At 63.4% G+C, this 55,521-nt stretch carries 55 protein-coding genes, 1 tRNA gene and 1 pseudogene (2 of these 57 cut by a window edge); 29 read left to right on the top strand and 28 right to left on the bottom strand.

All coding sequences use genetic code 11. The features are described from left to right. The 4 genes in view from CGZ66_RS14870 to CGZ66_RS14855 are tightly spaced (at most 33 nt apart) and all read right to left on the bottom strand, a layout consistent with a single transcriptional unit that may run on beyond the window. Positions 1–582, bottom strand: partial view of a rhomboid family intramembrane serine protease gene (locus tag CGZ66_RS14870; protein WP_095084856.1) — the 5' portion only. It extends 213 nt beyond the left edge of the window; the window shows 582 of its 795 coding nt (coding positions 1–582); its start codon is at positions 580–582; the stop codon falls past the left edge of the window. Positions 583–615: 33 nt separating this feature from the next. Next, entirely contained in the window at positions 616–1,197 is a 582-nt protein-coding gene (locus tag CGZ66_RS14865) for a cob(I)yrinic acid a,c-diamide adenosyltransferase (RefSeq protein WP_095084855.1), read from the bottom strand. 18 nt (positions 1,198–1,215) lie between these two features. Continuing rightward, a complete protein-coding gene (locus CGZ66_RS14860; RefSeq protein WP_095084854.1) occupies positions 1,216–1,407 on the bottom strand; it encodes a twin transmembrane helix small protein in 192 nt (63 codons plus the stop codon). Positions 1,408–1,430: 23 nt separating this feature from the next. Then, on the bottom strand, positions 1,431–2,297 hold the full coding sequence (locus CGZ66_RS14855) for an SDR family oxidoreductase (protein WP_095084853.1): 867 nt from the start codon (positions 2,295–2,297) through the stop codon (positions 1,431–1,433). Positions 2,298–2,355: 58 nt separating this feature from the next. Between CGZ66_RS14855 and CGZ66_RS14850 the strand changes: the two genes are divergently transcribed. Then, positions 2,356–3,207, top strand: coding sequence for a YihY/virulence factor BrkB family protein (locus CGZ66_RS14850; RefSeq protein ID WP_095084852.1), 852 nt, complete (start codon positions 2,356–2,358; stop codon positions 3,205–3,207). Here the strand turns inward: CGZ66_RS14850 and CGZ66_RS14845 are convergent. The 3 genes from CGZ66_RS14845 to gluQRS all read right to left on the bottom strand — a co-directional run bounded on the left by CGZ66_RS14845 (position 3,177) and on the right by gluQRS (position 5,480). Continuing rightward, on the bottom strand, positions 3,177–4,091 hold the full coding sequence (locus CGZ66_RS14845; protein WP_095084851.1) for a DMT family transporter: 915 nt from the start codon (positions 4,089–4,091) through the stop codon (positions 3,177–3,179). The genes CGZ66_RS14850 and CGZ66_RS14845 overlap by 31 nt on opposite strands. Before the next feature lie 155 nt (positions 4,092–4,246). Then, positions 4,247–4,465, bottom strand: coding sequence for a hypothetical protein (locus tag CGZ66_RS14840; RefSeq protein WP_095084850.1), 219 nt, complete (start codon positions 4,463–4,465; stop codon positions 4,247–4,249). 139 nt (positions 4,466–4,604) lie between these two features. After that, positions 4,605–5,480, bottom strand: a complete 876-nt coding sequence (gluQRS, locus tag CGZ66_RS14835; protein ID WP_095084849.1) for a tRNA glutamyl-Q(34) synthetase GluQRS — start codon at positions 5,478–5,480, stop codon at positions 4,605–4,607. Positions 5,481–5,552: 72 nt separating this feature from the next. On the opposite strand from gluQRS, the gene CGZ66_RS14830 reads away from it, so the two are divergent. Both CGZ66_RS14830 and CGZ66_RS14825 read left to right on the top strand, forming a co-directional pair. Continuing rightward, complete coding sequence (locus CGZ66_RS14830; RefSeq protein ID WP_095084848.1) at positions 5,553–6,194, top strand: DNA-3-methyladenine glycosylase family protein; 642 nt, start codon at positions 5,553–5,555, stop codon at positions 6,192–6,194. A 127-nt stretch (positions 6,195–6,321) separates the two neighbouring features. Next, entirely contained in the window at positions 6,322–6,879 is a 558-nt protein-coding gene (locus CGZ66_RS14825) for an HNH endonuclease (RefSeq protein ID WP_006328497.1), read from the top strand. 319 nt (positions 6,880–7,198) lie between these two features. Here the strand turns inward: CGZ66_RS14825 and CGZ66_RS14815 are convergent, their stop codons facing one another. Then, the gene (locus CGZ66_RS14815) at positions 7,199–7,717 is read right to left on the bottom strand and encodes a disulfide bond formation protein B (protein WP_095084846.1); all 519 of its coding nucleotides are present in this window, start codon (positions 7,715–7,717) and stop codon (positions 7,199–7,201) included. A gap of 82 nt (positions 7,718–7,799) precedes the next feature. Beyond that, entirely contained in the window at positions 7,800–8,384 is a 585-nt protein-coding gene (locus CGZ66_RS14810; RefSeq protein WP_095085018.1) for a YqaA family protein, read from the bottom strand. A 292-nt stretch (positions 8,385–8,676) separates the two neighbouring features. Here CGZ66_RS14810 and CGZ66_RS14805 point away from each other — a divergent pair. Continuing rightward, positions 8,677–8,761, top strand: a tRNA-Leu gene (locus CGZ66_RS14805). 39 nt (positions 8,762–8,800) lie between these two features. After that, on the top strand, positions 8,801–9,139 hold the full coding sequence (locus CGZ66_RS14800) for a helix-turn-helix domain-containing protein (protein WP_245331099.1): 339 nt from the start codon (positions 8,801–8,803) through the stop codon (positions 9,137–9,139). A gap of 47 nt (positions 9,140–9,186) precedes the next feature. Here CGZ66_RS14800 and CGZ66_RS14795 read toward each other — a convergent pair whose 3' ends face one another. From CGZ66_RS14795 to CGZ66_RS14780, 5 genes and pseudogenes are all read right to left on the bottom strand, one after another. Beyond that, a complete protein-coding gene (locus CGZ66_RS14795; protein ID WP_095084845.1) occupies positions 9,187–10,122 on the bottom strand; it encodes an HlyD family secretion protein in 936 nt (311 codons plus the stop codon). Continuing rightward, positions 10,119–10,358 (bottom strand): DUF3302 domain-containing protein, encoded by a 240-nt coding sequence (locus tag CGZ66_RS14790; RefSeq protein WP_095084844.1) that lies wholly within the window; start codon positions 10,356–10,358, stop codon positions 10,119–10,121. The genes CGZ66_RS14795 and CGZ66_RS14790 overlap by 4 nt, the downstream gene beginning before the upstream one ends. Positions 10,359–11,174: 816 nt before the next feature. Next, positions 11,175–11,381 carry a hypothetical protein gene (locus CGZ66_RS39125; RefSeq protein ID WP_143748743.1) on the bottom strand — a complete coding sequence of 69 codons (207 nt, stop codon included), beginning with the start codon at positions 11,379–11,381 and terminating at the stop codon, positions 11,175–11,177. A 246-nt stretch (positions 11,382–11,627) separates the two neighbouring features. Beyond that, positions 11,628–11,996, bottom strand: coding sequence for a cupin domain-containing protein (locus CGZ66_RS14785; RefSeq protein ID WP_143748742.1), 369 nt, complete (start codon positions 11,994–11,996; stop codon positions 11,628–11,630). Positions 11,997–12,120: 124 nt separating this feature from the next. After that, positions 12,121–12,225 (bottom strand): annotated as a pseudogene (locus tag CGZ66_RS14780) (IS1 family transposase); the annotation flags it as partial. Between the two features lie 232 nt (positions 12,226–12,457). Here CGZ66_RS14780 and CGZ66_RS39120 point away from each other — a divergent pair. Next, on the top strand, positions 12,458–12,691 hold the full coding sequence (locus CGZ66_RS39120; RefSeq protein ID WP_143748740.1) for a hypothetical protein: 234 nt from the start codon (positions 12,458–12,460) through the stop codon (positions 12,689–12,691). 231 nt (positions 12,692–12,922) lie between these two features. Here CGZ66_RS39120 and CGZ66_RS14770 read toward each other — a convergent pair whose 3' ends face one another. From CGZ66_RS14770 to secA, 5 genes are all read right to left on the bottom strand, one after another. Further along, positions 12,923–13,201 carry a KOW domain-containing RNA-binding protein gene (locus CGZ66_RS14770; RefSeq protein WP_245331098.1) on the bottom strand — a complete coding sequence of 93 codons (279 nt, stop codon included), beginning with the start codon at positions 13,199–13,201 and terminating at the stop codon, positions 12,923–12,925. Positions 13,202–13,495: 294 nt separating this feature from the next. Next, positions 13,496–15,151: an arylsulfatase gene (locus CGZ66_RS14765; RefSeq protein WP_095084840.1), complete on the bottom strand. Its 1,656-nt coding sequence runs from the start codon at positions 15,149–15,151 to the stop codon at positions 13,496–13,498. Between the two features lie 370 nt (positions 15,152–15,521). Further along, entirely contained in the window at positions 15,522–16,802 is a 1,281-nt protein-coding gene (locus tag CGZ66_RS14760; RefSeq protein ID WP_095084839.1) for a GNAT family N-acetyltransferase, read from the bottom strand. Continuing rightward, positions 16,802–18,202, bottom strand: coding sequence for an oligosaccharide flippase family protein (locus CGZ66_RS14755; protein WP_095084838.1), 1,401 nt, complete (start codon positions 18,200–18,202; stop codon positions 16,802–16,804). The genes CGZ66_RS14760 and CGZ66_RS14755 overlap by 1 nt, the downstream gene beginning before the upstream one ends. Positions 18,203–18,647: 445 nt before the next feature. Next, positions 18,648–21,380 (bottom strand): preprotein translocase subunit SecA, encoded by a 2,733-nt coding sequence (gene secA, locus CGZ66_RS14750; protein WP_095084837.1) that lies wholly within the window; start codon positions 21,378–21,380, stop codon positions 18,648–18,650. Positions 21,381–21,641: 261 nt separating this feature from the next. Here secA and CGZ66_RS14745 point away from each other — a divergent pair, with 261 nt between their 5' ends. Then, positions 21,642–22,580, top strand: coding sequence for a peptidylprolyl isomerase (locus CGZ66_RS14745; protein WP_095084836.1), 939 nt, complete (start codon positions 21,642–21,644; stop codon positions 22,578–22,580). Positions 22,581–22,654: 74 nt separating this feature from the next. On the opposite strand, the gene CGZ66_RS14740 is transcribed toward CGZ66_RS14745, so the two are convergent. Continuing rightward, positions 22,655–23,254: a TetR/AcrR family transcriptional regulator gene (locus CGZ66_RS14740; protein ID WP_095084835.1), complete on the bottom strand. Its 600-nt coding sequence runs from the start codon at positions 23,252–23,254 to the stop codon at positions 22,655–22,657. 331 nt (positions 23,255–23,585) lie between these two features. Continuing rightward, complete coding sequence (locus tag CGZ66_RS14735; protein ID WP_095085016.1) at positions 23,586–24,815, bottom strand: caspase family protein; 1,230 nt, start codon at positions 24,813–24,815, stop codon at positions 23,586–23,588. A gap of 166 nt (positions 24,816–24,981) precedes the next feature. Here CGZ66_RS14735 and argJ point away from each other — a divergent pair, with 166 nt between their 5' ends. From argJ to CGZ66_RS14710, 5 genes are all read left to right on the top strand, one after another. Then, complete coding sequence (argJ, locus tag CGZ66_RS14730) at positions 24,982–26,223, top strand: bifunctional glutamate N-acetyltransferase/amino-acid acetyltransferase ArgJ (protein WP_095084834.1); 1,242 nt, start codon at positions 24,982–24,984, stop codon at positions 26,221–26,223. Positions 26,224–26,252: 29 nt separating this feature from the next. Continuing rightward, on the top strand, positions 26,253–27,005 hold the full coding sequence (locus tag CGZ66_RS14725; protein ID WP_095084833.1) for a GNAT family N-acetyltransferase: 753 nt from the start codon (positions 26,253–26,255) through the stop codon (positions 27,003–27,005). Positions 27,006–27,013: 8 nt separating this feature from the next. Next, the gene (gene mutT, locus CGZ66_RS14720) at positions 27,014–27,436 is read left to right on the top strand and encodes an 8-oxo-dGTP diphosphatase MutT (RefSeq protein WP_095084832.1); all 423 of its coding nucleotides are present in this window, start codon (positions 27,014–27,016) and stop codon (positions 27,434–27,436) included. A 127-nt stretch (positions 27,437–27,563) separates the two neighbouring features. Next, on the top strand, positions 27,564–27,881 hold the full coding sequence (locus CGZ66_RS14715; RefSeq protein WP_095084831.1) for a hypothetical protein: 318 nt from the start codon (positions 27,564–27,566) through the stop codon (positions 27,879–27,881). A gap of 109 nt (positions 27,882–27,990) precedes the next feature. Then, positions 27,991–28,170 (top strand): Flp family type IVb pilin, encoded by a 180-nt coding sequence (locus tag CGZ66_RS14710; RefSeq protein ID WP_095084830.1) that lies wholly within the window; start codon positions 27,991–27,993, stop codon positions 28,168–28,170. A 27-nt stretch (positions 28,171–28,197) separates the two neighbouring features. On the opposite strand, the gene CGZ66_RS14705 is transcribed toward CGZ66_RS14710, so the two are convergent. Continuing rightward, on the bottom strand, positions 28,198–29,070 hold the full coding sequence (locus CGZ66_RS14705) for a methyltransferase domain-containing protein (RefSeq protein WP_095084829.1): 873 nt from the start codon (positions 29,068–29,070) through the stop codon (positions 28,198–28,200). A 64-nt stretch (positions 29,071–29,134) separates the two neighbouring features. Here CGZ66_RS14705 and CGZ66_RS14700 point away from each other — a divergent pair, with 64 nt between their 5' ends. The 4 genes from CGZ66_RS14700 to CGZ66_RS14685 are packed head-to-tail and all read left to right on the top strand — an operon-like array spanning position 29,135 to position 31,533. Then, complete coding sequence (locus tag CGZ66_RS14700) at positions 29,135–29,935, top strand: ComF family protein (protein ID WP_095085015.1); 801 nt, start codon at positions 29,135–29,137, stop codon at positions 29,933–29,935. A gap of 27 nt (positions 29,936–29,962) precedes the next feature. Then, on the top strand, positions 29,963–30,232 hold the full coding sequence (grxC, locus tag CGZ66_RS14695; protein WP_095084828.1) for a glutaredoxin 3: 270 nt from the start codon (positions 29,963–29,965) through the stop codon (positions 30,230–30,232). A gap of 12 nt (positions 30,233–30,244) precedes the next feature. Continuing rightward, positions 30,245–31,111 (top strand): carbon-nitrogen hydrolase family protein, encoded by an 867-nt coding sequence (locus CGZ66_RS14690; protein WP_095084827.1) that lies wholly within the window; start codon positions 30,245–30,247, stop codon positions 31,109–31,111. Continuing rightward, complete coding sequence (locus CGZ66_RS14685; protein ID WP_095084826.1) at positions 31,108–31,533, top strand: DUF1178 family protein; 426 nt, start codon at positions 31,108–31,110, stop codon at positions 31,531–31,533. The genes CGZ66_RS14690 and CGZ66_RS14685 overlap by 4 nt, the downstream gene beginning before the upstream one ends. A 4-nt stretch (positions 31,534–31,537) precedes the next feature. Here CGZ66_RS14685 and CGZ66_RS14680 read toward each other — a convergent pair whose 3' ends face one another. Next, a complete protein-coding gene (locus tag CGZ66_RS14680; RefSeq protein ID WP_095085014.1) occupies positions 31,538–32,023 on the bottom strand; it encodes a MarR family winged helix-turn-helix transcriptional regulator in 486 nt (161 codons plus the stop codon). A 98-nt stretch (positions 32,024–32,121) separates the two neighbouring features. Here CGZ66_RS14680 and CGZ66_RS14675 point away from each other — a divergent pair, with 98 nt between their 5' ends. Both CGZ66_RS14675 and CGZ66_RS14670 read left to right on the top strand, forming a co-directional pair. Beyond that, positions 32,122–33,021, top strand: a complete 900-nt coding sequence (locus CGZ66_RS14675) for a DMT family transporter (RefSeq protein ID WP_095085013.1) — start codon at positions 32,122–32,124, stop codon at positions 33,019–33,021. Between the two features lie 143 nt (positions 33,022–33,164). Continuing rightward, positions 33,165–33,680, top strand: coding sequence for a flavin reductase family protein (locus tag CGZ66_RS14670; RefSeq protein ID WP_095085012.1), 516 nt, complete (start codon positions 33,165–33,167; stop codon positions 33,678–33,680). Between the two features lie 171 nt (positions 33,681–33,851). Here the strand turns inward: CGZ66_RS14670 and ubiG are convergent, their stop codons facing one another. After that, the gene (ubiG, locus tag CGZ66_RS14665; RefSeq protein WP_095084825.1) at positions 33,852–34,601 is read right to left on the bottom strand and encodes a bifunctional 2-polyprenyl-6-hydroxyphenol methylase/3-demethylubiquinol 3-O-methyltransferase UbiG; all 750 of its coding nucleotides are present in this window, start codon (positions 34,599–34,601) and stop codon (positions 33,852–33,854) included. A gap of 183 nt (positions 34,602–34,784) precedes the next feature. Between ubiG and CGZ66_RS14660 the strand changes: the two genes are divergently transcribed. Further along, a complete protein-coding gene (locus tag CGZ66_RS14660) occupies positions 34,785–35,354 on the top strand; it encodes a putative glycolipid-binding domain-containing protein (RefSeq protein WP_095084824.1) in 570 nt (189 codons plus the stop codon). Between the two features lie 143 nt (positions 35,355–35,497). Continuing rightward, the gene (locus CGZ66_RS14655) at positions 35,498–37,729 is read left to right on the top strand and encodes a diguanylate cyclase (RefSeq protein ID WP_143748738.1); all 2,232 of its coding nucleotides are present in this window, start codon (positions 35,498–35,500) and stop codon (positions 37,727–37,729) included. Here the strand turns inward: CGZ66_RS14655 and CGZ66_RS14650 are convergent. Then, positions 37,726–38,022: an antibiotic biosynthesis monooxygenase family protein gene (locus CGZ66_RS14650; protein WP_095084822.1), complete on the bottom strand. Its 297-nt coding sequence runs from the start codon at positions 38,020–38,022 to the stop codon at positions 37,726–37,728. The genes CGZ66_RS14655 and CGZ66_RS14650 overlap by 4 nt on opposite strands. A gap of 107 nt (positions 38,023–38,129) precedes the next feature. After that, positions 38,130–39,998, bottom strand: coding sequence for a CHASE3 domain-containing protein (locus tag CGZ66_RS14645; protein ID WP_095084821.1), 1,869 nt, complete (start codon positions 39,996–39,998; stop codon positions 38,130–38,132). 232 nt (positions 39,999–40,230) lie between these two features. Between CGZ66_RS14645 and CGZ66_RS14640 the strand changes: the two genes are divergently transcribed. The 8 genes from CGZ66_RS14640 (at position 40,231) to CGZ66_RS14605 (ending at position 51,948) form a co-directional block, all read left to right on the top strand. Continuing rightward, complete coding sequence (locus tag CGZ66_RS14640; RefSeq protein ID WP_095084820.1) at positions 40,231–41,484, top strand: aspartate kinase; 1,254 nt, start codon at positions 40,231–40,233, stop codon at positions 41,482–41,484. A gap of 83 nt (positions 41,485–41,567) precedes the next feature. Then, complete coding sequence (gene ptsP, locus CGZ66_RS14635) at positions 41,568–43,838, top strand: phosphoenolpyruvate--protein phosphotransferase (protein WP_095084819.1); 2,271 nt, start codon at positions 41,568–41,570, stop codon at positions 43,836–43,838. 10 nt (positions 43,839–43,848) lie between these two features. Next, a complete protein-coding gene (prfA, locus tag CGZ66_RS14630) occupies positions 43,849–44,928 on the top strand; it encodes a peptide chain release factor 1 (RefSeq protein ID WP_095084818.1) in 1,080 nt (359 codons plus the stop codon). Then, entirely contained in the window at positions 44,921–45,799 is an 879-nt protein-coding gene (gene prmC / locus CGZ66_RS14625) for a peptide chain release factor N(5)-glutamine methyltransferase (protein WP_095084817.1), read from the top strand. Before prfA ends, prmC begins: the two co-directional genes overlap by 8 nt. Before the next feature lie 305 nt (positions 45,800–46,104). After that, a complete protein-coding gene (locus CGZ66_RS14620; RefSeq protein ID WP_095084816.1) occupies positions 46,105–47,070 on the top strand; it encodes a DUF4167 domain-containing protein in 966 nt (321 codons plus the stop codon). A 221-nt stretch (positions 47,071–47,291) separates the two neighbouring features. Continuing rightward, positions 47,292–49,898 carry an ATP-dependent chaperone ClpB gene (gene clpB / locus CGZ66_RS14615; RefSeq protein ID WP_095084815.1) on the top strand — a complete coding sequence of 869 codons (2,607 nt, stop codon included), beginning with the start codon at positions 47,292–47,294 and terminating at the stop codon, positions 49,896–49,898. Positions 49,899–49,955: 57 nt separating this feature from the next. Next, positions 49,956–50,321: an MmcQ/YjbR family DNA-binding protein gene (locus tag CGZ66_RS14610; protein ID WP_095084814.1), complete on the top strand. Its 366-nt coding sequence runs from the start codon at positions 49,956–49,958 to the stop codon at positions 50,319–50,321. Between the two features lie 151 nt (positions 50,322–50,472). Beyond that, positions 50,473–51,948, top strand: coding sequence for a L,D-transpeptidase family protein (locus tag CGZ66_RS14605; RefSeq protein ID WP_095085011.1), 1,476 nt, complete (start codon positions 50,473–50,475; stop codon positions 51,946–51,948). Between the two features lie 19 nt (positions 51,949–51,967). Here the strand turns inward: CGZ66_RS14605 and CGZ66_RS14600 are convergent, their stop codons facing one another. Continuing rightward, complete coding sequence (locus CGZ66_RS14600; protein ID WP_095084813.1) at positions 51,968–52,600, bottom strand: TMEM175 family protein; 633 nt, start codon at positions 52,598–52,600, stop codon at positions 51,968–51,970. Positions 52,601–52,763: 163 nt separating this feature from the next. On the opposite strand from CGZ66_RS14600, the gene CGZ66_RS14595 reads away from it, so the two are divergent. Beyond that, positions 52,764–54,320 (top strand): MFS transporter, encoded by a 1,557-nt coding sequence (locus tag CGZ66_RS14595; protein ID WP_095084812.1) that lies wholly within the window; start codon positions 52,764–52,766, stop codon positions 54,318–54,320. Between the two features lie 11 nt (positions 54,321–54,331). Here CGZ66_RS14595 and CGZ66_RS14590 read toward each other — a convergent pair whose 3' ends face one another. Beyond that, positions 54,332–55,521, bottom strand: partial view of a M23 family metallopeptidase gene (locus CGZ66_RS14590; RefSeq protein ID WP_095084811.1) — the 3' portion only. Its footprint extends 778 nt past the window's final position; the window shows 1,190 of its 1,968 coding nt (coding positions 779–1,968); its start codon lies off the right edge, out of view; the stop codon is at positions 54,332–54,334.

Here is a 55,521-nt window from a genome sequence, read left to right as displayed (position 1 = left end):
CTCACCGCCTGCGGCAAACATCACCACCTGGAACGCCACCCACAGGACCAGCGGGATGAAGGCCGGAATGCGCAGCGGGATGCGGGCAAAGGCCAGCACCCACACCTTCACGCGCGGATAAAGGATCAGATAGGCGACGACCACGCCGGCGATGGCGCCGGACGCACCGATCAGCGGCACCTGCGAATCCCAGGCGATGAGGCCCTGGAAGGCGGCTCCGGCGATCGCGCACAACAGATAGAAGATGAGGTAGCGGACGTGGCCGAGGGCGTCCTCGACATTGTCGCCGAACACCCACAGGAACAACATGTTGCCGCCGAGGTGGAAGATGTCGGCATGCAGGAAGGAATAGGTGAGGTAGCTCAGGCTTTCGGGGACGACGACAAAGCGAGGATCGAGCTCAGCGGTGTCATGGACGACGGCCGGGATGAAGCCGAGGCCGAGCACGGCGGCATTGGAGAAATTCTCGCCGCCGAGCGCGGTGGCGAAGTAGACCAGGGCGTTGACCACGATCAACCCGATCGTCACATATTGCAGGCGGATGTGCCGCAGCCTGTTGGTGTCGTAAAGCGGGATGAACATCGGTCCCCTGGCCCCCTCGCGCTTTCGGACAGTTCAGCGGTTCTTGCCGGGAACCCATAGCACGTCGGCATTTCCATTGTCATTGACCGCCCGGGCGGCGACAAACAGGAAATCCGAGACGCGGTTGATGTATTTCAGCCCGTCGGGGTTGGCGTGCTCGCGGGGATCCTGGGCCAGGGCCACCATCAGCCGTTCGGCCCGCCGCGCCACGGTGCGGGCGAGATGCAGGGCGGCGGCGGCCGGCGTGCCGCCGTTCAGCACGAAGGATCTGAGCGGATGAAGATCCTTGTTGAGCAGGTCGATATCCTTTTCGACCCGGTCGGTCTGCGTGGCGATGATGCGCAGCGGCTCATAGCCGAGCGGCTTGCCGTCATCGGGCACGGCGAGATCGGCGCCGAGGTCGAAGAGATCGTTCTGGATGCGGCAAAGCATGGCGTCGATCACCGGGTGGGTGACTGCCGTGTGGACCCGGGCGATGCCGATGCAGGCATTGGCTTCGTCGACCGTGCCGTAGGCGTCCACCCGCAGGTCCGATTTCAGCCGCCGTTCGCCGGTGCCGAGACCGGTGGTGCCATCATCGCCGGTGCGGGTGTAGATCTTGTTGAGCTTGACCACATCGCCTCCCGAACGGCCTCACTTGCGGGTGAAATACACCGCCAGCAGGATCAGCGCTAGCGCCACGGCCTGCAGCAGAACACGCGCCTGCATCAGCTTGTTCGAGGTGACGCCGGACCCGCCACGCATCATGTTGATGAGACCGCGAACGAGCACGATCACCACGGCGACCATGACCAGAATGGCGAGGATGTTGAAGACGGTTGCCATGGTGTGTTCCCAGTTCGGTTGGTTCAGGCGCGTTTGGCAAGGAAGCGGTAGAGCATCGATGCGGGCAGGATGCGTTTGAGCGCCGCACCGATCTTAGCCGGCACTGTTACCACATAGTGCGGGCGCGGGCGCCGCGACAGAAGCGCATGGCGCAGCGCCGCATGTACCACTTCCGGCCCGGGCTTCAATGCCGATTGGCTGCCGCCGGCCCGCAACCTTGCCAGTTGCGCCTCATAGTCTAGGCGGTGGACCGAATTCTCGTGATCGATGTTCTGCAGGAACCATGGCAGTGCATTGCTGGCGATTTTCGACGTTACCGGCCCGGGTTCGATTAGCGAGACATGGATGCCGCTGCCCCTGAGTTCCTGATGCAGGCACAGCATCAGACCCTCCAGCGCGTGTTTCGAAGCCGAATAGGCGCCGCGAAAGCGCACCGGCGCGAGGCCGAGGATCGACGAGCAGTGGACGATGCGGCCATGGCCCTGGCGTCGCATCACCGGCACCAGCCGCCGGGTCAGGTCATGCCAGCCGAAGAAATTTGCCTCGAATTGCTGCTTGAGCGCCGCCACCGGCAGGTCCTCGACGGCGCCGGCTTGCGCGTAGGCGCCATTGTTGAACAAGGCGTCGAGCCGGCCGCCTGTGCGATCCAGAACCGATGCGACCAGCGCTTCGATGGATGCTGCTTCAGTGTAGTCGAGATAGAAGGCCTCTATGCCGTCCGTTTCGAGAGCGGCGATGTCTTCCGGTTTGCGTGCTGTCGCGAACACCCGCCAGCCTTCAGCTTTCAACGCGCGGGCGCAGTAGGCGCCTATTCCCGAAGAGGCGCCGGTGACGATGATCGAGCGCAACGCTCGCGCCTGACTGTTCGTGGGTTTACCAAGGGTTGCCATTTGCTGCAATCCCTTCCCATATTCGCGGCGTCGAGACAATCGAAGGGAGCGCGGGTTCTTGCTGCGGAATATTGTCGCCCTGCGCCGCGTGCTCTACGACGCGCTCGGCCATTTCAACACCGATGACGGCTGGGCGATGGCCAGCCATCTGGCGATCACCTCGCTGATGGCGCTGTTTCCATTCCTGATTTTCGCCACGACGCTGGCGAGCTTCCTCGGCGCGCAGGCGTTCTCGGACACGGCCGTGCATCTGGTCTTCGACACCTGGCCCGAGCAGATCGCCAAGCCGATCGCGCGCGAGGTGCTCAATGTGCTGACCGTCAGGCGCACCGACCTGTTGACCTACGGCGTGCTGCTTGCCGCCTACTTTGCCTCGAACGGCATCGAGGCGTTGCGCACGTCGCTCAACCGCGCCTATCGCGTCTCGGAAACGCGCGGCATCATCTACCGCCGGGTGCAGAGCATCATCTTCGTTCTGATCGCGACGGCCGGTTTCCTGGCGATCAGCGTGCTCCTGGTGTTCGCGCCACTGCTGGCGCGGCTCGCGGAAGCCCATATCGAAGGGATCAAGCCCTACATGGGCACGATCACGCTGTGGCGCTACGTCATCGCCTCGGTGGTCATCGTCGGCGGATTGTTTGCCGTGCATTTCTGGCTGCCGGCGGGCAGGCGCCGCTTTGTCTCGATCATACCGGGCATCATCTTCACGCTGGCGGCATGGCTCGTCGGTTCGACCGTCTTCGCCACCTATCTCGATCACTTCTCGTCTTATGTGACGACCTATGCCGGCCTCGCCTCGATCATGATCGCGGTGGTCTTCCTTTATATGCTCTCGGCGATCTTCATCCTCGGCGGCGAACTCAATGCCGCGATCAGCCGCTATCTGGAGGCGCGCGCCCGAGTCGGTTGATTGAAAGGCCGAGGCTTGGTCTGTCGAGCCGTTGCCAGGCCGACGCCGAATGTCGTGATCGCCATGCCGACAATCTGCAGCGCGTTGAGCTGCTCGTCGAACAGGGCCCAGGCGATGATGGCCGTCACCGCCGACACCAGGTAGAACAGCGAGGCCACTTTCGACATCTCGCCGTCGCGGATCATCACCATCAACAGGAAGATGGCGCCGAGCGACAGCACCAGCACCAGCCAGGCCATGGCGAAGATCAATTCGCCGTTGATGACGACGGTGCGTGTCTCGAAGGCGAGCGAAGCCAGGATCATCAAAGAGGCGCCGCCGACATATTGCCACATGGTCGCCGCGACGAGGTCGCCGCCCGAGGCAAAACGCTTCTGCCAGATCGTACCTGCACTCATGCCGAGCACCGAGACCAGCGAGGCGGTCAGCGTCGCCGCCGTCACGCCACCGCCGAGCGCGCCGAGCTTTGGCCACAGCACGATGACGATGCCGATGAGGCCGATGCCAAGGCCGGCCCAGTGGCGCGGCAGGATCGCCTCGCCGAGAAACTTGCCGGCAAGCACGGCCGTGATCAGCGGCTGCAGGCCGACGATGAGGGCCGAAAATCCGGCCGGCATGCCCCGGTGGATGGCCCAGAAGACGGCGCCGAGATAGACGCCATGCATCAGGATGCCGGCGCCGGTGGCGTGCAGCGCTTCAATGCGGGTGGCTCTCTTCGAACCCAGTACGACCATCAGGACGGCGAGCAGGATCGCAGCCAGCACAAAACGCCCGGCAAGAAAGGTGAACGGCTCGGCCCACGGCATGGCGTAGCGCGCGCCGATGAAGCCGGTTGCCCACAGGACAACGAAGGTGGCGGGGATGAACCGCTTGATGCTGTGCATGTTCGGGAGACCGCCGCACTGGGGAGAGTTGATCGTGGCGCTGCTCTAATGCGGTTCAAGCCGGCGCGCAAAACGAAACGATTGATCCATACATCACTGGAATTCAACCGACGGCGAATTCGGCTCAGTTCGAAATTTCGGGAGACTGATCTCTGTTACCAGCTGCACCCCGGCCACTTGATAAGCGGGCTGTGCCCATAGACCGCTTCCCTGTCGTCAAACGACTTGACCACCGACCATACCGGATCGCCGTTGTCGTCGGTCTCGTTGCCCACCATGACCGAAACGATATGGTCCGGGTACTTGGCGCCCTCGATTGCCGTCAGCCTGTCGCAAACGCGCGCCTTTTCTTCGTCAGTCAGATGTCGCTTCATGGAAGCCTCCACCGCTTGGCGCCCAGCATACAGAAGTTTTGACCGGCACGCGACGGTCGATTGATGGCAATTGACGACGGGGCAAAGTTCAAACCGACATGACCCGAATTCGCCACGCGGTTTCTCTGGCCCGCCAGGCTCAAAGGCCGACCATCCGCCTGATGTCGTCCGGCGATGCGCCGGCATGGCGCAAGGCGGCAAGGCCGGTGTCGCCGAGGCTCTTGGACAGCTTTCGTCCATCCGGCCCGAGGATGAGGCGATGATGGAAATAGGCCGGCTGCGGCAGTCCGAGGAGTTCCTGCAGCAGGCGCTGCACGCCGGTGGCGGAAAACAGGTCCTGGCCGCGCACGACATGGCTGACGCCTTGCAGGGCATCGTCCATGACGACGGCGAGGTGATAGCTGGTCGGGATGTCGCGGCGCGCCACGATCACGTCGCCCCAGTCCTGCGGCTTGGCTTCGATCGTGCGTGTCGCAACGAGCGCCTCATCGCTGAATTCGGTCCATGACAGGTCCTTGCCGACACGGGCCACGGCGGCATCGATATCCAGCCGCCAGGCGAAGGGCGCGTTCTCGGCGATCCGTCGCTTGCGCTCCTTCACCGGCAGCGCCTTGTCGGCGGCGGGGTAGAGTGGCACGCCATCTGGATCGCGAGGCCAGTCGCGTCCGCGCTGTTCGCTGTCGGTGATGAAGGCCCGGATCTCGCCACGGCTCATGAAGGCGGGATAGACGAGTTCGTCCCGAATCAGCCGGTCAAGTGTCGTCTCGTATTCCGCGAAATGCTCGGACTGGCGGCGCACCGGCTGTTCCCAGCCAAGCCCCAGCCACTTCAGATCGGCAAGCACGCCGGCCTCGAATTGCGGCGTGCAGCGCGTCGTGTCGATATCCTCGATGCGCAGCAGCAGGCGGCCGCCGGCGGCGTCAGCCAATTTTTGATTGAGCAGCGCCGAATAGGCGTGGCCGAGATGCAAGTCGCCGTTGGGGCTCGGGGCGAAGCGGAATGTCAGGAGTGTCATTTGTCCGGCGGCAATCAGGTTTTGCGGCGCTTCGCCAATTGCTACCCTGTCGAGGGTCAAGGAACAAGAAACATGCAGCGCATCGCCACATCAGACGACATTGCCCGGGGGCTCGATGCGCTTTGCCTGATCGACCCGCGCCTGGAAAAGGTGCGCGGCATGGCTGGCGAGGTGCCGCTGCGGCTTTCCGAGCCCGGGTTCCGGAGCCTGGCCTCGATCATCGTCTCGCAGCAAGTGTCCCGAGCCAGCGCCGATGCGATCTTCGGCCGGCTGACCAAACTCGTCGATCCGCTGACGCCGCAGGCGATTCTTGCCGCCGGCGAAGACATGTTTCGCGAGGCCGGCCTGTCGCGGCCGAAGCAGCGTGGGCTGATCGCCATTGCCCAGGCGGTGGCCGACGGGCTCGACCTCCATCACCTCTGTTCGCTCGATGCCCAGGAGGCGATTACGACGATGACGGCGGTGTCCGGGATCGGCCCGTGGACGGCGGAAGTGTATCTCTTGTTCGCCGCCGGCCACCCCGACATTTTTCCGGCGCGCGACGTTGCCTTGCAGAGCGCGGTCGGTCACGCGCTCGGCATCGAGCCGCGTCCGCCGGAGAAAACACTGATCGCACTGGCCGAATCATGGAGCCCGTGGCGAGGTGTCGCATCGCGGCTTTTCTGGTCCTATTATCGCGAAACCAGAGGTCGGGAAGCCGCGCCGCCGGCTTAATCCGCAAAAAGGCATGAAAATCACGCATTTTTGGCGCTTCAGCGGCGCGACAATCCGCTTCACATCCCTGTCATGTCAGGCTTACAGTATCCGCGCCGTTCGGGTCTAGAACCAAGGAGGTAAACACGTGACGGTCGCCGTATCTCCGGATGGGCTTCCAGCACTGGTGCTGAATGCGGATTACCGTCCGCTCAGCTATTACCCTCTGTCGCTCTGGTCCTGGCAGGATGCCATCAAGGCGGTGTTCCTCGACCGGGTGAACATCGTCGCCGAATACGAGCACGCCGTCTCCTCGCCGACCTTCTCGATGAAGCTGCCGAGCGTCGTCAGCCTGAAGGCCTATGTGAAGCCGTCCAGGCACCCGGCCTTCACTCGCTTCAACGTCTTCCTGCGCGACCGCTTCCAGTGCCAGTATTGCGGCACGCCGGAGGACCTGACTTTCGATCACGTCATCCCCCGCCATCGCGGTGGCGCGACGACGTGGGAGAATGTCGTTGCCGCCTGTTCGCCCTGCAATCTCAGGAAGGGCGGCATGATGCCGGCGCATGCCAAGATGTGGCCGCTGCAGAAACCCTTCCAGCCGACGGTGCACGATTTGCACAACAACGGCCGCCTGTTCCCGCCCAACCATCTGCACGAAAGCTGGATGGATTATCTCTATTGGGATGTCGAGCTGGAACCGTAGGGTCAGCGCCGCACCTTTGGACGATTGGCCGACATATGTTCAAGATTGCGATTGAGTGTCGTGACGTTGCGCCGGCGTCGGGTCCGCAAGCTCCTATGGACATAGAGGAGGAGTTTCGCGCCCATCGGACATGGCACGAGCGCCCCAGTTGCACTTATGCCGATGGGAAACTTCTGCTTATTGCACAAAATGACTTTGACGCCGACGGAAAGGCCTTAGTCGACGAATTCTGGGACTGTCTCGCCGCACATCTCGGAGAACACGGAGCGATACACATCCTTGGTGTCGAGCAAGTCTAAGGCATCTCAAACTTGCTTGCTCAGTCGCGCGTAAAAGCGCCGCGGAAGGCGACGGCGGCCAGAACGAGGCTGGCGATGGCGTTCCAGCCTGCCAGCGACAGGCCGAGGATGCGCAGCGCCGCCTTGTCGCAGGACGGCGGCACGAATTTGTCGAGCGCGTCGAGCACGCCCTTGCCGCCGGTGTCGACTGGCCCGGCGCCGGCGGTGCAATCGGTCGGGCCGGCCCACCACTGCCATTCTACGCCGGAGTGATAGACACCGAGATAGAGGCCGTAGAGCATCAGCAGGCCGCCTATGGCCAGCAGGCCGCGCGTCAGCCATGCCGGCGCGTGCAGCATGGATGCAAGCACCGCCAGCAGCATCAGCGGCGCGCCGATGTAGTAGGGCGTGCGCTGCTCAAGGCAGAGGTGGCAGGGAATGTAGCCGCCGAGATACTGGAAGCCCAGCGCCGAGCCCACGGTAGCGGCCATCGCGACGGCGAGAAACAAGGCGGTGCGCGTCCGCTGGCGTCCGGTGTCGGCATTCATGGTCGCTGTCATCGTGTTCTTCGTCCGTTGAGTTCGCCGCGCTCTTTGTCCCTGTCCTTGTCCCAACAGCGCCGGGCACTTTTGGGCGACAGGACTAGAACGCGTATTTGACGAGGATATAGAGCAAAATCAGGGCAGCCGCGCCGGCGCCGGCGATCAGTCCGAGACGCTTTTCGATGAATTCGCGGATCGGTTCGCCATAGCGGCGCAGCAGCCAGGCCAGCAGCAGGAAGCGGGCGCCGCGCGCGACGATTGCCGAGATGATGAAGATCAGCAAATTGACGTGCAGGGCGCCGGCAAGGATGGTGACGACCTTGATCGGCGGCAGGTGCGCGAGACCGGACGTAACGAGCAGCACCAGCATCAGGCCAGTGCCAGAATTCTGCCAGCGCTCGAAGGTCGATAGGCCGCCGAAATGCTCCAGGATCGGACGGGCGATGGCGTCGTAGGCGAAGTAGCCGATCATCCAGCCGGCGATGCCGCCCAGCACCGAGGCGGCCGTGGCGGTCAGCGCATAGCGGTAGGCGCGGTCGGGGCGTGCCAACGCCATCGGCAGATAGAGCACATCGGCCGGTACGAAGAAGAACGAGCTCTCAATGAAGGCGATGATGGCAAGCCACCATTCCGCGGATTTCCTTGCCGCCAGCGACAAGGTCCAGTCGTAAAGTCCGCGAAGCATCGGCACTCCTATGCGTGTCGCCCAAACGGTGCGCAGCGGTATCGGGACATTGGCATGCACAAACCAAAGGGCATGCACAAACAAAGACCCAAAGCGCGCGCCATCCATCCAGTGGGAAGCGCCTCGCTTTGATGCGCCGCCTGTCTAGAAAGATTTTCCGCGCTGCACAATGGCAGCGCCGTCACGAAATCGAAAGGTGAAGTTTGGTCGCATCCGGGCCATCGACAATTGGCCAGTTGACGAACAGGCCTCCAACCGTATAGTCCGCGCCCATCCAGGCCGCCCGGCCTGAGCCCCTATGGCGGAATTGGTAGACGCGCTCGACTCAAAATCGAGTTCCGCAAGGAGTGCTGGTTCGATCCCGGCTAGGGGCACCACTGACAACCCGTCAGATCAAGGACCGAGAGGTCAAGGTCGTGGCGCTGGATTTGCCGCCTTCGCACATGATGTTGAAGACCGAGGACGCCTTCACCGGGCGGATGTTCGATTCGATCAACGGGATGCTGCTCGACATGCTCGCCGCCATCGCCCGCAAGGACTACGACGACCGTCGCCGCAGGCAGGCTCAGGGGATCGCCAAGGCCAAGGCTGAGGGAAAGATGAAGGGTCGCCCTGAGGATGCCGAACGCAACGAGGCCATCATGGACTTGCTGCGCAAGCGCCAGAGCTGGAGCACCATCGTGAAGGCCACTAACTGCTCACGCTCGACGCTCGCGAGGCTGGCCAAGCGCCTCGAACCAATCGGGCGCAAGTAGGCGAGCGCCTTGACCTGTTGCTGCACCTCTGGCCGGCGCGGTCCGGTTCAGAACGGGTTGACGTAGTTCAGGATGGCACTTTGTCTGAGTACAACTTGCCTTATCACATGCGCCGCCTTGACATGATCGGTGTAAATGGCGGCAACGCCAGTGCTTCCCGCTGGTAGCCGGTGCCCGACCGACGGATCGTCGAGTTTGAAGCGCACTACAAAGGGAGACGCCAGCACCTCCGACGGCGCCACTGCGAGGCCTCCCGGCTGCGACTGCCCGGTGGCAATCGCCTGAATTACCGTCTCGACTTTGCCTTCAAAGACCTCGCCGGGAAGCGTCTTGAACGTGACCTCGACCGGCTGACCAGCCTCGATGTAGCGCGCATTGTTCTGCGCTATCTCGGCGCCAAAGATGGTGTCGAATGTGTCGATGAAGGCCATGACGGGTGATTGGCCGTTGACGCGCGCTCCTTTGCGAAGGGCGAGGTTCGTCACATAGCCGTCGGTTGGCGCACGAACGTTCGTCTTGTCGAGGTTCCATTTCGCCGCGTCGAGCTCCGCCTGAAGCTGGTCACGCTCGGCCTGGCGCTGCTCGACATCGAAGGCGCGTCCGACATCGTTCTTCTGAAGCTGTGAGAACTGACCAAGCCGCAGCTCCGCCAGCTTGAGCTGCGCCTCGATGCCGCGAACCTGTGCCTCGTAGATCGTCGGGTCGATGCGGAAAAGAACATCGCCTGCCTTGAGCGGCGTGTTAGCAAGCACAGGGACGTCGATGACTTCGCCCGCCACGGACGGAATGATCTGTACGGAGTTGCGCTGCACTGCGGCTGGCCCGGACGGCGCTCCCCATCCCATCGGGATGAACAGGCCGATGAGAAGAGCCAGCAGCACGATGACCGGGGACAGCTTCCAAAACAGGTTGAATGGGATGAACCTCAGCCAGACGAAGAGGGCGAGAAGCGCAATGTAACCATTGAGAAGGACGACGATCATTTGGTCGCGTCCCGCTTTTCCGGGAAGTCGACATAGGCCCAGATCAGCACCAGCGGCCAGAAAACGAAGCCGAAGATCAAGGTTGCCCAGCTACCAACTGCCACCGCTTGCGCCCAGGGATGGCCCCGCTTGCGTGCAATACGGCCCGGCATTGCTCCCAGCGCCACGACGACCGCAACAAGTGTCGCTATGACGACGAGGAGGACGATCCAGGCGAAGATGTCGATGAAGGTCATGTCGCCGCTCCACGCTGTCAATCGCCGGTTCCAGCCTTTCCGACACTCTTTCCACGTTCGCGTCAGGACGAACCGGAGCGCTGGTGTACCTCAGTCAGACCGCAAGTTGACCGTTACTCGAAGTTCAGCACGGCAAGCAGCATACGGATCATTTGCCAGTCCTCCATTCTGACGACGGCAATCGTCAGCAAGGGTCTCGCCCATCGGTGGCACACACAAGTACGTAACGGTAACGCCGCGTAACCATGGCGCGGCCTTTTGCCGGTGTCGTTCGCTCTCCCTGCTGTTAGACGCTTGCCTGCCCGATGATACGGGGTGGCCATCTTGAGGGATACCGGATTGACGTATTGGGCGGCGAGGCGCGAACGCAAGACTGAGGTGAAGAGGCGGGCTTAGGAGCCGAGCAGCATGTTTAGCCGCAGTCGCGTGGTTTGGTGCAGCAAGCCGGCCAGAGCGGGCACGGAGGACGGGCTGGACACTCGGTTCTGTCGGTCCCACGCGGATCACTACGCGCGCCACGGGAGCGCGTACAGATTGACGACCGCGTGACCATCCTCCTCGACGGCTTGGTTCTGGACCCTGCGACACAGATCAGGCACGAGACCAGCGCCGCGACTGTGAGGGAATACCGGGCCGGTATGCGTGCCGACAAAAGAGGCTGGAACATTAGCGGGCTTGAATTGTTGAGTTCATGCTTCGGACGCCGCTGCTTGGCTCCGTCGCAGGCTGGTGGGCACATCGGCCGGCCCGCGCCAGCGGTCCCTCCGTGGCGCGGGCTTTGAGGCCAGACAGTGGCTGCGGCGCCTCGGACGGGGTTCAAATAAATGGTGGACAATACCACCAGAAAGCCTTGGCTTCCTCTTCAGGCGTCATCGGACGGACCTCCCATGAGTCCGTTTTCGCGATGTAACGTGTCCAAATGGGCGTGCCTTCTTCGCTGACGCTTTCGTGCCAGGCGGTAAACCCCATCATTGGCAATAAAGCTTCTCGGAGCGATCGAAGCTGGAGTGCTGCCGTGTGCATGCGAATGACCTCCCTTGGCTGGGCGCCGCCATCGATTCGTGCCTGCCTCACCCCGGCACAACGTCGTAGCGTTGCCGACCGTTTTCAGCGGTCCGGCGGCCATAGCGGTGGCTCGGGGTTTGACCGCCGGGCCTTACCGGCAAAGAGGGGTGGGTTTGCCGGCTGGCAAATTATAGGCCGTTTATTCGAATATTCAATTTCTCTAAAATGAGGATAGTGGGTCAGTCTGAAATTTGTCGATGTGAATCAGTCTGCGATGCCAACGAGAAGCAGGCCAACCGCCTCTTGACCTTGGACTAGCGACCGGTGGCCCTTGCTGTCTTTGTCATTGAGCAAGAGAACATCGCCCCGCCGGAAGTCGGCTGAAGTTCCGTCGGTGGTCGTGATTTTGAGGTGACCTTGGAGCAACACCACCAATTGCCTGCGCGGCGTTGCATGGTATTGCGGGTCCCATCCGGGCGGCAATTCAAGAAATACACCGGTCGTCATCGGCGTTTCGGGTGACGCGCCTATGGGGGCAGATGGAGGGGCAAAGTCGCGTGCCGCAAGATTCACCGAAACATTGCGCAAGTGCGTCTCGCTAACTTCGTCAGCATATATTTCCGTGATTTGCATTGGCTTCCCCCGAATGTTTAGGCGGCAACGTGCTTCTTGTAACACGCTTGCGGTCAATCTTCGCCTGTTCCGCTTCCACCAGCGCAACAATAGTGCAAAGCCACCGCGTTTGCATCAGCTTCAACCTTCTTGGATCAACCTTCTTGGAAAAGACGTTTGTCAGACGCGTGAAGCGGCGCATATGCATCCGCATTGTCAGGTTCTGACGTTCCGCGAATGATGTGCTGACATGCTTGAATGCATATTGCATCCGGTCAAATTTCAAACTGACCCACTACCAAAATGATTGGTCCGCAACCAACCGCGCAGCCGCTCGTTGCCCTATGCTGGTTTTGATCCCCAGCATCCATGACTGGCCCGCTGCCGCTCCGAGGCGCGACACCAGCCGGCTCGGTTTGGTTGGAACTTGGATTGGCTTCGAGAGTTTATGGCGCGCGACCTTTGTATGGAGGTGGCTGGCCATGAGGATCAAAGTTGCACCAGAGCTCTGTAACGTTGCGGCGGCCGACGAAATTGTGAGCGAGGCGAAGGGGAAGGTTCCCCTTTCTGTCACACTGGCGGTTTCCCGACTCCGACAGAAAACCGGATCGATGCGATCGGATGCCGATCTAGAGGCTCTTGTCGCAAAGATAGCTGCGGCTCGCGGTGTAGCCCTGGTGATGGACAGGAAGGCTGATCAATTCGCACCTGGGTGAACAGCAGTGGCAGCGTTGGCGTTTGAGACGGTCTATCTTTTCGGCCTGACGGGGGACGACCTGTTAGGCGGGCTCGTATCGCTGGTGGCGTGCGCGTTGCTTTTCAACGCTTTGGCGAAGGATCGCTCAAACCCATAACCGTGCGTACGAGGTCGAAGCAGAATCGGGTCCATCGTGCATCACGATGCTGGGGTTGCGGATCGATTGAGGAATTCTTAGAAAGAAAGGGCCTCAGAGTGGCGTCCTGCGCTGCTTTGGCCGGTATCTCTCGATGAGCCTGACCATATCGATTTCGACCGTCACCAGCGGCCCCAGGTCGATTGTCACCGTCTCGCCATCGATCCGGGTGACCTCGCCAACAAGCTCGATCTGATCCCCCCGCTGCACCTCGGTGCGGATCGAATGCGCAAAATCATAGCTTCGGATCGATTGCGGGCAATCATAGTTCGGGACCGACACGCTGACGCGCTCATCGTCAATCCGCCTGCGCACAGTGGCCGTGACCCCCACCAGATCTCCAATGCCAATTGCCAAAGTCATGCAGCGTACCGGCCACTCCGGTGGGTTTGTTACTGCCGCACTGATTAATTTATGGGTATATTAGCAACTGCGCAATTACGCCTATTGGCGGTAGAAAGCCATTGGCGACCACACGTTGCCTTACCTCCGAAGCGGGACGTGGCGGGGAATACGCGACGGCCTCATCATATCGGGGAGAGGAGTGAAAGATGATGCGTCAAGTCGCGAACGGAGCCTACGCCGGTTGAACCGGCGCGGCCCGTTGAAAGCTTTCGTCAGCTGGCTTCAGTTCTTGCCAGCGCCGCCGGCTTCCTGGAGTTTTGCCAGCACCTGGTCAAGCGAGAAGCTGCCCGGCTTCTGCCGCGGCGGGAACGCGACAAAGCTTTGAATGTACTGGCCTACGAAGGCCTGCGCCGGCATGAGCAGATACGTCCGATCGAAGCGCCACCTGATATATTCGGCCCCTTCATGCTGGGCGCGTTCAAACGGATCGGCTCGCAGGTCGAAGATCTTGGGCACCCGCAAGGCTACGAACGGTTCCTGCCACACGTCGAAGCCCTCCGCCCGCTGCTCCAGGAAAAGGATCTTCCAACGGTCATAGCGGAGGGCGGCGAGGTTTCCGTCGTCGGTCCAGTAGAAGAACTCCTTGCGAGGGTCGGGGCCGGTACCGGCCAGCAGATCGTGCTGGTCGTAACCGTCGAGGTGGACCTTGAAGGTCTTGCCCGCAGCCTCGTAACCGGTCAGGAGCTTCTCCTTGACGTCCGGCTCGCCGGCTGCCGCCACCAGCGTCGGAACCCAATCCTCGTGCGAGACGATGTCGTTGATCTCTGTGCCAGGCTTGACGACCCCTGGCCAGCGGATCATGCCGGGAACGCGGTAGCCGCCCTCCCAACTGGTGTTTTTCTCGCCATGAAACGGCGTCGTGCCGCCATCGGGCCATGAGAAAACTTCGGCGCCGTTGTCGGTGGTCCACAGCACGATGGTGTTGTCGGCAATACCCAGATCGTCCAGCTGCTTGAGAAGCTGGCCGATATAGCCGTCGAGTTCGACCATGCCGTCAGCCTCCAGTCCCAAGCCGGTCCTGCCTTCCGAGTCGGGCTTGAGATGGGTGTTAATATGCATGCGGGTCGTGTTGAACCAGCAGAAGAACGGCTTGCTGGCCTTGTGCTGCCGATCGATGAAGTCCTTGGCCGCGCCCAGGAATTCCTCATCGACCGTTTCCATGCGCTTTTTGGTGAGCGGGCCCGTGTCCTCGATTTTCTGCTTGCCGACCCGGCCGAAGCGGGAATCTTCAGTGGGATCATCCGTGTCAGTGGCGGTGCATTTGAGCACGCCGCGCGGGCCGAATTTCGCGCGGAACTCTGGCGATTTCGGATAGTCCACATTCTCCGGCTCTTCCTCGGCATTGAGGTGGTAGAGATTGCCGAAGAACTCGTCGAAGCCGTGGACGGTGGGCAAGAACTCGTTGCGGTCGCCGACGTGGTTCTTGCCGAACTGGCCGGTGGCGTAGCCCTGCGGCTTGAGCAACTCGGCGAGCGTCGGGTCCTTCCCCGACAGTCCTTCCGGGGCGGCCGGCAGACCGACCTTGAGCAAGCCGGTGCGGAAGCAACTCTGCCCGGTGATGAACGCCGCGCGTCCCGCGGTGCAGGACTGCTGGGCGTAGAGGTCGGTAAAGATTGCGCCCTCATTGGCGATGCGGTCGATGTTGGGCGTGCGGTAGCCCATCATGCCTCTGTTGTAGGCGCTGATGTTCCAAAAGCCGATATCGTCGCCAAAGATGACGAGGATGTTCGGCTTGCCACCCGCCGCCTGCGCGGGCTGGGTCGACGGCCGCGATGTGAGGGCGGCGGCTGCCGCCGCAAGCGCGGTGCCTCCAAGCAGGACGCTCCGTCGGCTGAAGGTGCTGCTATCGGTTTCGTGTTCTTGCTGCTGTTTGGCCATTGCTCGCTCCCTTGGGCACGCCTAACCCAAGCCAGTCTTTAGCGGCCCGACATATGTCACCCTGCGACTGGCGATGACACCAGGTAAGTACGTTACTGTTACATCTCCTGGCGTAAGCAAGGTACGCCCTTGACTGGCGCGGCTCTTCGGCCAACCCCGGCCGTGCCGATGCCCGAATATGCCCGGCGGCGCGACGGGATGAAGGCCAGAAACCGGGTGATCCCTCGGCGGCCGCACGGGCGATCCCGGCGGTCGTGGATGAGCCGGAGCGGCCGCTGCGCCTGTTCCCAGGGGACCGTTTCCGAACAGGCCTATTCTAGTCGCCTGGCCACCTGGGAAGCCTGGGCATCGGTTACCACCAAGCTCGGGTCTACCGCCGTCCCAGCAAGCTCTTCATCCGGATGCGCAGCAGGCGGGCCATGTTGCGGGTCTCGCGGTAGAGATGCAGCTGCGAGGCGGCCTGGCGGGTGAGGCGGTCGGCGTCGGGCGTCAGGCCGATCACCAGCGTGCCCATCGGCTTGCGCTCGGTCCATAGCCGGCTCATCACCGGATGGTCGGGCATCGCGCAGGAATCGGTCATCATGATGTTGGGATCGTCGAGATGCTGCCTGGTCACCTCGATCATCAGCAATGTGCCGGGCGAATAGGCGGCCAGCGTCTCGTCATAAGCCGTCTTCCAGGTGTAGGCGACGCCGGCTTCGACGTACACGATCAGGCTGGCAATGGTGCGGCCGTCCAGCGTCAGCGAATGGATGCGGCACATGTCCTGTTCGGCCAGCCGGTGCACCGCCTCGCGGGCGAAGGCAGCGCGGTAGCGGTCGATCGCCATGGCGGTGCGTTCGCGACCTTTCCAGCCGGCCGCTTCCAGCGTCAGGAAACTTTCGATGGCGTGGCGGATCTCATCGGGGCCGCGCGCCACGACATGCTCCAGTTTGCCGAGGTCGCCGAGGCGCCGCTTCAGCCGGCGGAACTCGCGAAAATGATGCGCGCGCAGCGAGGCCTTCAGATACTCGTCCCCGTCGGCTTGGCTCTCCAGCGCGGGGCGCTTGGTCTGGCCGGTGGTGACCAGCATCAGGCCGCGCGTCTCGGCCACGGTGGCAAACAGGCTCGCCACCGGGCCGTCGAGCCGGATATCGGGCAGGACGAAGACTTTCGGCAGCTTCAGGTGCGGGCGCGACAGCATCGAGAAAAAATCCTCGACGACGCCGACCGGGTCGTCGCGGTCGACCAGCGGCGTGCCGAGCGGACCGAACGGGCTCGACCATGTGCGCATGACCGGAACGCCGAGCGGCATCCCAGGCCGTTCCACCGAGAACGGCACCAGAAGGCGCAGCCGGTTGCGGTATTCGTCGCCGTCGCGGATCACCGCCAGCCGCACCTCGCGATCCTCCAGCCGCGGCATGGCCGGCGCCAGGAAGCGCGGGTTGAAGAAAACGTTCGGCTCGACCGTGCGGGTGCAGAGGTAATCCAGTTCCTCGACCAGGTCGAAGCCGGCCGATGCCGGGTAGATGGCGAGTTTGCGCTCCGGCCGGTTATTGGCGAGGATCTCGATATGGGCGGGGTCGGGGTCGCGGGTCAGCCCGGCAAGGCCGGACACCATGGCGCCGGCCGTGCCGCCGCTGGTTTCCTCAAGCAACGGGATGGCGGCCATCACGCGGCTCCTTTCGCAGGCACGAAGATAAGCATGACGATGCCGAGCTTGCGCCATACGGTGAAGGACAGCGCACAGGCTTCGAAGATCATGGCAAAGGCGGTGGCCATGGCCGCGCCCCACAGGCCGAAATGCGGGATCAGCATCACGTTGAGGCCGATGTTGAAGGCCAGCGTCATGGCATAGACGGCAGCGCAGATGTTCTGGTTGCCGCTCATCGTCAGCAGGCTTTCGCACGGACCGACGGCGGCCCGCGCCACGACGCCGAAAACGAGCAGGAACAGCAGCGGATAGCCACTGCTGAATTCAGGGCCGAACAGCACCAGCATCGGCTCACCCAGCGCCAGCACCAGCATCGCCATCAGCAGCGAGGGCCAGAACGTCCACGATACGGTCTCGCGGGCGAAGGCGGCGAGCTTTTGCGGCTCGCCATGGGTGAATTGCGCGTAGCGCTGGGCAACGCCGGCCTTGACGGCGAAATAGACGAAATGCACCAGCGCCAGTGTCTTGACGGTGGCGAAATAGACGGCGACGTCGTTGGGATCCATATAGGCGCCGACCATCAGCACGTCGGCGTTGGTGAGCAGGAAGAAGAAGCTTTCAACCAGGAAGATCGGCAGCGAAACGAGGAACCATTGCGCGAAATGGACCTTCATCGGCCCGGCCGGGATCCGCCTTTCCATGCGCTGGGTAACGCCGATGAGCTGACCGAGCGTGGTGACATAGGTGGCGGCGATCGACGCGAAGATGGCGGTCCTGGCGTCGGGCGCATAACCGGCGGCCAGCATCAGCGCCATGAACAGCAGGATCAGCACCGGGCGTACCAGATAGGTCGGCGACAGCGCAAACAGCGCCCATGAATTGGCGCGCGCCAAGCCTTGCAGTAAATCGGACATGGCGATCATCGGCAGGCAGATGACGCCGAGGATGAACGGCACCACGTAGTAGTTTTCGATCCATGGCGCGGCCAGCCAGACGCCGAGCGCGCCGAGCCCGGCGATGAGCGTGGAGGCGATCAGCACGAACAGCCGGCTGGCCAGCACGATGCCGCGCAGTTCGGCCAGCATGCCGCGCTCGCGGTATTCGGGAATGAAGCGGATGACCGAGGTGTGGAAGCCGAGGCAGGCGAGGTTGCCAACGATGACCATCGTCACCCAGACGAGGACGAAGATGCCGTATTCGAACGAGCCCATCCAGCGCGCCATCAGCACCTGGCTGACGAAGGCGATGACGGCGCTGATGATGCGGATGGAGAAAGCGATGACCGACATGCGGCCGGCTTCGCCGCGCTCGTCGGCGGTGAACAGCACGGCATCGATGCGGCCAAGCAACGGCCCGATGCGCAGCGCCAAACGCTGCGGCAAGAACCGCCCGGCTGTCGTGGCCGCGGAAAAGCGCACCCCGATTACTCTCCGTTTTCCGCCTCTTTTTCAGGCGTCGGTGTAGCAAGGACACATTAAGAAACGGTTGGGTGAGGAGTGGTCCGCGCAGCGGACGAAAAGCCAACGATTTGGCTTTTCGAGCGACGAACGGTGAAGACCCGGTCCGCCTTCGGGCGGATTAAAAGGTCCGGTGGACCTTTTAAAGGGGATGAACGCCCGGAGGGCAGGGAGCCATAGCGAAGGGCCGGGAGGCGCAGGGGGTGCGCAGCACGCACATTCTCCACGCCGGTGGCATGGCGAGTGCGGGTCGCCATGGAAGGATTGAAGAATGTACTCCTCTGGCCTGCCGGCCATCTCCCCCTCAGGTGGGGAGATCGGACCAATCGCGAACGTCAGCGCCGCCCCTCATCCGCCTGCCGGCACCTTCTCCCCGTATAGTGACGGGGAGAAGGGAAGCATTCCCTTACGCGAATGCGCCGTGGCAGTGCTTGTACTTCTTGCCGGAGCCGCAGGGGCAGGCTTCGTTGCGGCCGACCTTGCCCCAGGTCGCCTGGTTGTTCGGGTCGCGGTTCTCGGGAGCGACAATTGCGGTCGTCTCCGGACGGACCAGGAGGGCGGTCTCGCCGCCGTCGAAATCATTCTCCCCGGTGGTGCCGTCGATATGCATGCCGAACATGTCGGGCGCCTCGGGCGGCGGTGCTTCGGCGGCCTGGCGCACCAGCTCGACGCGCATCAGCTGCGCGGTGACGGCCTGGCGCAGATTGCCCAGCATCGCCTGGAACAGCTCGAATGCCTCGCCCTTGTACTCCTGCAGCGGATCGCGCTGGGCGTAGCCGCGGAAGCCGACGACCGAACGCAGGTGGTCGAGATTGACGATGTGCTCGCGCCACAGATGGTCGAGCGTCTGCAGCACCACCGAGCGCTCGACATAGTTCATCACCTCGGGGCCGAAGCGCTCGGAGCGCTCCTTGGCGGCGGCGTCGGCGGCCTGCGCGATGCGCTCGCGGATGTCGTCCTCGGCGATGCCCTCTTCCTTGGCCCAGTCCTCGACCGGCAGGTCGAGATTGAGGAATTCGGCGACTTCGGCCTTCAGCCCGGCAACATCCCACTGCTCGGCATAGGCGTTTTCGGGAATGGCCTTGGCGACGATCTCGTCGATGACGCCCTCGCGCATCTCGGCAATGGTTTCCGAGAGGCCTTCGCCGTCCATCAGTTCGATGCGCTGCTCGAACACCACCTTGCGCTGGTCGTTGGAGACGTCGTCGTATTTCAGCAGGTTCTTGCGGATGTCGAAGTTGCGCGCCTCGACCTTCTTCTGCGCCTTTTCCAGCGCCTTGTTGATCCAGGGATGGATGATCGCCTCGTCTTCTTTGAGGCCGAGCTTCTGCAGCATGCCGTCCATGCGCTCGGAACCGAAGATGCGCATCAGATCATCCTGCAGCGACAGGAAGAATTTCGAGCGGCCGGGGTCGCCCTGGCGGCCGGAGCGACCTCTGAGCTGGTTGTCGATGCGGCGCGATTCGTGACGTTCGGTGGCCAGCACGTAGAGGCCGCCGGCGGCCAGCGCCTTTTCCTTCAGGCGCTCGACGTCGTCATTGATTTCCTTTTCCCGCGCCTCGCGCTCGGGCCCGGCCGGCATGTCGCCCAGCTCGTCGGCGATGCGCATCTCGGCATTGCCGCCGAGCTTGATGTCGGTGCCGCGGCCGGCCATGTTGGTGGCGATGGTGATGGCGCCCGGCTTGCCGGCCTGGGCGACGATCGCCGCCTCGCGCTCGTGGTGGCGGGCGTTCAGCACCTCGAAATCCTTGAAGCCTTCCTTGCGCAGGCGCTCGGCCAGCTGCTCGGATTTTTCAATGGAGGTCGTGCCGACCAACGTCGGCTGGCCCTTGGCGCTGGCTTCGCGGATCTCCTTGACGATCGCCTTGTACTTCTCTTCGACCGTCCGGTAGACCTCGTCGTCCTCGTCCTTGCGGACGACCGGCAGGTTGGTCGGGATCTCGGTGACGTCGAGATTGTAGATGTTGCCGAACTCCTCGGCCTCGGTCAGCGCCGTGCCGGTCATGCCGGAAAGCTTCTTGTAGAGGCGGAAGTAGTTCTGGAAGGTGACGGAGGCGAGCGTCTGGTTCTCCGGCTGGATCGCCACATGCTCCTTGGCTTCGAGCGCCTGGTGCAGGCCTTCCGAATAGCGGCGGCCCGGCATCATTCGGCCGGTGAACTCGTCGATGATGACGATCTCGTCGTTGCGGACGATATAGTCCTTGTCGCGCTGGAACAGCCGGTGCGCCTTCAGCGCATTGTTGACATGGTGGACGATGGCGACGTTCTCGACGTCGTAGAGCGACTCGCCCCTGAGCAGGCCGGCGTCACGCAGCATGTTCTCCAGCTTCTCGGTGCCTTCCTCGGTGAAGATCGAGGTCTTCTGCTTCTCGTCGATCTCATAATCCTGCGGCTGCAGCTGGATGATGAAAGTGTCGATGGTGTTGTACATTTCCGAACGGTCCTCGAGCGGACCGGAAATGATCAGCGGCGTGCGGGCCTCGTCGACCAGGATGGAATCGACTTCGTCGACGATCGCGTAATTGTGACCGCGCTGCACCATCTGGGCGCGCTCGTACTTCATGTTGTCGCGCAGATAGTCGAAGCCGAGTTCGTTGTTGGTGGCATAGGTGACGTCGGCGGTGTAAGCGACGCGGCGCTCCTCGTCGGACAGGCCATGGACGATGACGCCGACCGAGAGGCCGAGAAATTTATAAACGCGGCCCATCCATTCGGAGTCGCGGGTGGCGAGATAGTCGTTGACGGTGACGACATGGACGCCGTTGCCGGCAAGCGCGTTGAGGTAGACCGGCAGCGTCGCGACCAGGGTCTTGCCCTCGCCGGTGCGCATCTCGGCAATGCCGCCATTGTGCAGCACCATGCCGCCGATCAGCTGGACGTCGAAGGGGCGCATGCCGAGCACGCGGCGCGCCGCCTCACGGGCGGTGGCAAAGGCGGGAACCAAAAGGTCATCGAGGGTGGCGCCGTTGGCGATGTCCTGGCGGAATTTCGCGGTGCGGCCAACCAACTCCTCGTCGGAGAGTGCCCGCATCTCGTTTTCCATGGCGTTGATCGCCTCGACACGGGGCCGGGTCGATTTGACCCGACGGTCGTTGGAGGAACCGAAAACCTTACGGGCGAGACCGCCGAGACTGACCATCCAATGGTCCTTTCGATAGAATTCTCAATCTTGAGACGGACGCCGGCTGGCCCCATCAAATCCACGTGAACGCACCGCTTGAATACGGGCAAACACAAAAAGCGCCCGGAAAACGGTTCTGGACGCAAAGTCGTTGGACAGATAAGAGGGGGCTCAACTGATGTCAACGCCGCGCTAGCCCTGCCGGTCGCGCCAAATTCCGCCACAATCCGGCTGATCTGGAAACCTTCCGCCCTCATAATCCCTTACCGGAGTCATCTTATGTCCTTGTTGTTCCGCCGTGCGTCGCTTGCCAGCCTTGGCCTGGCCTTCGGCTTGTCGGCCCTTTCGTTGTCGCCGCTGATGGCGCAGACCGCTCCCGCTCCGGCGGATGCAGCAGCACCTGCCCCGGCGGATGCGGCAGCACCTGCCGCGGCACCGGTCGATCCGAACACCGTGATCGCCACGATCAACGGCCAGCCCTTGACCGAAGCCGACCTGGTGCTTGCCGAAGGCGAGCTGTCGCAGCAGTTCGCCCAGCTGCCGCCCGAGCAGCGCCGCGCCGCGGCCCTCTCGGCGGCCATCGAAATCCGCGTCATGGCCGCCCAGGCGGTCACCACCGGCCTCGACAAGGATCCCGACTTCCAGCGCCGCATGGCCTTCCTGCAGCAGCGCGCGCTGCATGGCGAGATGGTCGAGAAGGGCGTCGTCGACAAGGTCACCGACGCCGAGGTTCGCGCCCGCTACGACCAGGAGATCGCCAACACACCGCCCACAAACGAGGTGCATGCCCGTCACATCCTCGTGAAGACGAAGGAAGAGGCCGAGGCCATCATCAAGCAGCTCGACGGCGGCGCCGACTTCCAGAAGCTCGCCAACGAGCACACCAGCGATCCGTCGGGCAAGACCAGTGGTGGCGACCTCGGCTGGTTCGGACCTGGCCAGATGGTGCCGGAGTTCGACAAGGCGGCTTTCGCGCTCCAGGTCGGCAAATACACCGAGCAGCCCGTGCAGTCGCAGTTCGGCTGGCACGTCATCAAGCTCGAGGACAAGCGCACCAAGCAGCCGCCGGCATTCGACGACGTCAAGGACCAGGCCAGGCAGGCAGTCATCCGCGACAAGTATTTTGCGCTGGTCAAGTCGCTGCGCGGCGGCGCCAAGGTCGAGATCCCGGACGAGAAGCTGAAGAAGGCGGTCGATACGCTGGAAAGCGCCAAGTAAGCCTGAATTTTTTGAAAGGGCCGCGGCAGCCAAGGGTTGCCGCGGCCCTTTTTGTCGACTGCGCCGGCCGATTTTCACTTTCCAGGCGCTGCTATGCCTCGCATCACGTAGCTGACCGTCTTGCGGATACTGGCTTGGTCCTCGTCGAGCCGGTTGGTCAACAGATGCTTCCAGGCGAAAGAGGCGATCAGATCGGCGACCAGCGCTGAATCGATGTCGACGCCGATTTCGCCCCTCGTCTTGGCGCGTTCGATTATCTGGCCGGTATGCGACGTTCGGCCCAGTGCGTAGCCGGCAAGTGCGGCGGACGCCGCGTCATCCGACTGCGCCTCGGCGATCAGCGACCGGAACACGCTGCCGGACGATGTCTCGCGCCAGTGGGCGAACAGGTTTTTCAGGAAGCCGACGAGATCCTCCTCCAACCGCCCGGTATCGGGAACATCGACGCGTTTCTGGCGCTGGTAGACATCGAGCAGCAATGCGGCCTTGCTCGGCCACCAGCGGTAGATGGTGGGCTTGCCGGCGCGAGCCCGCCGCGCCACTGCCTCGATCGAGAAACCGGCATAACCGGCTTCGACCAGCACGGCCTCGGCGGCTTCGAGAATGGCGTCGGCGCTGTCGGGATTGCGCCGCGCGCCGATCGATTTGCGCGCCGGATCGACGTCTACGCCCATTTCTGTCGTCCTCGCCAACAATTTCGCCGGCAATATACGCGACCCGGTCATCAAACGGAACGGCCCGTTTTCAAGCTGCCAGAGGCAGTGGCGGCGGCAGGGGCAACGATCCCGGGTTAACGGGTTCCATAGGAGCCTTCGCCGGCGTGTTGGTTGACGGAGCATCAAAAAGCAAAAACCCGCCTGGGCGGCGGGTCACTGGCGCAAATCAGCACTATCGACAAATATATAGCATAGCTGCCCTCACCGGGTCAAGAAAAAATTCCTATCGATATGAAACGCGATCGCCACAAGAGCTGCCGACACCGCTGGATTGGCCGCAAGCAGATGCCTACTGCATCGCTTGCGATGTCTCGGACTCGATGCGCCAGCCGCCGTCTGCCTTCACAAGGCCAAGCGTGACACGCGCCTTGCCGGTCAGGCGTGCCGCCGACTTGTCCTTCGGCAGATAGTCGTAGCGCATCGCAAAGATGGCCTCGGCGCGATCCTCGCCATGCGGGGTGACCTCCAGGCTGCCGGGCTCCAGGTCAAGCGACCAGGAGGCCCACTGCGCGAACCAGTCGGCCTTGACCCTGGTGATGGCGTCGGCGTCGTAGCGCGTGCCGAAAATGGTCGCGGAGGGGCCGTAGAGCCGCTTGACGGTCTCGCTCATCGCCTTGGTGTCCGGCGCCAGATAATCGCGGCGCAGGAATTTCTCGATCGAGCCCTTGTCGTCACCAACGGATCGTTCAAGTGCTGCAACTTCCGTCGAGGGGGCCGGAGCCGCGGCCGGCTTCTGCGGTTGGGAGGGTTGTCCGTCCGGGACGAATTCGAAGCGCTCGAGCAGCGATCCCTGTTCCCAGGGGCGCTGCGCCTCGCGCGTTTGCGACACCACGTCGCGGCCCACCGCGATCATCATGTCGTTGATGCTCTGGCCGGGCTCGGCGATGTGCCGCAGCAAGGCCTCGGCGAAGGGCGAGTTGCGGCCGCTTCCGTCCATGGCAACCGCACCAGGTGCTGTCGAGAAGGCAATGAACGAGCCGCGCGTCGAATCGAACTGCGCCAGTCCGGCCAGCGCCGTCGCCGAGCGGGTGGTGGCGGTGCGGCTCAGGCTGCGGGCAAACGGGTTGTTGCGGCAGGCATCGAGAAACACCAGGCTGACCTTGGTCTGCTGTTCCATGATGTCGAGGACCTCGTCGATCGGCACGGCCTCGAGTTGGAGCTTGACCGGCATGTCGAGCCTGGCGTCGACCGGCACGATGTAATTGCGCCCCTCGACCTGCAAGCCGTGGCCGGCATAGTAGAAAAGCCCGGCGCCGGCGCCTTCGAGCGCATCGGAGAACGCGCCGATGCTGCGTTCCAGCTCGCGCTTGCCGAGATCATTGCCTTCGATGACCTCGAAGCCGATGGAGCGCAGCTCGTCGGCGATGTCGAGCGCGTCATTGACCGGATTGGCCAGCGTGCCGGCTTCGGCATAGGTGCCGTTGCCGATGACGAGCGCCACGCGCCGCTGCGGCTGTGCATCGGCGCTCAGCAGCAAAAGTCCCAGAAACGCCCATGCGAGGATCGCAAGCCTGCCCATGGGGAAGATCATAACGCCATCGGCCCCGACGATGCCAACGGATTTGAAATGCAGGCTTAATTCCGATCGGGTTTCCGGCCCTGGCGACAAGCGAAAACGCCCTTGCGCCCGCGCGTCGTATCGGGCAAACCGGCCTTCCCTTGCGATTTTCCCGCCCGAGGTCCCCATGTCCACGACGATTTCGCCGCTTGCGCCGAAGAAATACCCCAAGATGCCGGCCATCGAGGGGGTGCGCATCGCCACCGCCGAGGCCGGGATAAAATACAAGAACCGGACCGACCTGCTGACCATGGTGTTCGATGAAGGCACCGCGGTCGCCGGCGTGTTCACGAAATCGAAGTGCCCCTCGGCGCCAGTCGATTTCTGCCGGCAGAATCTCGGCGCCGGCAAGGCGCGGGTGCTGGTCGTCAATTCCGGCAACGCCAACGCCTTCACCGGCAAGAAGGGCCGCGAGTCCACCGCACTGACGGGCGAAGCCGCGGCCAAGGCGGCCGGCTGCAAGGCCAGCGAGGTTTTCCTGGCCTCGACCGGCGTCATCGGCGAGCCGCTCGACACCGGCAAGTTCAGCCATCTGCTGGCCGGGCTGGTCAGCAACGGCAAACCTGATTTGTGGACCGAAGCGGCAAAGGCGATCATGACCACGGATACCTATCCGAAAGTCGCGACCGCAACCGTCAAGCTCGGCGACACCGACGTCACCATCAACGGCATCTCGAAGGGCGCCGGCATGATCGCGCCCGACATGGCAACGATGCTGTCCTTCATCGCCACCGACGCGCCGATCGCCGCCCCTGTGCTGCAGGACCTGCTGTCGCGCGGCACGGCCAAGACCTTCAACGCGGTCACCGTCGACAGCGACACCTCGACCAGCGACACGCTGCTGATCTTCGCCACCGGCAAGGCCGCAAAGCGCGGCGCGCCGAAGATAACCGACGCCAAGGATGCGCGCCTTGGCGCGTTTCGTCGGGCGCTCGGCAAGGTGCTGAAATCGCTGGCGCTGCAAGTCGTGCGCGACGGCGAGGGCGCCCGCAAGCAGGTCGAAGTCACGGTCACCGGCGCGAAATCGGCACGGTCGGCCAAGCGCATCGCGCTGTCGATCGCCAATTCGCCGCTGGTCAAGACGGCGGTCGCCGGCGAGGACGCCAATTGGGGCCGTGTCGTCATGGCGGTCGGCAAGGCCGGCGAGCCCGCTGACCGCGACCGGCTGTCGATCTGGTTCGGTGACAACCGGCTGGCGCATGAGGGCGAGCGCGACCCCGGCTATTCGGAGGAAGCGACCTCAGCCTATATGAGGCGCGACGACATCCGCATCCGCGCCGACATCGGCATCGGCCGCGGCAAGGCGACGGTGTGGACCTGCGATCTCACCAAGGAATATGTCGCCATCAATGGCGACTATCGGAGCTGATGGCTTTGGCTTCCAGGCATCCGGCAAGCATGCTCGCAATCGTCCGCCGCTACGAGGCGGCCGGCTTTCGCGCCTGGCCAGCAGCGGCCGTCCACTATGACGGTACCTGGGTGGTGCGGCTGACCGCCGGCCATCCGGCCAAGCGGCTGAATTCGGTCAATCCTCTCGATCCGGGCGACACCCAGCATATCGCCGACCGCATCGGCCGTGCCAGCCGCCGTTTCGACGCCTATGGCAGGCCGCTGACATTCCGCATGTCGCCGCTGTCGGGTTCCAGTCTCGCCAGTCATCTCGACCGCGAGGGCTGGAGCCGATTCGACGAGTCGCTGGTGATGCGGCTGCCGCTGGCCGACGCGCAACTCGATGCCGCCATGGACCAGATCCCGCTGAAGGACATCAGCCGCTTCATCGGCGCGTCGCTCAAGGTCAGCGGTTCGGACGTATCGCTGCGACCCGGCCTGTCGGAGATCATCGGCGCCATCCAGCCCGAGGCCGGGCTGTTCGCGCTCGAAGACGGAGCCGAGCCGCTGGCGACGCTGATCTGCGTGCACGATGGCGATCTTGCCGGCCTGTTCGAGATCGCCACCGACAAGTCGGCGCGCAACAAGGGCCACGGCCGCAACCTGATCCTGTCGGCGCTGAAATGGGCGCGGCTGCGTGGCGCCCGCGAAGCTTGGCTGCAGGTCGAGGCTGGCAACGTGCCGGCGCTGGCGCTCTATCGTTCGCTCGGCTTCGACGAGGTCTATCGCTACCACTATCGCCGGCCGCCTGTTCAGGAGTGAAATTGGGCATGAGTGATGTGACGATCGCCGGCAAGCGCCTGCTGCTGGTCGCCGCCTGTGCGCTGGTCGATGCCGATGGCCGGGTGCTGCTGGCACGGCGCCCCGAGGGCAAGCAACTTGCCGGCCTGTGGGAATTTCCCGGTGGCAAGGTCGAGCCCGGCGAGACGCCGGAACAATGCATCATCCGCGAACTGCATGAGGAAATCGGCATCGAGACCGACATTCCTTGCCTGGCGCCGCTCACCTTCGCCAGTCATTCCTATGATGATTTCCACCTGTTGATGCCGCTGTTCATCTGCCGCCGCTTCCGCGGCATCGCCCAGCCCAGGGAGGGGCAGGCGCTGAAATGGGTGCGGCCAAAGCAGATGCGCGACTATCCGATGCCGCCGGCCGATGCGCCGCTGATCCCGTTCCTCATCGATCTCCTCTAGCATGCCCTCCCGCCTGCCGGGTCGAAGCGCTGTATCAGTCAGCGTTAATGGAAGATTTATCTCGCCGTGAAAAAGTGAAGCATGGTCGTTTCGTGGCCGCGCCGCCGATTCGCTGGGGAGCGATAGAATGAACCTGGACAGGGATTGGGACTCGATCCGGCCAGAGCGCGCCTTTCGCGCCGCCGACGCGGGCATGGGCATCTTGCGCATCACGCTTCTGTTCGGTTCGGCCGCGGTGGCGCTGGCGCTGATCGCCGCGCCTTTCCTCGACAGCCAGACACGCTCGCTGTCGGCCCGCGACGATTTTGCCAGCGGGCTCGACATGACGGCCACCGGCTCGGTCAGCCATCGCGAAACCTATACGGTGCGCCGCAGCGTGCTGCAGCCGGAGCCCAGTTCGGTCTGCATCATCAGGTCCAATGGCAGAAGCAGCGGCGACTGCTGACATGGTTAAGAGATTCGACAAGGGCGGCGGTTTCACCGCCTGTTAAGCCTTTGCCGTTAACCTTTCTTAACAGATCGGCGGTAAGGTTCTGGCCAGAGGGGTTTAGGTCATGAATGCAGTGCTGCTTCGTTTTCTGAAGGACGAGACCGGCGCCACGGCTGTCGAATATGCCCTGATCATCGGTGTGCTGTCGTTGACCATCATTGGCGGCATCGGCCAGGTTTTCAACGCAATCACTTGGCTGTTCAGCGACAATACCAGCAGGCTTGTCAACGCCCTCGGGCCCTGAGGTAGCCGTCCGCGCCTGCGGGCCGGTTCACTGCCCGTCGGGAGCCTCCAGTATTGTCTTCAGCGAGACCTTGGCCGACCCGGGCTTCAGCGGCTTTTGCTGCGATGCGTCGGGCGCCCAGCCGGACATCCAGACGATCGAGAAACTTGCCCTCACGCGGCCATCGGGGTCCGAAAAGCGTTCGGCGTAGATTTCCGCCGCGCGGGCAAACAGCTTGCGCGAGCCCGGCCGCCGGCTGCGATCGGTGAGCGCACTGGTTTCGCCCATCGCCCGCAGATCCGCCATCAGGCCGAACAGGCTGGCATAGCGCACCGTCACCGTCTCGACATCGGCGACCGGCAGAGCGAGACCGGCGCGCTGCAGAAGCGCACCGGCATCGCGCACATCGGTGAACGGGATGACACGCGGGCTGGCGCCGCCATAGAGCTCGGTCTCGGCCGCAAGCAGGCTTTCGCGCAACTCGAAAAGCGTGCCGGCGCCGGCAAAGGCGCCGAGGAAAAGCCCGTCTGGCCGCAGCGCGCGGCGGATCTGGATCAGCATGCCAGGGATGTCGTTCATTGCCTGCAGCGACAGAAGGGAGACCGCCAGATCGAGGCTTTCCGGTTCGAACGGCACGGTTTCGAGTGGTGCAATCAAGCCGGCGCCGCCATTCAGGAAAGCCGCGTCCGTCTCGACGCGGACAATGTCGGCGACCTTGCCGCTCTGGGCGAGCATTTCGGCTGCCGCCGCCGTCTGGCAAAACAGCACCGCAGCCTTGCCGAACCGGCGCTCGACGGCAGCCAGCCGATCGGCAAGGTCCTCGGCCGTGCGGCGCATGAGGAAATCGGCACCGTCAACGGGATGGGCGAGCGCGCGCCGCTTGTGCGCCAGCCAAAGCGAAATATCCATTATCGGCCGCAACGGGCAAATCCTTGTTTGTCGACGCTCTGAGATTGTTCATATAGTGGCGCGCAGGACCAACCACGTGGCCGATCCGATGCCCAAGATCAAGCCCATCGAGATCAAGAGCATGGCCCGATCGGCCCTCGGCTGGCCGGCGCGCATCTTGTTTCCGCCGGTCTGCGCCGGCTGCCGCCGGCATGTCTCGCAACCCGGCGTCCTGTGTGGCGGCTGCTGGCCGAAGTTGCGGCTGCTGGAACGGCCATGGTGCCCGGTGATGGGCACGCCGTTCACCCACCATATGGGCGAGGGCTTTCTATCCGCCGAGGCGATCGCCGATCCGCCGCCCTTCGAGCGGGCGCGGGCCGCCGTCGCCTATTCCGGCGTCGCCCGCCAGATGGTGCAAGGACTGAAATACCAGGATCGCACGGATCTCGCGCCATGGATGGCGCGATGGATGGTGCGCGCCGGCGCCGACCTCATCGCCGAGGCGGATGTGGTGGTGCCGGTGCCGCTGCACTGGCGGCGCTTTTTCAGGCGACGCTTCAATCAGTCGGCGGAGCTGGCGAGGGCGGTCTCCGTGCTCAGCCAATTGCCCTTCGCGCCTTCGGCGGTGCGGCGCGTCAAACTCACCCGCCAGCAGGTAGGGCTGGAGAGGCAGGAACGTGAGGAAAATGTGCGGGCCGCCTTTCGGGTGCCCGCCGAGGCGGAAATCGAGATTGCCGGCCGCAGGGTGCTGTTGATCGACGACGTCTACACCACGGGCGCCACCGTTCGTGCGGCAACCAAGGCGCTGAAGAGAGGTGGCGCCGGTGCCGTCGACGTGCTGACCTTTGCGCGTGTGTTGCCGGGGGACTTTCGGGCGGACGAGTCCGCGACTATATAAGTCGGCAACGAACAGCGGAAATTCGTCATGGTCGATGTCACCATCTACACCCGCATGATGTGCGGCTATTGCACGGCAGCCAAGCGGCTGCTCGAGCGCAAGGGCGTCGCCTTTACCGAGCACGACGCCTCCTTCTCGCCCGAACTGCGCCAGGAAATGATTTCCCGCGCTCACGGCCGCGCGACCTTTCCGCAGATTTTCATAGGCGATACGCATGTCGGCGGCTGCGACGACCTGCACGAGCTGGAGGCCGAAGGCCGGCTCGACAAAATGCTCGCCAACGGCGCAACGATTTGAGGGGATATGACGATGGGTGTTTTCAAGGCCGCTGCGATCCAGATGCGTTCAGGCGAGAGCCCCGAGCGCAACGCTGTCGATCTCGAACGGCTGGTGCGTGAAGCCGCCGGCCAAGGTGCGACCTACATCCAGACGCCGGAAATGACCGGGGCGCTGATCCGCGACAAGGAGGCGCGTGCCGCCTCCTTCACCTCGGAGGACAAGGACATCGTGGTGGCGACCGCGCGCAAACTGGCGAGCGAGCTTGGCGTCTTCCTGCATATCGGCTCGACCGCCATCCTGCGCGCCGACGGCAAGCTCGCCAACCGGGCGCTGCTGTTCGGTCCGGACGGCGCCGCGCTCGCCACCTATGACAAGATCCACATGTTCGACGTCGATCTCGACAATGGCGAGAGCTGGCGCGAATCCGCCGCCTACGAGCCGGGCACCGAGGCTGTCGTGACCGAGATCGCAGGCGCGAAACTGGGGTTCGCCGTTTGCTACGATCTGCGCTTTCCGCAATTGTTCCGCGCCGAGGCGCTGGCCGGCGCCGACCTGTTTTCCGTGCCCGCCGCCTTCACCCGCCAGACGGGCGAGGCGCACTGGCATGTGCTGCTCAGGGCACGCGCCATCGAGAACGGCGCCTATGTCGTTGCCGCGGCGCAAGGCGGCCTGCACGAGGACGGCCGCGAGACCTATGGCCATTCGCTGATCGTCGACCCGTGGGGCCGCATCATCGCCGAAGCCGCGCATGACGAGCCGGCGGTGATCGTTGCCGAGATCGATCCGGCGCAGTCGGCCGCGGCGCGCAAGAAGATCCCCAATCTCAAGAATGCGCGGGATTTCGCCGTCAATGCCGGCGCGGGCGAGGCGCCACGTCTCAGGGGTGCGGCCTCTTGATCCGCTTTGCCCTGATTTGCGAGCACGACCACGAATTCGAGGGCTGGTTTCGTAGCAACGAGGATTTCGACACCCAGAAGAAGCGCGGCTTCGTCGATTGCCCGACCTGCGGTTCGCACAAGGTGCAGAAAGCCCTGATGGCGCCGGCCGTCTCCACGGCGCGCAAGCAGGAAACGATAACGCTCGCCATGGGCGAGGCGCAGAAGCAGGCCCTGGCGCAGCTCAAGGCGATGGCCGAGAAGGTGCGCGAGAATGCCGACTATGTCGGCGACAAGTTTGCCGAGGAAGCACGCAAGATCCATTTCGGCGAAAGCGACGCACGCGGCATCTATGGCGAGGCGACACTGGACGAGGCCAAGAGCCTAGCCGAGGACGGCGTCGAGTTCATGCCGATTCCGGTTTTTCCGGACGACCGCCACTGAGCTGCTAACTCACGCTGCCGATCAATTTCTCAAGCAGCCGAGACAGCGTTTCCCGTTCCGCAGGCGTCAAGCCCGCGAGAATCTCGTGCTCGTTGGCAACGTGGGCGCTGACAGCCTCGTTGATCAGCGCTAGACCCTTTTCGGTCAGCCGCACGACAATGCCGCGCCGATCGTTGGGGTGCGGCCCACGCAGGATCAATCCGGACGTTTCGAGCCGGTCGAGCCGGTTGGTCATGGCGCCCGACGTCACCATCGTCGCTTCATAGAGAGCGGTCGGCGTCAGCGCGTAGGGTGATCCCGAGCGGCGCATCGTCGCCAGCACGTCGAACTCCCCGGACTGCAGCCCGTACCGGGCAAAGAGCGGAGCGAGGCGCTCGCGGGCGATCAGCGAGGAGGCCTCGTTCAGCCGCCCGAGCACCGCCATCGGCGAGACATCCAGATCCGGCCGCTCTCGCTTCCATTGCTCGATCGCTCTTGCTGCCCTGTCCAATTGTCCCACCATCATATATCTTGACGTTAAGAATCTTTCCATTATCTTACCTCAAGATGCAATGCCGGCCAAGGGGCCGCGCACGACAGGGCTCGATGATGAAATTTCTTTGGGATTCGGCGCTCGGCCTGCTGGTGATCACCGGTGGCCTGCTTGGCCTGACGTTGCCGTTCGGCAAGCTCGCCACGGCTGCCGGTGTGCCGGCCATGGTCTGGGCCTTCGTCATCTCGCTCGGCGCCGGCGGCGTGCTGCTGTTCGCCCTGCTGCTGCGCGGCCAGCGCATCCGGCTCACCGCTCGCAAATTGCGCTATTTCTTCGTCACCGCGGCGGTGTCCTATGCCGTCCCGAACCTCATGATGTTCTCGGCCATTCCGCATCTCGGCGCCGGCTACACCGGCATCATGTTCACGCTGTCGCCCGTCATCACGCTGGTGTTCTCGATCCTGCTGCGTGTCCGGCGTCCCAACATGCTGGGCATCGTCGGCATCGCTGTCGGCTTCGTCGGCGCGGTCATGGTGGCGGTCACACGCGGCGAGGCCGGCCAGCCGGCCGATTTGTTCTGGGTGGTGATGGGCCTGCTCATCCCGGTCAGCCTTGCCGCCGGCAACATCTACCGCACGGTGGACTGGCCGGAAGGCACCGGTCCGATCGAGCTTGCGGTTGGTAGCCACCTGGCGTCGGCGGCGATGCTGTTTGTTGGCATTCTCGCTCTGTTCGGCGCCGGGGCCTTCGCACCGCTCGGCGGCGTGCCGCTGGTCGTCGTCGCCCAGGCCGCGTCGGCGTCGGCGATGTTCGCCTTCTTCTTCCGCCTGCAGTCGGTCGGCGGCCCCGTCTATCTCAGCCAGATCGGCTATGTGGCGGCGGCGGTCGGGCTGTTTGCCGGCACGGTCTTCCTCGGGGAACATTATCAGTTGCTGACCTGGGCTGGCGCGGTCATCATCACGGCCGGCGTCTTCATCACCACCAAGGCACAAAGCCAGAAAGCGCAAGCGGCCTAGGCCGAAAGGCATCTGCATCACGCCGGCAGCCATGGCCGCCGGGAGCGGGCTCACCTGAATTTGTCTCTGGATTCGCTTTATCTTCTTGTTCCAGCGTGATCTTTTCCGAAAGCGCGTTTCCGCGGGACATCGAGGAGCCAGCCATGACTGAACCAAAGGTTCCGGAGGGAACTCCTGTCGGCGTCGCGGATTTTCGAGCCGCGATGCGGCTGATCGTCGGCAATGTCAGCGTCATCACTGCCGGCGTCGGCGAGGATCGCTCCGGCCTGGTGGTCATTTCGGTCGTCTCGCTGTCGGCCGAGCCGCCCAAGGTGATCGCCTGCGTCAACCGGTCGTCGTCGACCTGGCCGCTGATCGAACGCTACCGGCATTTCGGCGTCAATTCGCTCGGGCCCCAGCATCAGCGCGTCGCCGAGCGGTTCTCCGGCTTTGGTGGCATCAAGGGCAAGGACCGCTACGAGGGCGCCGAATGGATGACGTTGAAGACCGGAGCTTCATTGCTTTCGGACGCGGTGGCCGCCTTCGACTGCAGCCTCGACGAGATGATCGATCGCGGCACACATTCCATCGTCATCGGCACGGTCGAGGCCGTGCGCACCCGCGATGCCGGGCAGGCGCTGATCTACTGGCGGGGCGGTTACAGGCCGCTCGACGCCTAGGATGTGTTGAGATTCAGGTGATGCCGGCCTGCAAACGGTGGCTTCCTGCGTTTCCGGTGCTCACGTACCCAAAAGTACGCTGCGCTCCGGTTCTCGGAACCCACCGTTTTCGACTCGGCCTGACCTGAATCTCAACACACCCCAGAGCAATTCCAGGAAAAGGGCGACCGTTCAGACCGAGCCTTTTTCCGCCAGCACCATGTAGTTGACGTCCATGTCCTTGGAGCGCGCCCAGCGGTCGGCAAGCGGATTGTAGGTGACGCCGGTGCGGTCGATGATGCTCAGCCCGGCGCCGCTAAGCGCCTTTTCGAGTTCTTCCGGGCGCACCAGCTTGCCGAACTGGTGGGTGCCGCGCGGCAGCCAGCGCAGCACATATTCGGCGCCGATGATGGCCAGTCCGAGCGCCTTCAGCGTGCGGTTGATGGTGGCCACGAACATGATGCCGCCGGGCCGAACCATTTCGCCGCATTTGCCGACGAACAGGTCGATGTCGGCGACGTGCTCGACCACTTCCATGTTGAGGATGACGTCGAATTTCTCACCGGCGTCGGCCAGATCCTCGGCCGTCGTGGCGTGATAGTCGACGCTCACATTGCCCTCGGCCGCGTGCAGCTTCGCCACTTCGATGTTCGTTTCGGAGGCATCCGCTCCGACCACCTCGGCACCAAGCCGCGCCATCGGCTCGCACAAAAGGCCACCGCCGCAGCCAATGTCTAGGATGCGCAGGCCCTCGAAAGGCCGTGCCGCGCGCGGGTCGCGGCCGAAGCGTGTCGCTATCTGGTCGCGGATATAGGAGAGCCGGACCGGATTGAACTTGTGCAGCGGGCGAAACTTGCCGTTCGGATTCCACCATTCGGCGGCAAGAGCGGAAAAGCGCTCCACTTCTCCGGCATCGATCGTCGATCGTCGGGGCTCTGGCATCGGTTGTCTCCTCAAGTGCTAGGAAGTCGGGCGTGGGGCGGCGAATGTCAAGGCAACAATTTTCCCCGGCCGCCAGGGCGATGCATTCTGTCAGGGCATGTCAGTTGCCGGGTGCTGCGGGTGAAACACCATTGGCCAGGCAGGCGAAGCAGAGGCATCGTTTTGACGTCGAGGGAGTGGACGATGACACCGATGACGGCTTCCATCCTTTGGCGTCGGCTGGACGTGGAAGGCCACGACGCCTGCCTGCTTTCGCCGACCGACGGAGGGCAGAGCCTCAGGGGACAGGCCATCTTCGTCCAGGACGGCCAGCCATGCTGCCTTGCCTATGAGGTGATTTGCGATGCCGGCTGGCGCACACGATCAGCGCGGGTCGACGGCTTCTCCGGCACGGGTGAGCTGCACTACGCGATCGAACGAGGGTCCAGCGGCCAGTGGATACTGAACGGCGAGGTCCAAGATGGCGTCGCCGGGCTTGTCGACGTCGATCTTGGTTTCACGCCGGCATCAAATCTGCTGGCTATCCGTCGGTTCAACCTCGGCATCGGGGTGGAGACGCCCGCCCCAGCCGCCTACCTGACGTTCCCCGAGCTCAAGCTGGTCCGCCTCGATCAGACCTACCGGCGTCTCGACACGGTACGCTATGCCTATGCCGCGCCCATGTTCGGCTATGACGAGATCCTCGACGTGTCGCCGCACGGCTTCGTTGTCGATTATCCCGGCCTGTGGAGAGCCGTCGCACAGCCAGGCTGACCCCACTATCTTCGGTGCCGCGATCTTGCTGGAGACGGCGGTTGATCGGGCTTCCTTAACATGAAATTTACGAGGTTGGCGGTTTCCTGAAGCACGACCGGGATTCGGCATATACATTGCCTTTCCTAGAATCGGATGCCTTGGTGCGGATCAAGACCCAGATTATCGCTACTTTGCTGAGCGCAGCGGCCTTGATCGGCCTGGTGGGCGGCATTGCAATAGTCTCCCAGATGTCGCTGACCAGATCCTCCGCACTGGCTGAGGCGACAAGCGTTGCACAGCAACTGGCGGCGGCGATCGCCTTCAAGGCCGCCGATACGCCACGTCCGTTGTTCGAGAGACCCGAGGCGCTGCGTGAATTCGTCACTTCGCAGCACAGCGGCTCGAAACGCGACCTCGTGGTGGTCGATCGCGGCAAGATCATCCTGGCCGACGTTCCGGGTGAAGAACAGAATGTCGGCACAAAGTACGGCCACGATCCCGACAACGAAGTCGGCCATACGCTCGATGACGGCTCGCCGCGCGACTTCGTCGAAAGCAGCGCCGACGTGTCGGAGGCAATCAACCTTGTCGCGGTGCCGATCAAGGATGCCCCGGGCAAGAACGTCGGCGCGGTTCTGTTCGAGTACACGCCACTGCTGCGCGCCGCCCAACAGCGCACCAACAACATGCTCTGGCTTGTCGGTCTGAGCACCGCGGCCGCCGTTTTGATATCGGCGCTCTCGGCTTTCCTTTTGCTACGCGGCTTTGGCGCCGGTCTTTCCGGCCTCAACCGCGGCATCGAATCGCTGGCGCGCGGCGACGCCGGGGCGCGGATCGGCCGTATCTCCAACGACGAGTTCGGGCTATTGGCGCAAGGGTTCGACCGCATGGCATCCGAGCTCGAAGCCTCGCGTGGGCAGCTCGTCGAGCAGAAGGCATATATCGAGGATATCGTCCGGACCGTCGCCGAGGGCATTGCCGTTATCGACGGCAACGGCCAGATCGTCTCCGTCAATCCGGCAGCCGCCGAGATCATCGGCTTGCGCAACGACAAGATCGAGGGCCAGGACTGGCCGTCAGTCCTCCATATGCGGGGATTGTCGGGAGACAGGCTGGCGCAGGGCACATCCCCGATCGAACTGGCGCTGACCACGGGTCGCCAGCATCAGGCCGAGGTGCGGCTGGCAAAGCCTGATGGATCATATCTGCCGGTGATTGCGAGCTGCAATCCGCTCAATCGCGCCGATGGCGGCATCGTGCTGACGTTGAGCGACATCGGCGAGTTGCGTAGCGCCGAGCGGGCGATCAACGATCGCGCCGAGGAACTGTCGACGCTGAACCGCGAACTGAAGGAGACGTCCCAGGCGACGACCCGCCTGGTCAAACTCGGCGAGCTGCTCCAGGCTTGCGTGACGTTCCAAGAGGCGTTTTCCGTCGTCGGTTCGGCCATGCCCGATTTCTTTGGCGGATTGAGCGGAACCGTTCATCTGACCAGCGCCTCGCGCAATCTGGTCGAGGAGATGGCGCATTGGGGCGCGGTCCGTTCGAGCGTTGGTCAATTTGCGCCGGAAGATTGCTGGGCGCTGCGGCGCGGCCAGGAGCATGTTGCCGGCCCCGGCATGCTGACGCCGCGCTGCAACCACATCACCGAGAATGGCGGCCGCGGTTATGTCTGCATGCCTCTGGCGGCACAGGGAGAGACGCTTGGCATCGTGCATCTGTGCGAACCAGACGCCGCCGACAAGCCGGATTGGCTGACCGAGCGGCAGCAGATCCTGCGCGGCGTCGTCGATACGCTGGCGTTGGCGCTGGCCAATTTGCGCCTGCGCGAAACGCTGCGGCAACAATCGATCCGTGATCCCAACACCGGGCTCTACAACCGCCGCTATCTCGAGGAAACAAGCAATCGCGAATTGAGGCGCATGGAGCGTGCCGAACAGCCTCTGGCGATGATCATGCTCGATGTCGATCATTTCAAGCAGTTCAACGACACGTTCGGCCATGAGGCCGGCGATCTCGTCCTCAAGCAGGTCGCCGCCACGCTGCTCGAACACGCCAGGGACAGTGACGTGGTGTCACGCTACGGTGGCGAGGAATTCGCCCTGATGATGCCGGGAACGTCGCTCGCTGATGCCGCCGAGCGCGCCGAGGCGGTGCGCAAGGCGATCAAGCAACTGCATCTGACACATCGCGGACGCACGCTCGGAACCATCACCGCCTCGTTCGGCGTGTCCGCCTTCCCGGAACTCGGCGCGTCATGGGTCGAAATCGTCAATGCCGCGGATCGTTCGCTCTATCAGGCAAAGGCGGACGGCCGCGACCGCGTCGTCGCTGGATTGGGCAGGGCCGATCCGCAATGGGACCTTTCCACTGCCAGCCAAAGCGTGGCTTAATTCGACAGAACGAGTTCGGCATGTCCCATGTCGACGCTGGCGGGATCGATGGCGCGCATGGCTTCGCAATCGCCGATCTCGGCCATGATCCGTCCGGCCGCGCCAAGAGCCTGCTCGCGGCTCCGCCAGCGCACCACATCGACCCAGCCGCCATCATCCCGTCGGGCCAGGCATCGGCTTACGAAACCCGGTTGCCGTGCAAGCCAGTCGCTGACCACGCGGTTGCCGGCGGTAAAGCCTGCCTCGGTCCCGGGCTTGAGGCGAAAATTGACGATTTCCAGCGTCTCGGTCATGGAATCTCTCAACTTGACGCACGCGTCCGCAAGGCGGCGTGCTGTATCAAATAGCCGAACATTGGGCCCGCTGCGTTGGTGCAGGCATCCGCCGGAAAGCGCGCCAGCTATCCTTTTGCGTCCAGCACGTCGCGCAGCTTGGTTTCGAGTTGCTCTATGGTGAATGGCTTGGCCAGGAAGTGCACGTCATGGTCGAGCACGCCGTTGTGGACGACGGCATTCCTGGTGAAGCCGGTTGTGAAGACAACTTTCAGCCCAGGTTGGCGCGCGACCGCTTCCTCGGCGAGCTTGCGGCCGTTCATCACCGGCATGACGATGTCCGTGAAAAGCAGGGCGATACCGGGGTTTTCTGCCAGCGCCTGCAGCGCTTCCTGGCCGCTGCCGACATGGATGACAGTGTAGCCGAGTTCGCGTAGGGAATCCGTGGTTGAAGCACGCACGCGTGCATCGTCCTCGACGACAAGGATGGTTTCGGTGACCGGAGCCATGGGGTTGTCGCCTCGCCCCGCGGGCACGGCAACCTCCTCCTGTCCGAAGAAGCGCGGCAAATAGATCTTGATGGTCGTGCCTTCGCCCGGCTCGGAATAGATCTTGACGTGGCCGCCGGACTGTTTGACGAAGCCGTACACCTGGCTCAGCCCCAGGCCCGTGCCCTTGTTGACCGGCTTGGTGGTGAAAAAGGGCTCGAAGGCCTTGGCCATGGTGTCGGGCGCCATGCCCGAACCGGTGTCGCTGACGGCGATCATCACATACTGGCCGGCTTTGACCTCGGCATGGGTGGCGGCGTAGCTGTCGTCGAGATGGCTGTTGGCGGTCTCGATGGTCAGCTTGCCGTCGTCGCCCATGGCGTCGCGCGCGTTGACGGCAAGGTTGAGAATGGCGTTCTCGATCTGGCTCGGGTCGGCATGGGTCTTCCACAAGCCTCCTGCAAGAACGGTTTCGATGCGGATGGTTTCGCCTAGCGCCCGCCGAAGCAGGTCGGACATTCCAGTCAGTAGGCGGTTGGTATCGACGATCTGCGGCGCCAGCGGCTGCTGGCGCGAGAAGGCGAGCAGCCTGGCTGTCAGATTTGCCGCCCGGTTTGCCGCGTCGATCGCCGCTTCGATGAATTTTGCTATGTCGTGCTCGCCGCGCTCCAGCTTGCGCTGGGCGAGGTTCATGGCGCTGATGATCACCGCCAGCATATTGTTGAAGTCGTGGGCGATACCGCCTGTCAGCTGACCGACCGCCTCCATCTTCTGCATCTGGCGGATCTGGGATTCGGCCTTTTCGCGGGTCTGGATCTCATTGCCGAGCGCGATGTTCTTGCGCGTCAGCTCATCCTGGGCGACGGCCACCTCGCGGAAGCGGCGCCGGGATTCGCGGATGGTGAAGGTGCCGAGCAGAAAGATCGCCAGCAGTGCCGCCAGCGAGCCGATGCGCAGCCAGGTCTCGACCTGGTCCGTGTGCTCGTCACGCTCGGCGACGGCGGCGGCGCCGATACGCCGGATCGTGTCCATGCTGGTCCGGATATCGTCCATGGCGGCCTTGCCCTGGCCGCTGCGGACCATCTCCAGCGCCTTCGCGGCGTCACCCTTGTCGTAGAGGGCGATCGTTTCGGACAGCTCCGCCTGCTTTTGCGAAAGCGCGTCCTTGATGTGACTGACCTGCGGGGCGAGCTGGTCGTCCGAGGCTGTCATGGTGTCGATGCGGGCGAGTTGCCCTGGGATTGCCTCGACCGCCTTCCGATAGGGTTCGAGGTAGGATTTCTCGCCGGTCAGCAGATAGCCGCGCTGGCCGCTCTCGGCATCCTGCGCCAGTGAAAGCAGCCCGGAAAGCAGTTCCTGATATTCGATTGTCTCACGGGCGGCGGCGCGATTGGCCCGCTGGCCCTCGACCAGCACCGCGCGCGTGCCGACGATCAGCGCCAGCATCGCGAAGCCGATGAAAAGCGGGAGCGATTGCCATCGGGTGGCGCGTCGAAGACGAGCAATCATCTGTTATGCCGAACCAAATGGGAATTCCCGCAGGCAGCATTTCGTAAGCGGCGGCGGACCGGAGCGCAATATGCCATGTTCTTGAAGTCGGCAATCCGCCGCCAGCCTTGCGAAAGCTTCATCATTTGGCTAAGGAGGCCGCGCATTCAGCGGCCGGCATCAGCTGGCCTTCCGCTTTTCGGGATTCCGCTTTTGGGCTGGGTCCGGCTTCAGTCAAAGGCATTTCGCTTCCATGGCGCGCATCGTGATGAAATTCGGCGGAACCTCCGTCGCCGACATCGCCCGCATCCGCAATGTGGCGCGTCACGTCAAACGCGAAGTCGACGCCGGCCATGAGGTGGCGGTGGTCGTCTCGGCGATGGCCGGCAAGACCAATGAACTGGTCCAATGGACGCGCGAAGCCTCGCCGATGCACGACGCACGCGAATATGATGCAGTCGTCGCTTCCGGCGAACAGGTCACCGCCGGCCTTCTGGCAATCACCTTGCAGAACATGGGCGTGCACGCCCGTTCCTGGCAGGGCTGGCAGATCCCGATCAAGACCGACAATGCGCACGGCGCGGCGCGCATCCTCGACATCGACGGCGCCTTCCTGATCAAGCGTTTCGGCGAGGGCCAGGTGGCGGTGGTCGCCGGCTTCCAGGGCATCGGCCCGGACAATCGCATCGCCACGCTTGGCCGCGGTGGTTCCGACACCAGCGCGGTGGCGATCGCTGCAGCGGTCAAGGCCGATCGTTGCGACATCTACACCGACGTCGACGGGGTCTACACCACCGATCCGCGCATCGAGCCGAAGGCGCGGCGGCTGGCCAAGATCTCGTTCGAGGAAATGCTTGAAATGGCCTCGCTTGGCGCCAAGGTTCTGCAGGTGCGTTCGGTCGAGCTTGCCATGGTGCACAGGGTGCGTACCTTCGTGCGGTCGTCCTTCGACGATCCCGATGCGCCCGGAATGGGGGATTTGCTCAATCCGCCCGGAACGCTCATTTGCGACGAGGAAGAGATCGTGGAACAGCAGGTCGTCACCGGAATTGCCTATGCCAAGGACGAAGCGCAGATTTCGCTGCGCCGTGTCGGCGACCGGCCAGGCGTCGCCGCCGGCATCTTCGGGCCGCTGGCCGAGGCCAACATCAATGTCGATATGATCGTCCAGAACATTTCCGAGGACGGCAAGTTCACCGACATGACCTTCACCGTGCCGTCAGGCGATGTCGACAAGGCGCTTGCCGTGCTCGAGCGGCTGAAAGCCTCGATCGGCTACGATGTCGTGCAATCGGAAGCCGGCATGTCGAAGGTTTCGGTCATTGGCATCGGCATGAGGAGCCATGCCGGCGTCGCCGCCACCGCTTTCAAGGCGCTGGCCGACCGTTCGATCAACATCCGCGCCATCACGACCTCCGAGATCAAGATTTCGATACTGATCGACGGTCCGTACACCGAACTTGCGGTTCGTACTTTGCATTCCGTCTACGGTCTGGATAAGCAGTAGCGAGAACGATTTGAGTTGTTGCGTGTGCGCCGGTCGCAGTGGAAACTGCGGCGGGCAGAATGCCCATTGGAGAAGAAGCCGCGATGCGTGATCAGGCCAGTGGCCCGCGCGTTTTGCTGAAACGGCTCCGCGAGCTCATGCAGGAGCCGCTGGAGCCGCAGGAGCGGCTTGACCGGATCGTGCGCGACATCGCCTCCAACATGGTCGCCGAAGTCTGCTCGCTTTACGTGCTGCGCGCCGATTCGGTGCTCGAACTCTACGCCACCGAAGGTTTGAACCCGAACGCCGTCCACTTGGCGCAGCTACGGCTGGGGCAAGGCCTGGTCGGCACGATCGCGGCCAGCGCGCGGCCGCTCAACCTTTCCAACGCTCAGGAACACCCGGCCTTTGCCTACCTGCCGGAGACCGGGGAAGAGATCTACAACTCCTTCCTTGGCGTGCCGGTGCTGCGGGCAGGGCGCACGCTGGGCGTGCTGGTCGTGCAGAACAAGACGATGCGCCATTACCGAGACGACGAGGTCGAGGCGCTGGAAACCACCGCCATGGTCATCGCCGAGATGATCGCCACCGGCGATCTGGCGCGGCTGACCCGGCCGGGTCTCGAACTCGACCTGCGCCGTCCGGTCAGTTTCACCGGTCTGTCCTTCAACGACGGCGTCGGGCTTGGCCATGTCGTGCTGCACGAGCCGCGCATCGTCGTCACCAATTTGTTCAACGAGGACAGCGAGGAAGAGATCAGGCGGCTCGAGACCTCGCTCGGCTCGCTCCGGCTCTCCATCGACGACATGCTGGAACGCCGCGACGTCGCCTTCGAGGGCGAACATCGCCAGGTTCTGGAAGCCTATCGCATGTTCGCCAACGACCGCGGCTGGGTGCGCCGGCTGGAAGAGGCGATCCGCAACGGCCTGACGGCGGAAGCGGCTGTGGAAAAGGTGCAGAGCGACATGCGTGCCCGCATGCTGCACATGACCGATCCCTATCTGCGCGAGCGGATGAGCGATTTCGACGACCTCGCCAACCGGCTGCTGCGCCAGCTGATGGGGCGTGGGCCGGAAGATGTCGCGGCGTCGCTGCCGAAGGATGCCATCATCGTCGCCCGCTCGATGGGCGCCGCCGAGTTGCTCGACTATCCCCGCGACAAGATGCGCGGGCTGGTGCTGGAGGACGGTGCTGCCACCAGCCACGTCGTCATCGTCGCGCGCGCCATGGGCATTCCTGTCGCCGGCCAGATGAAGGGCGCCGTTTCCATGGCGGAAAACGGCGATGCCATCATCGTCGACGGCGAAGAGGGCGTGATCCATTTGCGGCCGCAGTCCGACCTCGAAGCCGCCTATGCCGAAAAGGTGCGTTTCCGGGCACGCCGGCAAGAGGTCTATCGCGAACTGCGCAAGAAGCCGTCGACGACCAGGGACGGTGTCCAGGTCGACTTGTTGATGAATGCCGGTCTTGCCGTCGACCTGCCGCAGCTTGCCGAGGCGGGCGCGGCCGGCATCGGCCTGTTCCGCACCGAACTGCAGTTCATGGTCGCCTCGACATTTCCCCGCGCCGAGGCCCAGGAAAAGCTCTACCGCGACGTGCTCGAGGCAGCGCGCGGCAAGCCGGTGACCTTCCGCACCATCGATATTGGCGGCGACAAGGTGCTACCTTATTTCAAAGGTGCGATCCAGGAGGAGAACCCGGCGCTTGGATGGCGGGCGATCCGCCTGACGCTCGACCGGCCGGGTCTGCTGCGCACCCAGATACGCGCTCTGCTCAAGGCCAGTGGCGGACGTGAACTCAAGCTGATGCTGCCGATGGTGACCGAGCTTGGCGAGATCGCCCAGGCGCGCGAGATCATCGACCGCGAGGTCAGGCATCTGTCGCGCTTTGCCCATCATTTGCCGACCAGCCTCAAGCTGGGCGCGATGCTGGAAGTGCCGTCGCTACTGTTCCAGCTCGACGAATTGATGAAAGCGGTCGACTTCGTCTCGGTCGGTTCGAACGATCTGTTCCAGTTCGTCATGGCCGTCGACCGAGGCAACACGCAATTGGCCAACCGGTTCGATACGCTGTCGGCGCCGTTCCTGCGCGTCCTGAAGCAGATCGCCGATGCCGGCATCCGCAACCACACGCCGGTAACCCTGTGCGGCGAACTCGCCGGTAAGCCGATCTCGGCAATGGCGCTGATCGGTCTCGGCTTCCGCTCGATCTCCATGTCGCCGGCCTCGATCGGCCCGGTCAAGGCGATGTTGACGGAACTGCCGCTGGATGAGTTGGAGGCGTTCTTCAAAGACAATCTGATGGCGCCGGCGCAGGGGCTGCCGATGCGGGCGCTGCTGCAGGCCTTTGCCGACGACCGTTCGATCCCATTGTAGCACCCACATCATGGTCAATTTGCCCCGCGATCGTATGGATCAAGTCGTCAAGCGTTTCGAGATGCTCGAAGCGCAGATGTCGGCTGGCCCGGCGCCGGACGCCTATGTGCGGATGGCGTCGGAGTACGCCGAGATCCAGGACATGGTGGCCAAGGTCAGGGCGCTGCGCTCGGCCGAGCATGAGCAGGCCGATCTTGAAGCCATGCTTGCCGACAAGGGTACCGACGCCGAAATGCGGGCGCTGGCGGAGGCCGACCTGCCGGAGGTCGAGGAGCGCATCGAGGCGCTGCAGAAGGACATCCAGATCCTGCTGCTGCCCAAGGATGCCGCCGACGACAAGAACGCCATTCTCGAAATCCGTGCCGGCACCGGCGGCGACGAAGCCGCGCTTTTCGCCGGCGACCTGTTTCGCATGTATGAGCGCTACGCCGCCGAACGCGGCTGGCGTTTCGAGACGGTGTCGGCCAGCGATGGCGATGCCGGCGGCTACAAGGAAATCATCGCCACGATCTCCGGCAAGGGCGTCTTTGCGCATCTGAAATTCGAATCCGGTGTGCACCGCGTGCAGCGCGTGCCGGCGACCGAGGCGAGCGGGCGCATCCACACCTCGGCCGCCACGGTCGCCGTGCTGCCGGAGGCCGAAGAGGTCGACATCGACATCAGGGCCGAAGACATCCGCATCGATACCATGCGCGCCTCGGGCTCGGGCGGCCAGCACGTCAACACCACCGATTCGGCTGTCCGCATCACCCATTTGCCGACCGGCATCATGGTGGTGCAGGCGGAAAAGTCGCAGCACCAGAATCGCGCCAAGGCGATGCAGATCCTGCGCGCCCGCCTCTATGACCTGGAGCGGAGCAAGGCGGACGAGGAGCGCTCCGAATCGCGCAAGTCGCAAGTCGGCTCCGGCGACCGCTCCGAGCGCATCCGTACCTATAATTTCCCGCAAGGCCGCGTCACCGACCACCGCATCAACCTGACGCTGTACAAGCTCGACCGGGTGATGATGGGCGAACTCGACGAAGTGATCGACGCGCTGATCGCCGATCACCAGTCGAAGCTGCTCGCCGACATCGGCATCGATGGCTGATCGACTGCCCGAGGCGCTGGGGCCGCTGCTGCGGCAGGCGCAGGCTCGGCTTGCCGCTGCCGCCATCGATGATCCGGCGCTCGATTCAAGGCTGATCGTCGAACATTTTTCCGGCACGACGCGCACGCAGGCGATTGCCGATCCCAACCGCAAGATCGACGAAAGCGCCATTGCGGCAATTGGTGATGCCTTGAGACGGCGCGCCGGCGGCGAACCGGTGCATCGCATCCTCGGCTATCGTGAATTCTATGGTTTGCGCCTGTCGCTGTCGCCGGAAACGCTGGAGCCGCGGCCGGATACCGAAACGCTGGTCGAGGCGATGCTGCCTTTCGTCAAGGCAACGGCTGAGCGGGAAGGCGAATGCCGCATCCTCGATCTTGGCACCGGCACCGGCGCCATTGCGCTGGCGCTGCTCAGCGCAGTGCCGGCAGCGATCGCCACCGGGGTCGATATGTCCGCGGGCGCGTTGGCGACGGCGACCCGCAATGCAAGGCAACTGGACCTTGCAGGTCGGTTCACGGCGCTCCAGTCGGACTGGTTCGAAAAAGTTTCCGGCCGGTACCATGTAATTGCCGCAAACCCTCCCTATATACCGTCTGAAGACATTGGAAATCTGCAGGACGAAGTCCGCAATTTCGATCCGCGCCTGGCTTTGGATGGTGGCGAGGACGGTCTGAATCCCTACAGGATCATCGCCGCGGACGCGGCAAGGTTTTTGGAAGCTGAAGGCAAGATTGCGGTCGAGATCGGCCACACGCAGCACAACGAGGTCTTGGAAATATTCGTCGCAGCCGGCTACCTGCTGGGCGGTGCATTTGAGGACCTTGGTGGAAACGACAGGGTTCTTGTCTTTAAAAGGACAAAGCCTTGACGCAGTGCAAAAAAAGCGCTTGGCAATGCCGGGGAATGCGGCTAGGGTCGCCTTAACCGGATGAGACGAAGCAGGCAGTGCTCTTAGCGATTCGGTCTTCCTTGGAAATAGCTGCCTTCTTGCGCAAAACGATGCCCAAGCTTCGTGCGGGAATCGTCCGGCAAGTGATGTAACCGGAACAGGATGGCACGTGGCGCCAACGCAATCGATGCGGGCGAACGCCGGTGAAGAGACGAAGCGGCTGGCTGCATGAGCGCCTCCGTTCGTGAAGAGTTTTTCGAAAATTTCAAAATGAAGAGAGTTTGATGAGGCCACAACAGCAGAACAGGCGCATGCGCGGTCGCAACAACAATGGCGGCGGCGGTGGCAATAATAACAATAATAACAATAACAACCGCAAGGGACCGAATCCCCTGACGCGCAACTACGAGAGCAATGGCCCGGACGTGAAGATCCGCGGTTCGGCTCAGCAGATCGCCGAAAAATACGCCACCCTTGCCCGTGACGCGCACAGCTCCGGCGACCGGGTCATGGCGGAAAACTATCTCCAGCACGCCGAACACTACAACCGCATTATCGCGGCCGCGCAGGCGCAGATGCCGATCCAGAACACGCAACAGAATCGCGATGATTTCGACGATGACGGCGACGAGGATCGCGACGAGTTCGACAATGCCGGCAACAGCGGCAACACTGGTTCCGATGCCCAGGTGCCGGTCATCAACCATGGCGCCGGGCCGCAGCCGGTCATCGAAGGCATGCCGGCAGAGGTCGCGCTCAACCGGGAAAGCGGCCGCGACACTCGTGATAGCAATAGCGGGCGTGACAATGGCGGGCGCAACAATGGCGGCCGCGACAACAATGGGCGCCATCGCGATCGTCGCCCCAATGGCGGCTACGGCCAGAATGGACAGCGCGACTTTGGCTCGTCCGCCGAGCAAGGCGGCCAGCCGCAACGCAACGAGGCCCCGACCCAGGTCGAAGCCACTTCGCCGACCGAAGCCAGCGAATCCGTTGCGACAGCCGAGCCGGCTCCGCTGTTTGAAAACCTGTCGCCGGCAGGTCTTGCCGCCCAGGCCGAGCTCAATGAGGCGGCCGCCGAAAGCGGTGCTGCCCGTCGCCCGAGGCGCCCGCGCCGTCCGCGCGTCAGTGCCGATCAGGTCGACAGTGGCAGCGACAATGTCAATTCCGGCGCCGATGCCGGCGAGGTGGCTGTGGCCCCGGCCGACGGCGGCAATGCCGAACCGGTCAAAGTCGACATCGACAACTGATCGAACGACATTTCAGGATATCGGACGGCGGAGAGAAATCTCCGCCGTTTTCGTTTTGTGCCGCGATGGAATATTGTGCGTTGACCGACATCAAGGCGTCTTGAGACAGCATGGCCTATGCACCATATCTCGGCTGAACTGGACCCGGCTCGAATGGGCGGGTCCGTCACCGCAATCGGATCCGGTGCCGCAAAGCGGGCCGGTGATGGAAGGAGACAGATATGAACCTTGAGAAATACTCGGAGCGCGTGCGCGGCTTCATCCAGTCCGCGCAGACCATGGCGCTCTCCCGCAACCACCAGCAGTTCACACCCGAACACATCCTGAAAGTGCTCGTCGACGACGACGAGGGGCTGGCCGCGTCGCTGATCGAACGCGCCGGCGGCAACGTCCGCGACGTAAAGCTTGGCGTCGAAACGGCGCTCGAAGCGATGCCCAAGGTAGAAGGCGGCAACGGCCAGCTCTATCTGGCGCAGCCGCTGGCAAAGGTGTTTTCGACCGCCGAAGAGCTGGCCAAGAAGGCCGGCGATAGCTTTGTCACCGTCGAGCGGCTCTTGCAGGCGCTCGCCATGGAAAAATCGGCCAAGACCGCCGACATCCTGGCCAAGGCCGGCGTCACCGCGCAGGCGCTCAACCAGGTCATCAACGATGTCCGCAAAGGCCGTACCGCCGATTCGGCGAGCGCCGAACAGGGCTACGACGCGTTGAAGAAATACGCGCGTGACCTGACCGCGGATGCCCGCGCCGGCAAGCTCGATCCGGTCATCGGCCGTGACGACGAGATCCGCCGCACCATCCAGGTGCTGTCGCGCCGCACCAAGAACAATCCGGTGCTGATCGGCGAACCGGGCGTCGGCAAGACGGCGATCGCCGAAGGCCTGGCGCTGCGCATCGTCAATGGCGACGTGCCTGAATCGTTGAAGGACAAGCAATTGATGGCGCTCGACATGGGCGCGCTGATTGCCGGCGCCAAATACCGCGGCGAGTTCGAGGAGCGGCTGAAGGCCGTGCTCTCCGAAGTCACCTCGGCCGACGGCAACATCATCCTGTTCATCGACGAGATGCACACGCTGGTCGGTGCCGGCAAGGCGGATGGCGCCATGGATGCGTCGAACCTGTTGAAGCCGGCATTGGCGCGCGGTGAACTGCACTGCGTCGGCGCCACAACGCTTGATGAATATCGCAAGCATGTCGAGAAGGATGCGGCCCTTGCCCGCCGCTTCCAGCCGGTGTTCGTCGATGAGCCGACTGTTGAAGACACCGTCTCGATCCTGCGCGGCCTGAAGGAAAAATACGAACAGCACCACAAGGTGCGCATCTCGGATTCGGCGCTGGTGGCGGCGGCGACGCTGTCCAACCGCTACATCGCCGACCGCTTCCTGCCGGACAAGGCGATCGACCTCGTCGACGAAGCCGCCTCGCGGCTGCGCATGCAGGTCGATTCCAAGCCCGAGGCCCTCGACGAGATCGATCGCCGCATCATGCAGCTCAAGATCGAGCGCGAGGCGCTGAAGGTCGAGACCGACGATGCGTCGAAGGATCGGCTCGCCCGCCTGGAAAAGGAACTCGCCGGGCTCGAGGAGGAATCGACCGAGATCACCACAAAGTGGCAGGCCGAGAAGCAGAAGCTCGGGCTTGCCGCCGATCTGAAAAAGCAGCTCGACGAGGCGCGCAACGAGCTTGCCATTGCCCAGCGCAAGGGTGAATTCCAGCGCGCCGGCGAGCTTGCCTATGGCAAGATCCCGGAACTGGAAAAGAAGCTGAAGGAAGCCGAAGCCCAGGACGGCAAGGTCGGCATGGTCGAAGAGGTGGTCACTCCCGACCATGTCGCCCATATCGTCTCGCGCTGGACCGGCATTCCGGTCGACAAGATGCTGCAGGGCGAGCGCGACAAGCTGTTGCGCATGGAAGACGAGATCGGCAAGCGCGTCGTCGGCCAGGGCGAGGCAGTGCAAGCTGTCTCGAAGGCGGTGCGGCGCGCCCGCGCGGGCCTGCAGGATCCGAACCGGCCGATCGGCTCGTTCATGTTCCTCGGACCGACGGGCGTCGGCAAGACCGAACTGACCAAGGCGCTTGCCAGTTTCCTGTTCGACGACGAGAGCGCCATGGTGCGCATCGACATGTCGGAGTTCATGGAGAAGCACTCGGTCGCTAGGCTGATCGGCGCACCTCCCGGCTACGTCGGTTATGAGGAGGGCGGTGCGCTGACCGAAGCGGTGCGGCGCAGGCCCTATCAGGTCGTGCTGTTCGACGAGATCGAGAAGGCGCATCCGGACGTGTTCAATGTGCTGTTGCAGGTGCTCGATGACGGCCGCCTGACCGACGGCCAGGGCCGCACGGTCGACTTCCGCAACACGCTGATCATCATGACGTCGAACCTTGGCGCGGAGTATCTCGTCAGCCTCGGCGAGGACCAGGATGTCGACCAGGTCCGCGACGAGGTGATGAATGTCGTCAAGGCCTCGTTCCGGCCAGAGTTCCTCAACCGCGTCGACGAGGTGATCCTGTTCCACCGGCTGCGCCGGCAGGATATGGGCCGCATCGTCGAGATCCAGCTCAAGCGGCTGGAGAGCCTGCTGACCGATCGCAAGATCACGCTGTCGCTGGACCAGGAGGCGATCGACTGGCTGGCGGCCAAGGGTTACGACCCGGCCTACGGCGCGCGGCCGCTGAAGCGGGTGATGCAGAAGGAACTGCAGGACCCGCTGGCGGAGAAGATCCTGCTCGGCGACATCCTCGACGGCTCGACCGTCAAGGTGACAGCCGGTTCTGACCGGCTGAACTTCCGCTCGAAGCCGACGATTGTGGCGGCCGAGGCGGCAGCCTGATCCAACGCCGCGCGTCCAGCCTGGACGCGCGACTTTTCATACAAAGCGGGGGCGCGGATGACGCTGGACGACTACAACAGCTTCTGCGCTTCGCTGCCTTCGACAAACCACGTCGTCCAATGGGGCGGCGCTCATGTCTGGAAAATCGGGGCCAAGGTCTTTGCGATCGGCGGCTGGGACCAGGGCCAGCAGCTCTTCGTCACCTTCAAATGTTCTGACATCGCCTATGACGTGCTCAAGGAGCAGCCGGGCCTGCGGCCGGCACCCTATCTTGCTTCGCGCGGCATGAAATGGATCCAGCGTCAGACAAGCCAGAGCATGGATGATGACGCGCTGAAGGACTATCTGCGCGAGAGCCATCGCCTTGTTGCCCTGAAGCTGACGAAGCAGGCGCGCAGGGAGCTGGGACTTGCCGCAAGCTAGCTGATATTCATCGAGGCGCCAGGAAACCGCCATCTTCATGCCCGGTTCATATTGGAACCATATGGTGGTGAACTGGTTTGCTGGCGAAGGGGTTCGCCGTACAGGGACACTGCCGGGCGGCGGCAATTACGGACCGGAGAGTTTGGCCACCATGCTGCGCACGATCTTCACCCTTTCGGTACTCGCCGGCGGGCTTTTGTCCTCTGGCGCGCTCGGCGCGCCTTCGCAGGACAGCGCATCACGGATTGCGCGCGCCGCCGACGATGGCGGCATCCTCGTCGCCCAGGACGGCAATCTCGACATCTATTACGACGCCAGGGGCAACCGCGTCATCGTCGATGCCGATACCGGCAAGGTCATCGCTATCCAGCCGCCGCAGACGCGGCTCGACCGACGCGCGCTGCGCCGCGAGACACGGCTGCGCGAACTGGGCCGCGTCCCCGATGACAATGACCGCTACTATCTCGACGATCCGCAAGACATGGCGCGGTTCCGTCGCAAGCAGTTGGAAGAAGAAGGCCGGGTCATCCCGCCGCCGGCGGACGAATATGATCCTAACAGCGACAATTCCGTGGAAGCCTATCCGCCGCCACCGCAGGACGATAGCAACTACGACAACAATTATCCCGATGCGCCGCAGTCGACAGAGCCGGGCACGATCCAACGCCAGCCGCTGAACGAGGCCTCGATAGACCCTGCCCAGCCGACGTCTCCGTCCGATCAGGCGGGACTGCCGCCAACGACTGGGGGCAAGTCGACCGTCGAGCCGGCGCTTTCGCTGGGAGCACGTCAGGATGTCGCGGCGCTGCAGGTGCTGCTCGACCGGGGTGGCGCTTCGCCTGGCGTCATCGACGGGCGTTTCGGTTCGAATGTCGACAAGGCGCTCGCCGCCTACAACCAGATCACCGGCAGCAATCTGCGGTCGACCGATGCGGTTGGCATCCAGGCGGCTCTTGCACAGTCCGGCGGCGATGCCTTTGCCAATTATACCATCACCCCGGAGGATGCGGCCGGTCCCTATGTCGCCTCGATCCCGGAAGACTACAGCCAGAAGGCGCAGCTCGACCGCATGGGCTATACGTCGGTGACCGAGGCGCTCGCGGAGCGGTTCCACATGGACGAGAACTATCTCAAGGCGCTCAACCCGGACGCCAACTTCAATCGTCCCGGCACGACCATCAAGGTCGCCAATTTCGGCAAACTGGTCTCGACGCCGGTTGCCCGTATCGTCGCTGACAAGGGCAGGAAAGAGGTCTTCGCGTATGATGCGGGCGACAAGCTAGTGGCGGCCTATCCCGCAACCATCGGGTCGGCGGATACACCGTCACCGTCCGGCATACACGCTGTATCGCGCGTCGCTCTCGATCCGAACTACACCTACAACCCCAGCATCAATTTCAAGCAGGGCCAAAACGACAAGGTCCTGACCATTCCGCCAGGTCCGAACGGTCCGGTCGGCTCGGTGTGGATCGCTCTGGACAAGCCGACCTACGGCATCCACGGCACGCCGGATCCGTCGAAGATCGGCAAGACAGAAAGCCATGGCTGTGTGCGCCTGACCAACTGGGATGCGCGGGAACTGGCCAAGCTGGTCTCGCCGGGCGTGACGGTGGAGTTCGTCGACTGAAGCTGGCGCTCCGAAACGCTCAGCCGATGATCCTGCGCACCCACTTCGCGCCAGGGGTTACCGCATAGACCAGTTGCACCACCAGGATAAATCCGACGCTGAGTAACGGCGTGATCAGGCACAGTGCCGCGCCGACCGCCCACAGGATCTGCGCCTTGACGATGCGCAGATAGACCGTGCGGCTGGTTTCCGCGTCGACATCCTCTGCCAGGAAGCCGTTTTTCTCCGCATAGCGCCAGCTGGCGAACAGCGTGACGCCGAGCATCAGCAGGTTGAGCCAGTAGACCAGCATCGCGGTTCTGAACTCGAGGAAGTCGGCCAAAAGATCGGTCGAGAACGGCAGCAGGGCAATGAAGGCGAGAAAGCAGAGGTTCAGCGTGGCAAGCCGCCGGTCGGATTTGGCGATCAGCCCATGCTGCGCCTGCTGACCGAACCAGAAGATGGTCAGCGTCAGGAAGCTCAAGGCATAGGTCAGGAAGCGTGGCGCCAGTGCCGCGATCGCGGCAAGCAGATCGCGCTCCGGATGGATCGCCTCGTGCGCGGGCACCCTGATTTCGAGGACGATCAGAGTGAGTGCGATGGCGAACACGCCGTCGGTGATGCCGACGATACGGCCGCGTCCCTCCGCCGATGCTTCAAGTGGTCGCTTCATCGACTTCTCCCCGTCTGCAATTTTCTGGAAACCTAGCCAGAACGTAGCATGACTGCCCCCGTGTGCACCCGGACAGGCGCGATCCTGGCCATGTGGCTGGTTTCAAGGACAGCAAGCCACTGGCCGGTTGTTGCCACCACGCCTGCGGTCTAAGCAAGGTTCCATGCATTCACCAAGCGAAGCCGCCGTTCCGCTGACCAGTCCGGCCACGAACGGCACGTTCTGTCCGCCATCGCAACGGCGATTCGTGCTGATTGCGGCGATCCTGGCCTCGGCGCTCGGTTTCATCGACGGTTCGATCCTGGCCATCGCCATGCCGGCGATTCGCGTCAACCTTGGTGCCAGCCTGGCGCAGGCGCAGTGGATTTCCAATGCCTATGCGTTGACGCTCTCGGCACTGATCCTTGCCGGCGGGGCCGCCGGCGATCGATTCGGTCTGCGCCGCGCCTTCGTGGCAGGCATTGCGCTGTTCATTGTCGCCTCGCTTGCCTGTGCGCTGGCGCCGAATGCGGTGGTGCTGATCGCATTTCGAGCGCTGCAGGGCATTGGTGCGGCGATCATGGTGCCGGGCAGCCTCGCCATCATCGCCAAGGCCTATCCGAAAAAAGAGCGCGGCCGTGCCATCGGCATCTGGGCCGCGGCTTCGGCGCTGACCACGGCACTTGGCCCGGTGCTCGGTGGTTTCGTGCTGTCGGCATTCGGTGACGGCATCTGGCGGGCGATTTTCGCGGTCAACCTGCCGCTCGGCCTGATCTCGATCTATCTACTGCTGGCCAAGATCCCGGCCGATGCGCCGACGGAAAAACGCAGCCTGGATCTCGGCGGTGCCGCGCTGGCGACATTGGCCTTCGGCGCGCTCGCCTACGGGCTGACCTCGATGAGCGCCAGTGGCGAGGGCCATTTGTCGGGGCCGAGCATTGCCGTCGGCGCAATGCTGCTGGCTGTCTTCATCGCCTTCGAGCTTTGGCAGCGCGAGCCGATGATCGATCTGTCGCTGTTTCGCATCGGCGCTTTCGCCGGCGCCAATCTCGCGACGTTCTTCCTCTATTTCGCGCTGTCGGCCAATCTCTTCTATCTGCCGATGCTGCTGATCGCCGGCTGGGGACTGAGCACGGCCGAGGTCGGCTTCATCTTCCTGCCGCTGTCGGCATCGATGGCACTTTTGTCGAGGCCCGTCGGCCAGTTGTCCGATCGGATCGGGCCACGCTTTCCGATCGCCTTCGGCAGCCTTGTCGTGGCTTTCGCGTTTGCCGGACTTGCCTTGCTCGCCCATGCCGGCATCCACAATTTCTGGACGGGAACATTTCCGCTGATGGGGCTGATGGGGCTCGGCATGGCGCTGGTCGTGTCGCCACTATCGACCGCGATCATGACGGCGGTGGAAGACAAGGATACCGGTGCTGCCTCCGGCATAAACAATGCCGTCTCGCGCATCGGCGGCCTGATCGCGGTGGCAGCGATGGGCTCGCTTGCGGCTTCGGTCTACGCGAAAGCACTCGATGGGAATGCGACGCCCGGCGTGCCCGGCTTTGGCGAACCGGCGACGGTTGGGCTGGCGCCGGCAGTCGATGCGGCAAGGCTTGCCGCCGGCGACGCGGCGTTTTCCGCCGTCTCTTCGGTGACGGCACTGCTCTGCCTGCTTTCAGCAGTGATCGCGTGGACGACCATTCCCGGTCAGCGGCTGCCATGGCCGTGGCGTGCGGAAAATCCGCAAGGCTGAAAATCAGCGAATCAGCCGTCGATCTTGGCGCTCGCAACCTTCAGCGAATCACTGTCTTCCTGCTTCAGCAGATCGTCGATGCGCTCGCGTTCGCGCTTGAAGGCGACGAGATCATCGCCCTTCAGCACTTTGCCGACCGGCAGCCGGACACGCATCGAATCGACCTTGGTGCCGTTGACGATCAGCTCGTAATGGAGATGCGGACCGGTGGAGAGGCCGGTCTGGCCGAGATAACCAATGACCTGGCCCTGGCGAACCCGCACGCCTTCTTCGATGCCTTTGGCAAAGGCGCTCTGGTGATTGTAGGACGTCTCGTAGCCATTGGCATGGCGAATGATGATCTGTTTGCCATAGCCGCCGGCCCAGCCCGCCTTCTCGACGACGCCATTGCCGGCGGCGATGATCGGCGATCCGATCGGGGCGGCCCAGTCCGTACCTGTGTGCATGCGGACATAGCCGAGGATAGGATGCCTGCGCGCACCAAACCCGGAGGTAAATCTCCCGTTTGGCAGTGGGTTGCGCAGTAGGAACTGCTCGGCGCTGCTGCCGTCCTCGTCGAAATAGTCCGCGCTACCGTCCTGCATCTGAAACCGGTAGAAGTTGCGCGTTTGCCCACCGAAGGTCGATGAGACATAAAGCAGTTCGGACTCGTCGGACGCTTGGTCGTCGCCGTCCGGCTGCGAGAACAAGACTTCGAGGCGATCCGCCGGATTGAGTCGCGACTGGAAGTCGACGCCGGATGCCAGCAGCTTGACCAGTTGCTGGGTCATCTTTTTCGACATGCCGTAGGAATAAGCGGCGCGGTAGATGCCGTCATAGATGTTCGGCAAATTTCCGCGCACCACCACGGGCGGTGAGTCGTCGAACGCCGTCAGCAATTCGGGGTTCGGATCCGGCTCCTGCGCCGGCACATACTGGCCGCGATCGTCGAGCGCGATGGTGACGATGTGCTGCGTTCGGTCGTAGACGCTGGTGCGCACGACCTTGGCGGCGTCGCCATGCACCTCGAGCCCGACACGCAGCACGGTTCCGGCCTTGAGCGCCGTCGCGTTCAACAGCTTGGCGATCGCTTCGGCCATGCCGGTGGCGTCTTCTCCCGTATAGCCCGAATCGGCAAAGGCCTCGGTAATGTCGAGATCCTTGGTGAAGGGAATGATTTCCTCGGCGAAAGCCGGCGCCTGATCGTCGGCGACGGCGCGTG

The sequence above is a fragment of the Mesorhizobium sophorae genome (genome assembly GCF_002270415.1).
In the GTDB taxonomy this organism is placed as follows: Bacteria; Pseudomonadota; Alphaproteobacteria; order Rhizobiales; family Rhizobiaceae; genus Mesorhizobium; species Mesorhizobium sophorae.
The sequence above is the reverse complement of the archived record's forward strand: the minus strand, read 5'-3'. Positions and strand labels throughout refer to the sequence as shown.

Bases quoted from the DNA above. Each gene is read 5' to 3' on its own strand.
- CGZ66_RS14860 (WP_095084854.1), bottom strand. From the start codon at position 1,407: ATGGCAACCGTCTTCAACATCCTCGCCATTCTGGTCATGGTCGCCGTG.
- CGZ66_RS14855 (WP_095084853.1), bottom strand. From the start codon at position 2,297: ATGGCAACCCTTGGTAAACCCACGAACAGTCAGGCGCGAGCGTTGCGC.
- CGZ66_RS14845 (WP_095084851.1), bottom strand. From the start codon at position 4,091: ATGCACAGCATCAAGCGGTTCATCCCCGCCACCTTCGTTGTCCTGTGG.
- CGZ66_RS14840 (WP_095084850.1), bottom strand. From the start codon at position 4,465: ATGAAGCGACATCTGACTGACGAAGAAAAGGCGCGCGTTTGCGACAGG.
- gluQRS (WP_095084849.1), bottom strand. From the start codon at position 5,480: ATGACACTCCTGACATTCCGCTTCGCCCCGAGCCCCAACGGCGACTTG.
- CGZ66_RS14830 (WP_095084848.1), top strand. From the start codon at position 5,553: ATGCAGCGCATCGCCACATCAGACGACATTGCCCGGGGGCTCGATGCG.
- CGZ66_RS14815 (WP_095084846.1), bottom strand. From the start codon at position 7,717: ATGACAGCGACCATGAATGCCGACACCGGACGCCAGCGGACGCGCACC.
- CGZ66_RS14810 (WP_095085018.1), bottom strand. From the start codon at position 8,384: ATGCTTCGCGGACTTTACGACTGGACCTTGTCGCTGGCGGCAAGGAAA.
- CGZ66_RS14795 (WP_095084845.1), bottom strand. From the start codon at position 10,122: ATGATCGTCGTCCTTCTCAATGGTTACATTGCGCTTCTCGCCCTCTTC.
- CGZ66_RS14790 (WP_095084844.1), bottom strand. From the start codon at position 10,358: ATGACCTTCATCGACATCTTCGCCTGGATCGTCCTCCTCGTCGTCATA.
- CGZ66_RS39125 (WP_143748743.1), bottom strand. From the start codon at position 11,381: ATGCACACGGCAGCACTCCAGCTTCGATCGCTCCGAGAAGCTTTATTG.
- CGZ66_RS14785 (WP_143748742.1), bottom strand. From the start codon at position 11,996: ATGCAAATCACGGAAATATATGCTGACGAAGTTAGCGAGACGCACTTG.
- CGZ66_RS39120 (WP_143748740.1), top strand. From the start codon at position 12,458: ATGAGGATCAAAGTTGCACCAGAGCTCTGTAACGTTGCGGCGGCCGAC.
- CGZ66_RS14765 (WP_095084840.1), bottom strand. From the start codon at position 15,151: ATGGCCAAACAGCAGCAAGAACACGAAACCGATAGCAGCACCTTCAGC.
- CGZ66_RS14760 (WP_095084839.1), bottom strand. From the start codon at position 16,802: ATGGCCGCCATCCCGTTGCTTGAGGAAACCAGCGGCGGCACGGCCGGC.
- secA (WP_095084837.1), bottom strand. From the start codon at position 21,380: ATGGTCAGTCTCGGCGGTCTCGCCCGTAAGGTTTTCGGTTCCTCCAAC.
- CGZ66_RS14745 (WP_095084836.1), top strand. From the start codon at position 21,642: ATGTCCTTGTTGTTCCGCCGTGCGTCGCTTGCCAGCCTTGGCCTGGCC.
- CGZ66_RS14740 (WP_095084835.1), bottom strand. From the start codon at position 23,254: ATGGGCGTAGACGTCGATCCGGCGCGCAAATCGATCGGCGCGCGGCGC.
- CGZ66_RS14735 (WP_095085016.1), bottom strand. From the start codon at position 24,815: ATGGGCAGGCTTGCGATCCTCGCATGGGCGTTTCTGGGACTTTTGCTG.
- argJ (WP_095084834.1), top strand. From the start codon at position 24,982: ATGTCCACGACGATTTCGCCGCTTGCGCCGAAGAAATACCCCAAGATG.
- CGZ66_RS14725 (WP_095084833.1), top strand. From the start codon at position 26,253: ATGCTCGCAATCGTCCGCCGCTACGAGGCGGCCGGCTTTCGCGCCTGG.
- mutT (WP_095084832.1), top strand. From the start codon at position 27,014: ATGAGTGATGTGACGATCGCCGGCAAGCGCCTGCTGCTGGTCGCCGCC.
- CGZ66_RS14715 (WP_095084831.1), top strand. From the start codon at position 27,564: ATGAACCTGGACAGGGATTGGGACTCGATCCGGCCAGAGCGCGCCTTT.
- CGZ66_RS14710 (WP_095084830.1), top strand. From the start codon at position 27,991: ATGAATGCAGTGCTGCTTCGTTTTCTGAAGGACGAGACCGGCGCCACG.
- grxC (WP_095084828.1), top strand. From the start codon at position 29,963: ATGGTCGATGTCACCATCTACACCCGCATGATGTGCGGCTATTGCACG.
- CGZ66_RS14690 (WP_095084827.1), top strand. From the start codon at position 30,245: ATGGGTGTTTTCAAGGCCGCTGCGATCCAGATGCGTTCAGGCGAGAGC.
- CGZ66_RS14675 (WP_095085013.1), top strand. From the start codon at position 32,122: ATGAAATTTCTTTGGGATTCGGCGCTCGGCCTGCTGGTGATCACCGGT.
- CGZ66_RS14670 (WP_095085012.1), top strand. From the start codon at position 33,165: ATGACTGAACCAAAGGTTCCGGAGGGAACTCCTGTCGGCGTCGCGGAT.
- ubiG (WP_095084825.1), bottom strand. From the start codon at position 34,601: ATGCCAGAGCCCCGACGATCGACGATCGATGCCGGAGAAGTGGAGCGC.
- CGZ66_RS14660 (WP_095084824.1), top strand. From the start codon at position 34,785: ATGACACCGATGACGGCTTCCATCCTTTGGCGTCGGCTGGACGTGGAA.
- CGZ66_RS14650 (WP_095084822.1), bottom strand. From the start codon at position 38,022: ATGACCGAGACGCTGGAAATCGTCAATTTTCGCCTCAAGCCCGGGACC.
- CGZ66_RS14645 (WP_095084821.1), bottom strand. From the start codon at position 39,998: ATGATTGCTCGTCTTCGACGCGCCACCCGATGGCAATCGCTCCCGCTT.
- CGZ66_RS14640 (WP_095084820.1), top strand. From the start codon at position 40,231: ATGGCGCGCATCGTGATGAAATTCGGCGGAACCTCCGTCGCCGACATC.
- ptsP (WP_095084819.1), top strand. From the start codon at position 41,568: ATGCGTGATCAGGCCAGTGGCCCGCGCGTTTTGCTGAAACGGCTCCGC.
- prfA (WP_095084818.1), top strand. From the start codon at position 43,849: ATGGTCAATTTGCCCCGCGATCGTATGGATCAAGTCGTCAAGCGTTTC.
- prmC (WP_095084817.1), top strand. From the start codon at position 44,921: ATGGCTGATCGACTGCCCGAGGCGCTGGGGCCGCTGCTGCGGCAGGCG.
- CGZ66_RS14620 (WP_095084816.1), top strand. From the start codon at position 46,105: ATGAGGCCACAACAGCAGAACAGGCGCATGCGCGGTCGCAACAACAAT.
- clpB (WP_095084815.1), top strand. From the start codon at position 47,292: ATGAACCTTGAGAAATACTCGGAGCGCGTGCGCGGCTTCATCCAGTCC.
- CGZ66_RS14610 (WP_095084814.1), top strand. From the start codon at position 49,956: ATGACGCTGGACGACTACAACAGCTTCTGCGCTTCGCTGCCTTCGACA.
- CGZ66_RS14605 (WP_095085011.1), top strand. From the start codon at position 50,473: ATGCTGCGCACGATCTTCACCCTTTCGGTACTCGCCGGCGGGCTTTTG.
- CGZ66_RS14600 (WP_095084813.1), bottom strand. From the start codon at position 52,600: ATGAAGCGACCACTTGAAGCATCGGCGGAGGGACGCGGCCGTATCGTC.
- CGZ66_RS14595 (WP_095084812.1), top strand. From the start codon at position 52,764: ATGCATTCACCAAGCGAAGCCGCCGTTCCGCTGACCAGTCCGGCCACG.